The organism is Pseudomonas sp. Z1-14 (assembly GCF_051132005.1).
Classification (GTDB): domain Bacteria; phylum Pseudomonadota; class Gammaproteobacteria; order Pseudomonadales; family Pseudomonadaceae; genus Aquipseudomonas.
In genome coordinates this window covers 5888734-5945104 of record NZ_CP071646.1, presented here as the reverse complement: position 1 = coordinate 5945104, position 56371 = coordinate 5888734, and the positions used below count along the sequence as shown (strand labels likewise).

Sequence of the window (56371 nt, the reverse complement as noted above, 5' to 3'; positions counted from 1 at the left end):
GCTGCATTCATTGCCGCGCGGCCAGCGTGAGGCGGGATTGTCGATTGGCCTGAACGGCGCGCAACTCTACGGTTACGTGCTGTTGCCGCAAGCCCTGAGGCGCATGACGCCGCCGACCATCAACGTCTACACGCGCATCATCAAGACCAGTTCCCTGGCGGTGCTGATCGGCGTGGTGGACGTGATCAAGGTCGGCCAGCAGATCATCGAGCGGACCTACGAATCGGTGCTGATCTACGGCGCATTGTTCCTGTTTTTCTTTTTCATCTGCTACCCGCTCTCGGCCGCCTCCCGCGTGCTGGAGCGGCGCTGGACGCAAGCATGAGCGCATTGATCGAGTTCAAGGGTTTCAACAAGTTTTTCGGCGAACAGCAAGTACTGGACGGCATCGACCTGCAAGTGCAGGCCGGGGAAGTGATCGTCATCCTCGGCCCCAGCGGTTGCGGCAAAAGTACCCTGTTGCGGTGTCTCAACGGGCTGGAAGTGGCCCACAGCGGCAGCCTTGAATTGTCCGGTCGTGAGTTGCTGGACAAGGGCACCGATTGGCGCGAGATACGGCAACGGATCGGCATGGTGTTCCAGAGCTACCATCTGTTCCCGCACATGAGCGTGCTCGATAACCTGCTGCTCGGCCCTGTCAAAGTGCAAAAGCGTGACCGCGGTGAAGCGCGCGCCCAGGCCGAAGCCTTGTTGGCCCGTGTGGGCCTGTTGGACAAACGCGATGCTTTCCCACGCCAGCTCTCCGGCGGTCAGCAACAACGCATCGCCATCGTTCGCTCGCTGTGCATGAACCCTGAGGTCATGCTGTTCGATGAAGTTACCGCCGCCCTCGACCCGGAAATGGTCAAGGAAGTGCTGGAAGTCATCCAGGGCCTGGCCCGCGAAGGCATGACGCTGTTGATCGTCACCCACGAAATGGCCTTCGCCCGCGCCGTGGCTGACCGCATCGTGTTCATGGATGCCGGGCGGATCCTTGAACAGAACCCTCCCGAGATTTTCTTTACGAACCCGCAAACCGCACGAGCGCAGCAGTTCCTGGAGAAGTTCTCCTACGTCGCCGCACTACCCCAATCGACTCTAACAAAGGAACTGCAACTGTCATGAAAACTGCCAAGTCGTCTCTGCTGCTATTGCCGCTGCTCGCTGGCCTCTTGCTCGCCGGCTGCAACAAAACCGAAGAGCGTCCCAAGCCCAATGCCGCCAGCCAAGGCACCGCACCGGCCAGCTATCTGGAAAAGATCAAGGCGCGGGACAAGCTGATCGTCGGGGTCTTCACCGACAAGCCGCCGTTTGGCTTCGTCGATGAGGCGGGGCGTTATGTCGGCTTCGACACCGACATCGGTCGTCGCTTCGCCAAGGACTTGCTCGGCGACGAAAACAAGGTCGAATTCGTTGCAGTCGAGCCGGCGAGCCGTATTCCGTTCCTGCAGAGTGACAAAGTCGACCTGATCCTGGCCAACATGACCGTGACCCCGGAGCGCAAGGAAGCGGTGGATTTCACCAATCCGAACCTGAAAGTGGCGGTGCAGGCGCTGGTGCCGCAAGCCAGCGAAGTGAAAACTCTAGATGACCTGGCGACCCGCACCACCATCGTCACCACCGGCACCACGGCGGATATCTGGCTGACCAGTAATCACCCGGACTGGAAGCTGCTCAAGTTCGAGAAAAACTCCGAATCCTTGCAGGCACTTGCCAACGGTCGAGGCGATGCGTATGCCCAGGACAATCTGGTGCTGTTCAGCTGGGCCAAGCAAAACCCCGGCTATCGCGTGCTGGAGCAGAAACTGGGTGCCGAAGCACCGATTGCCCCTGCGGTGAAGAAGGGCAATATCGAGCTGCGCGACTGGGTCAATGCGGAACTGGCGAAGCTGGGTGAAGAGAAATATTTGCTCAAGCTGTACGACCAGTACGTGCGCAAGGAACTGAGCGATGACACCAAACCTGAAAGCGTGATTGTCGAGGGTGGCAAGTGGCAGGGGTGAGCCGCTGATTCTTGGGTAAATCTTCCGATCGCCATCGCGAGCAAGCTCGCTCCCACAATGGATTTCAGTGAACACAGTTCTGTGGCCATATGGAAATCCTGTGGGAGCGAGCCCGCTCGCGAAAGCGTCAGTCCAGGCAACCGAAAACCCCGCGGCGAGGGAGGAACACCGACCACTGTGGGAGCGAGCCTGCTCGCGAAAGCGGTTTGTCAGTCACTACTTATTCAGGCCAGTGCCACGCCGGCTCATCGAGCATCCGCTGTCCGACGATTGCGGTCTGTCCCAAGTCTTTTTCCAGCACGATGCAATTGCAGTTTTCATCCTGCTCCAGCGCGGCGATCAGGCGTGTGGCATGGGACACGACCCAGACCTGGCAGTTGGCCGAAGCGCGGATGATCAAGCGTGCCAAGGCCGGCAACAGATCCGGGTGCAGGCTGGTTTCCGGTTCGTTGAGCACCATCAGCGAGGGCGGGCGCGGCGTGAGCAGGGCGGCGACCAGCAGCAGGTAGCGCAGGGTTCCATCGGACAGCTCGGCGGCCGACAACGGTCGCAGCAGGCCGTGTTGCTGGAAGGCGATGGCGAAACGCCCGCCCTGCAGTTTGTCGATGTGCAGTTGAGCGCCAGGAAACGCATCGCCAATGGCGGCGTGCAGGGCTTCGAAGTCGCCTATCTCCAGAATCGTTTGCAGCGCTGCAGCCAGGTCGCGTCCGTCGTGGTGCAACACCGGGGTGCGAGTGCCCAGTTGCGGCTGGCGCACCGGGGCGTCGGCATCGCTGCGAAAGTGGTCGTAGAAGCGCCAGCGACGAATGAACTCGCGCATCTGCAAGACCTCCGGCGAAGCGCGCAGGCTGCCGACCTGATCGAACAGGCTATCGAAGGTCGGGGTGTGTTGGGCCAATACGTCCCACGAACGGCTTTCACGGGCGCGGATCATTGGCCCGTTGCGGTCCACCAGCAAGCTGGCAGGCCTGTACACCGGTCCGGCCCAGATGCATTCGCGCTTGATTTCAGGGTCCAGTGAAAACGCCGAACGACTGGGTTCCGGCAGGCCCAGGGCGATCGAATAGCTGAAATTTTCCCCGGCAAATCCGAGGCGCAGGCGCATGCTGCCCTGACGCACGATGCCCTGCACAGGTACATCGCCGTTACGCATGCGACGGCTTATTTCTTCCGGGCCGGCCCAGAAGGTCGAGCCCAGCCCACCTTCACGGGCCAGGGCATTGACCACGCCTCCTTGCGCCGTCTCCGCCAACAGGCGCAGGGCGCGATACAGATTCGATTTGCCACTGCCGTTGGGCCCGGTGATCAGGTTCAGCCTGCCCAGCGGGATGACCAGTTTGTTGATGGACCGGTAGTTGGCCACCGCCAGGGTCGTGAGCATGCGAATTCCCTTCGTACATGGATGTCACAGACGAGTCTGCCCGATTCCTGTGCATTCGGTGAACCCTGTTCTAAGCTCACAGTCGTATCGTCACTGGTACGTCCGTACAACGCAAAGGAGTCTGCATGGCTGGTCCTGGAATCAAATTGATTGTTGGCTTGGGCGTGTGTGCGGTGTTGGCGGGGTGCGGTGACAAGAAGCCCGAGGAAAAAGCCTTGCCACGGGTTTTCGTGCAGCAGGCCATACCTTCCGAATACGCCGCCTCGGTGACGCTTACCGGCGACGTCCAGGCTCGCGTGCAGGCTGACCTGTCGTTTCGTGTCGGCGGCAAGATCATCGAGCGCAAAGTCGACGTCGGCGACCGGGTCTCGGCCCGGCAAGTGCTGGCCCGGCTCGATCCACGGGACCTGCAGACCAACGTCGACTCCGCCGAGGCCCAGGTGGCCGCCGAACAGGCGCGGGTCAAGCAGAGTGCGGCGGCATTTGTGCGCCAGCAAAAGCTCTTGCCCAAGGGCTACACCAGCCAGAGCGAATACGACGCGGCCCAGGCGCAACTGCGCAGCAGCCAGAGCGCGCTGACGGCGGCCCAGGCACAACTGGCCAATGCCCGCGAACAGCTGAGCTACACCGCACTGATCGCCGAGGCGCCGGGCATCATCACGGCGCGCCAGGCCGAAGTGGGCCAGGTGGTCCAGGCCACGGAGCCGATCTTCAGCCTGGCCCGGGACGGTGAGCGCGACGCGGTGTTCAACATCTACGAGTCGCTGCTGAGCGAACCGCCATCGGCGCCGGACATTGTCATCAGCCTGCTCGACAACCCTGCCATCAAGACCACCGGTACGGTGCGCGAGATCACCCCGGCGGTGTCCGCCGAGACCGGCACCGTGCAGGTCAAGGTCACGCTCAACGACTTGCCCGAAGGCATGCGCCTGGGTTCGGTGGTCAGCGCCACCGCCAAATCCGCAGGAAAAACCGCCGTGGAGCTGCCCTGGTCGGCACTGACCAAGAATCTCAGTAATCCGGCCGTGTGGCTGGTGGACGGCGAAGGCAAGGCGCAGTTGCACAACGTCACCGTTAGCCGCTACCTGACCGGCAAGGTCATCGTCAGCGACGGGCTCAAGGGCGGCGAAAAAGTCATCATTGCCGGCGGGCAGTTGCTTCATCCGGGCATGCGCGTGGAGATCGCTGAAAACAGCTATGAGAAAAACCCGTCAGGAGCCCAGCCATGAAGCGCCTGTGGATGGTCGCGGCCGGCCTGCTGCTGGCCGCCTGCTCGAAAGAAGAAGCACCGCCGGAGCCGGTGCGGCCGGTGTTGTCCATTGAGGTCCGGGCCTTGGACCAGCAGGCTCTGGGACGCTTCGCCGGGAATATCCAGGCGCGCTACGAAACCAACGTGGGTTTTCGTGTGCCCGGGCGCATCGCCAGTCGCAACGTCGATGTTGGCGCGGAAGTGAAGAAGGGCGACCTGCTCGCAACCCTCGACCCCACCGACCAGCAGAACCAGTTGCGCGCCGCCCAGGGCGACCTGGCGCGGATCGAGGCGCAGTACATCAATGCCCAGGCCAATGCCCGTCGCCAGCAGCAATTGTTCGACCGTGGCGTCGGTGCCCAGGCACAACTGGACATCGCCCAGACGGACCTGAAAACCACCGCTGCCTCCCTGGAACAGGCCAAGGCCACGGTGGAACAGGCCCGCGACCAGCTCAACTATAGCGAACTGCGTACCGACCATGACGCGGTCGTCACCGCCTGGACGGCCGAGGCGGGGCAGGTGGTGACCGCCGGCCAGCAAGTAGTGACGCTGGCCCGCCCGGACGTCAAGGAAGCGGTGATCGACTTGCCCGCCGGGCTGGCCGAGCGCCTGCCCGAGGATGTGGTGTTCGAGGTCGCCGCTCAACTCGACCCGGCGACCCGCACCACGGCCATCGTGCGCGAGATCGAGCCTCAGGCGCAAAGCGCCACCCGTACCCGCCGCGCGCGCCTGACCCTGACCGATACCCCGCCGGGCTTTCGCCTGGGCACCGCCATCAGCGTGACTCTGAGCTCGGCCATCGAACCGCGCATCGAGCTGCCGCTCAGCGCGTTGCAGGAAGTCGACGGCAAGGCGCGAATCTGGCTGATCGACCCGCAGAGCCAGACAGTCTCGCCACGAGAAGTACAGATTATCGAGCGATCGGCCGGTTCGGTCCTGGTCGCCAACGGCATCAAGCCTGGCGACCGCGTGGTCAGCGCCGGGGTGAACAGTCTCCAGCCGGGGCAAAAAGTGAAACTCGACGAGGACGCACGATGAAAGGGCCTTTCAACTTATCCGAATGGGCCCTGCGGCATCAGTCTTTCGTGTGGTACCTGATGTTCGTCGCATTGCTGATGGGCGTGTTCTCATACATGAACCTGGGCCGCGAAGAAGACCCGTCGTTCACCATCAAGACCATGGTCATCCAGACCCGCTGGCCCGGCGCGACCCAGGAAGAAACCCTCGACCAGGTCACCGACCGCATCGAGAAAAAACTCGAAGAGCTCGATTCCCTCGATTATGTGAAGAGTTACACCCGGCCGGGGGAGTCGACGGTGTTCGTGTATCTGCGCGATACCACCGGCGCGGAGGAAATCCCGCAGATCTGGTACCAGGTGCGCAAGAAGATCGACGACATCCGCGGCGAATTTCCCCAGGGCCTGCAGGGGCCGGGGTTCAACGACGAGTTCGGCGATGTGTACGGCTCCGTGTACGCTTTCACCGGCGACGGCCTGTCGATGCGTCAGTTGCGCGATTATGTCGAACAGGTGCGCGCCGAGATCCGCGACGTGCCCGGCCTGGGCAAGGTGGAAATGGTCGGCGAGCAGGACGAAGTGCTGTACCTGAATTTTTCCACGCGCAAACTCGCCGCATTGGGCATCGACCAGCGCCAGGTAGTGCAGAGCCTGCAGTCGCAGAACGCCGTGACCCCGGCAGGGGTGATCGACGCCGGGCCGGAGCGGATCTCCGTGCGCACGTCCGGCCAGTTCCAATCGGAAAAGGACCTGGCCAACGTCAACCTGCGACTCAATGATCGTTTCTATCGCCTCGCCGATATCGCCGACATTCGCCGTGGTTACGTCGATCCCGCCACGCCGATGTTCCGCTTCAACGGCACGCCGGCGATCGGTCTTGCCATTGCCATGAAGAAGGGCGGCAACATCCAGGAGTTCGGAAAGGCGCTGCACGCGCGCATGGACGAACTGACCGCGGACCTGCCGGTGGGCGTCGGCGTGCACACGGTGTCGGACCAGGCTGAAGTGGTGGAGGAAGCCGTCGGCGGCTTCACCAGCGCCTTGTTCGAGGCGGTGATCATCGTTCTGGTGGTCAGTTTCATCAGCCTCGGCATCCGCGCCGGGCTGGTGGTGGCCTGCTCGATCCCGCTGGTGCTGGCGATGGTGTTCGTGTTCATGGAATACAGCGGCATCACCATGCAGAGGATTTCCCTCGGTGCATTGATCATCGCCCTCGGCTTGCTGGTGGACGATGCCATGATCACCGTGGAAATGATGGTCACGCGATTGGAAAAAGGCGATTCCAAGGATCAGGCCGCGACGTTTGCCTATACCTCGACCGCTTTTCCGATGCTCACCGGGACCCTGGTGACCGTGGCCGGCTTCGTGCCCATCGGCCTGAACGCCAGTTCGGCTGGCGAATACACCTTCACGCTGTTCGCGGTGATTGCCGTGGCGATGCTGGTGTCCTGGATCGTCGCGGTGCTGTTCGCCCCGGTGATCGGCGTGCACATTCTCAGTCCCAACGTAAAGCCCCACAGCAACGAGCCGGGACGGGTCGGACGGGCCTTCAACGGTGGCCTGCTGTGGGCGATGCGCAATCGCTGGTGGGCAATCGGGATCACCGTGCTGCTGTTCGCGCTGGCGGTATTCTGCATGCGCTTCGTACAGAACCAGTTCTTCCCGTCCTCGGACCGCCCGGAGATCCTGGTGGACCTCAACCTGCCGCAAAACGCCTCGATGGACGAGACGCGCAAGGCGGTCGATCGCCTGGAGGCCACCCTCAAGGGCGACCCGGACATCGCGCGCTGGAGCACTTACATCGGCGAAGGCGCCATTCGCTTCTACCTGCCGCTGGACCAGCAACTGCAGAACCCGTACTACGCGCAACTGGTGATTGTCAGCAAGGATCTGGAGTCGCGTGCGGCTCTCAGCGAACGCCTGCAAAAGCGCCTGCGTGAAGATTTCGTCGGCATCGGCAGCTACGTGCAGGCGCTGGAAATGGGCCCGCCGGTCGGTCGGCCGATCCAGTACCGGGTCAGCGGCAAGGACATCGACCAGGTGCGCAAGCATGCCATCGAGCTTGCCACCGAACTGGACAAGAACTCACACATTGGCGAGATCATCTACGACTGGAACGAGCCGGGCAAAGTACTGCGCATCGACATCGCCCAGGATAAGGCGCGGCAACTGGGATTGTCTTCGGATGACGTGGCCCGGCTGATGAACAGCATTGTCAGCGGCTCGCCGGTGACTCAGGTCAACGACGATATCTACCTGATCGACGTGGTGGGTCGCGCCGAAGACGCCGAGCGCGGTTCGCCGGAAACCTTGCAGAACCTGCAGATCGTCACACCGGGCGGAACCTCGATTCCGCTGCTGGCCTTTGCCACGGTGCGCTACGAACTGGAACAACCGCTGGTATGGCGTCGCGACCGCAAGCCGACCATCACCATCAAGGCTGCCGTGCGCGATGAAATCCAGCCGACGGACCTGGTGCGGCAGCTGCAACCGGACATCGACAGGTTCGCCGCCAAATTGCCGGTAGGCTACAAGGTCGCCACCGGCGGCACGGTGGAGGAAAGCAGCAAGGCCCAGGGGCCGATCGCCAGCGTGGTGCCGCTGATGTTGTTCCTGATGGCGACGTTCCTGATGATCCAGTTGCACAGCGTGCAGAAATTGTTTCTGGTGGCCAGTGTCGCGCCCCTGGGCTTGATCGGCGTGGTCCTGGCGCTGGTGCCGACGGGCACGCCCATGGGCTTTGTGGCGATCCTCGGGATCCTTGCGCTGATCGGCATCATCATCCGCAACTCGGTAATCCTGGTGACCCAGATCGACGAATACGAACGTGACGGCTATGAACCCTGGGATGCGGTGGTGGAAGCGACCGAGCACCGGCGCCGGCCGATCCTGTTGACGGCGGCGGCGGCGAGCCTGGGCATGATCCCGATCGCCCGGGAAGTGTTCTGGGGCCCGATGGCCTACGCGATGATCGGCGGGATCATCGTCGCCACGCTGCTGACGCTGCTGTTCCTGCCAGCGCTGTATGTGGCCTGGTACAAGATCCGCGAGCCCAAGCGCGAGTGACACGGCTGCGGCACATCCAACATCAATGCAAGCTGACCCACCGCTTTCGCGAGCAGGCTCGCTCCCACAGGGATTCGGGGACTGACATGGATTTGATGTCTATTGGGAGACCAGTGTGGGAGCGAGCTTGCTCGCGATGGCTGCGGCATATCCAACATCAATGCAAGCTGACTCACCGCTTTCGCGAGCAGGCTCGCTCCCACAGGGGATTTGGGGATGGACATGGATTTGATGTTCAGTGGAGACCAGTGTGGGAGCGAGCCTGCTCGCGATGGCTGCGGCACATCCAACATCAATGCAAGCTGACTCACCGCTTTCGCGAGCAGGCCAGCCCGGTCGCTCTGACTTTTACTTGCGCAACAACCGCAACCCATTGAACACCACTAGCAAGCTCACCCCCATGTCGGCAAACACCGCCATCCACATGGTGGCGAACCCGGCGAAGGTCACCGCAAGGAAAATCGCCTTGATCACCAACGCCAGGGCGATGTTCTGCTTGAGGATGCTCGACGTCTGCCGCGACAGCCGGACGAATGCGGGAATCTTGCGCAGGTCGTCGTCCATCAGCGCTACGTCAGCGGTCTCGATGGCGGTGTCGGTGCCGGCCGCCGCCATGGCGAAGCCGATTTCCGAGCGGGCCAGGGCCGGGGCATCGTTGATGCCGTCGCCCACCATGCCGACCCGGTGACCCCCGGCGTAGAGCTTCTCGATAATTTGCAGCTTGTCTTCCGGCAACAGGTCGCCGTGGGCTCGGTCCATGCCCACCTGTGCGGCAATCGCCTCGGCGGTATGGGCGTTGTCGCCGGTCAGCATCAGCGTCTTGATGCCCAGGTCATGCAACTGCCGGATCGCTTCGCGGCTGGAGTCCTTGACGGTATCGGCTACGGCAAACAGCGCCAGAGGCTTGGTGCTGTCGAGCAGCAGCACGACGGACTTGCCTTGTTTTTCCAAAGCGAAGAGTTTCGCTTCCAGCTCGGGAGAGCACAGGCCCAGGTCTTCCACGAGGCGATGGTTGCCCAAGTGATAGGTCTGGCCGCCGATGTCACCGCGAACGCCGCGCCCGGCAAGCGCCGCGAAGTTATCCACAACCTGCTGCGCCGATTGTTTATCCACAGCCGCATGGGCAATCGCCCGGGACACCGGATGGTCCGACCGCGCCGCGAGGCTGGCGGCCAGGGCCGGTGCGGTGGTTTCCACGCTCGGGTCGAGTGCCAGGTAATCGGTCTGCACCGGTTTGCCGTGGGTGATCGTGCCGGTCTTGTCCAAGGCCAGGTAATCGAGCTTGTGGCCGCCCTCCAGGTACACGCCGCCCTTGACCAGGATGCCTTTGCGCGCCGCTGCCGCCAGGCCGCTGACGATGGTCACGGGGGTGGAAATCACCAGTGCACATGGGCAGGCGACCACCAGCAGGACCAGCGCCCTATAGATCCAGTCGAACCAGACTGCGCCCATGAACAGCGGCGGGATGACGGCCACAGCCAAGGCCAGGGCAAACACCGCCGGGGTGTAGATTGTCGAGAACCGGTCAACGAAGCGTTGAGTCGGTGCCCGGGCCCCCTGGGCCTGCTCCACGGCATGGATAATCCGCGCCAGGGTGGACTGATCGGCCGCGGCGGTCACGGCGTATTCCAGTTCGCCGGCCTGGTTGATGGTGCCGGCAAACACTTTGTCGCCCACGGTCTTGTCCACCGGCAGGCTTTCCCCGGTGATCGGCGCCTGGTCGATGGTCGAGCGACCCGCGACCACATCGCCATCCAGCCCGACGCGTTCACCGGGGCGAACCCGCACCCGCGCGCCAAGGGCGATGCTCTTCACTTCCTGGACCTGCCAACTGCCATCGGCCTGCTGCACGGTGGCCTGTTCCGGCGCCATCTGCATCAGGCCGCTGATGGCGTTGCGCGCACGGTCGAGGGACTTGGCCTCGATCAGTTCGGCCACGGTGAACAGGAACATCACCATCGCCGCTTCCGGCCATTGGCCAATCAACACCGCGCCGGTCACGGCGATGCTCATCAGGGCGTTGATGTTCAGGTTCAGGTTCTTCAGAGCGATCCAGCCCTTCTTGTAGGTGGCGAGGCCACCGCTGAGGATCGACACCAGCGCCACCAACGCGACGACCCAGTTCGGCGCGGCGTTGGTGAAGTGAATCACCTCGGCGCCCAATGCTGTGACGCCGGACAACGCCAGCGGCCACCATGGTTTGGCTGGAGCGGGCGGGGTGTGAGTCGGTTTGTCCTGGCCAGCCGTCAACGGTTCCGCCTGCATTCCCAAGGACTCGATGGCCTTGATGATCGGCGTGTCGCTGGGCAGGTCATGGGTTACGCCCAGTACACGGTTGATCAGGTTGAATTCCAGTCGCTGCACGCCTTCAAGTTTGCCGAGCTTGTTCTGGATCAGTGTCTGTTCGGTGGGGCAGTCCATGGCTTCGATGCGAAAACTGCTCAGCCGCGCACCGTCCGTCGGCGTTTTGTCGAGCGTGACTACCGCCGGCGCTGCCTTGGATGAGCAGCAGGAGTGCCCATGCTCATGGCCATGGGCGGGTCGGGGTGTATGGATGGAATCGTTCATCGGGTTACGTCCGTGAAAAGTGCCTGTTGCGCAGTAAAGACCCTGTAGCCACTATAGGGTCAAGCACCTATTTGGAGTTCATCCGATGAAGATTGGCGAACTGGCGAAAATCACCGACTGCCAAGTCGAGACCATCCGCTATTACGAACGTGAGGGGCTGCTACCGGAACCGGCCCGCAGTGACGGCAATTATCGCGTCTACACCCAGGCCCATGCCGAGCGGCTGACGTTCATCCGCAACTGCCGGACCCTGGACATGACCCTGGAGGAAATCCGCAGCCTGCTGGCCTTGCGCGACAGCCCCCAGGACCAATGCGAGAGCGTCAACGCACTGATCGACGAACACATCCATCACGTCAAGGCGCGCATCGACGGCCTGCAGGCCTTGCAGGCGCAACTGATCGACCTGCGCCATCGCTGTGGCGAAGGGCCGGATCTTGAGCAGTGTGGGATCTTGCAACGGTTGGAGGTGAGCGGGGCGGTGGCGCCGGAGGTGGAGCATTCACATGTGGGCAGGAGTCATGGGCATTGACCTGATTTTGAAATAACGGAGACCAGGTGGGAGCGAGCCTGCTCGCGAAAGCGGTGGATCAGTCACTTAATTTGTATGTGATGACGCTTTCGCGAGCAGGCTCGCTCCCACAGGGGAGACGGGGTGTTTTCTAGACCGCCATCGGCGCGGTCATCGGCGCATGGTGTTGGTAGCCTTCGAGGGAGAAGTCGCTCGGTTCGACCTGCTCCAGCCACTCGGGCTGGTATACGCCGGTCTTGGCAAACTCCGGCACGCGCTCGGAAATCACCAGTCGGGGCATCGGGAACGGCTCGCGCGTGAGCTGTTCATTGAGCATGTCCAAGTGGTTTTCGTAGACGTGGGCATCGCCGATGAAATAGGTGAACCAGCGCGGCGTATAACCGGTCAGGCGACCAATCAGGCTTAGCAGCGCGGCGCCTTCGGTGAGGTTGAACGGCGTGCCCAGGCCCAGGTCGTTGGAGCGGATGTAGAGGGTCAGGGAGATTTCCCGGGTCTCGACATTCGGATGGAACTGATACAGCAGGTGGCACGGTGGCAGGGCCATTTCATCGAGCTGGGCGCAGTTCCAGCCGTGGAACAGGATGCGCCGGCTGCCCGGGTCCCTGATGATGGTGTCGACGCACTGGCGAACCTGATCGATGGCCTTGTACAGCACCACGTAGGCCTGGCCGTTTTCTTCGCCTTCGGCGATCTGCCGATAACCCTGGGCCAGCGTCTGCTCGATGGCGGCAGGGTTGCTCAGCGGGATCTGCTTGTAGGCCGGCCACTTGCGCCATTGCACGCCGTAGATCTCGCCCAGGTCGTCCTCGCCCTGGCGGAACGGGTTGGCCAGCCATTGCGCATTTTCGTTGGCATTCTGGTCCCAGACCTTGCAGCCCAGGGCCCGGAACTCGGCGGCATTGTTCACGCCACGCAAGAAACCGCACATCTCGCCGATCGCCGACTTGAAGGCCATCTTGCGCGTAGTGATGGCGGGAAAGCCTTCCTTCAGGTCATAGCGCAGCATCGCGCCAGGGAAACTGATGGTGTTCACGCCGGTGCGGTTGGCTTGCTTGGTGCCGTTCTTGATGACGTGAGCCACCAGGTCGAGATATTGCTTCATGGGTTACCTGTGTCCTTGAACCCGGGGCCAGCGCCCCGGGGTCCGAATTTTAAACCTTGGCCGCCGCAGCCGGTGCACGGTTATAAGCCAGCCAGATCAGCGCCAGGCCACCGATGATCATCGGCAGGCACAGCACCTGGCCCATGGTCAGCCAGTTCCACGCCAGATAGCCGAGCTGGGCGTCCGGTACGCGGACGAACTCGACGATGAAACGGAAGATCCCGTAGAACAGCGCAAACATGCCCGACACCGCCATGGTCGGCCGCGGCTTGCGCGAGAACAACCAGAGAATCAGGAACAGTGCCACGCCTTCCAGGGCGAACTGGTACAGCTGCGACGGGTGGCGGGGCAGTTGGGCCGGGTCGCTGAACGGCGGGAAGACCATCGCCCACGGCACGTCCGTCGGCTTGCCCCACAGCTCGGCGTTGATGAAATTGCCGATGCGCCCGGCGCCAAGGCCGATCGGCACCATCGGCGCGACGAAGTCCATCAGTTCGAAAAACGACTTGTTGTTGCGCTTGCCGAACCACAGCGCCGCCAGCATCACGCCGATGAAGCCCCCGTGGAACGACATGCCGCCCTTCCAGACTTCAAAGATCAGCGTCGGGTTGGCCAGGTAGGCGCTCAGGTCGTAGAACAGTACATAACCCAGGCGCCCGCCAACGATCACGCCCATGGACAGCCAGAACACCAGGTCCGAGAGCTTCTCTTTGTTCCAGGTCGGGTCAAACCGATTGAGCCGGCGCGAGGCCAGCCACCAGGCACCGCCGATACCGATCAGGTACATGAGACCGTACCAGTGGATTTTCAGCGGGCCGATGGCCAGGGCAACCGGATCGATCTGCGGGTAAGGCAGCATTGATATTCCTCGTGAACGTCAAAAATACCCGGGCGAAGCTGCCACCTCGGGATTAAGCCAGGATTGCGTCAGAGCAGGAAACTCAAGCCCACACTGAACAACAAAGCGGCGAACAGCCGCTTGAGCAAGCGCGGCGACAGGCGATGGGCCAGTCGCGCGCCGAAACGGGCGAAGATCATGCTCGTCAGGGCGATGCCCAGCAGTGCCGGCAAATATACAAAACCGAGACTATGGGGCGGCAACAGCGGATCCTGCCACCCCAGAATCATGAAACTTAACGCACTGACCAGGGCGATGGGCAGCCCGCAGGCCGACGAAGTCGCCACCGCTTGTTGCATCGGCACGCTGCGCCAGGTCAGGAACGGTACGGTCAGCGAACCGCCGCCGATACCGAAAATCGCCGAGGCCCAGCCGACAACCGTGCCGGCCAGGCCCAATCCGACCTTGCCCGGCACGGTACGGCTGGCCTTCGGCTTGAAATCCAGCGCCAGTTGCAGGGCAACGAGCATGGCGAATACGCCGATGATTTTTTGCAGATGCGGGCCGGAGATCGCTTCGGCGGTAATGGCGCCGAAACCGGCACCGATCAGGATCCCGACGGTCATCCAGGTAAAGATCTGCCAGCGCACCGCGCCTTTGCGGTGATGCTCGCGTACGGCATTCACCGAGGTAAAGATGATCGATGCCAGGGACGTACCGACAGCCAGGTGCGTCAACACCTGCGGGTCAAAACCCTGCAAGGTGAAACTGAACACCAGCACCGGGACGATGATCATCCCGCCGCCGACGCCGAATAGCCCGGCGAGTACACCGGCACAGGCGCCGAGCAGCAGATAAAGCAGAAATTCCACCAGCGTCGCCTCGACCATCGCAAACAAGAGCGGCATGGTAACGGATCGAGGGGCCTGGGCTCCACTGAAGGCGATGGATGCGTTGGTGATGTGTGGGTAAAGTAGGCACCACGAAAGCGGAGCTCGGATTTTTCACAGGACAACCTGATGTGCCTGATCGTATTTGCCTGGCGGCCCGGCCACGCCCAGCCGCTGATCGTGGCGGCCAACCGCGACGAGTTCTACGCGCGCCCGACGCTGCCACTGGCGCAGTGGCCTGACGCACCGCACGTGCATGCCGGTCGCGACCTGGAGGCGGGCGGCACCTGGCTCGGGGTCGGCGCCGGGGGCCGCTTTGCCGCGCTGACCAACATCCGCGATCCTGGCCAGCTCCCGGCGTTCAAGTCTCGCGGCGAGCTGGTGGCGCGGTTCCTGACCGGGAACCTGTCGATCATCGATTATCTGAGCGAAGTCGTGCCGCGCGCCGGCGAGTATGGCGGCTTCAACCTGCTGCTGGGCGATGGCGCCGAACTGTGGCACTACAACGCACGCGATACACGCCCGCAGTCGTTGGCCGAAGGGATCTACGGACTGTCCAACGCCGGGTTGAACACGCCCTGGCCGAAATTGCTCAAGGCCCGGACGGCGCTGAGTGAGGTGCTGCATGACCCGCAACCCCAAGCGCTGCTGACGCTATTGAACGATCCGCAACCGGCCCCGGTGGCCGAGCTGCCGGACACCGGTGTGGGACTGTCCACGGAAATGCTGCTGTCGAGCGTGTTCATCGCCAGCCCGGCCTACGGGACGCGGGCGAGCACGGCGCTGATCGTTAATGCTGACGGGACGCGGCAGATGGTCGAGCGCAGTTTCGGGCCCCATGGGGGGCATTTGGGGGAGGTGGAGCTGCTCGTTTAATGCCGACGATAACCCCGTGGCGAGGGAGCTTGCTCCCGCTGGGCTACGAAGTAGCCCCAAAGCTTTTGGGCGGGCTTCGCCCGCCAGCGGGAGCAAGCTCCCTCGCCACAAATGCTCGCCGCGGGATCTAAAGGGTCTTGTTCGAAGCCGGGTTGATCATCCGCGCCAACCCGAGGTTTTTCAGCGCCAACTGCAAGGAGCTATGGATCACCTGCGGATTGTCGATGGTCATCAGCTCCGCCAGCAGCTCCTGGGCCTTGCTGAGGTTGATCTGGCGCAGCATCCATTTCACTTTCGGCAGGTTGGTGGCGTTCATCGACAGGCTGTCGAAGCCCATCGCCATCAGCAGCACCGCCGCCGCCGGGTCGCCAGCCATTTCGCCGCAGATGCTTACCGGCTTGCCCTCGGCATGGGCGTCGCGAACGACATTCTGCAAGGCTTGCAGCACGGCCGGATGCAGGTAGTCGTAGAGGTCGGCCACCCGTGGGTTGTTGCGATCCACGGCCAGCAGGTACTGGGTCAGGTCGTTGGAGCCTACCGACAGGAAGTCCACCTGCCGCGCCAGTTCCTTGGTCTGGTACACCGCTGCCGGAATCTCGATCATCACGCCCACCGGCGGCATGGGTACGTCGGTGCCTTCGTCGCGCACCTCGCCCCAGGCCCGGTGGATCAGGTGCAGGGCTTCTTCCAGCTCATGGGTGCCAGAGATCATCGGCAACAGGATGCGCAGGTTGTTCAGGCCTTCGCTGGCCTTGAGCATGGCGCGGGCCTGGACCAGGAAGATTTCCGGATGGTCGAGCGTCACGCGGATCCCGCGCCAGCCGAGGAACGGGTTGTCTTCCTTGATCGGGAAGTAGGACAGCGATTTGTCGCCGCCGATGTCCAGGCTACGCATGGTCACCGGTTGCGGATGAAACGCGGACAATTGCTCGCGGTAGATCGCCAGCTGTTCCTTTTCGCTGGGGAAACGCTGGTTGATCATGAACGGCACTTCGGTGCGGTACAGGCCCACGCCCTCGGCGCCACGCTTCTGCGCCCGGGCCACATCGGCCAGCAGGCCGGTGTTGACCCACAGCGGCATGCGATGGCCATCGAGGGTTATGCACGGCAGGTCGCGCAGGGCATCCAGGCCCAGGGAGAGTTGCTTCTCTTCCTCCACCACATCGGCAAACTGCTTGCGCAACACGTCGCTGGGGTTGGTGTAGACCTCGCCGTGGTAGCCGTCGACGATCATCTGGATGCCGTCGACCTTGGAATACGGCAGGTCCACCAGGCCCATGACCGTGGGAATGCCCATGGCCCGGGCCAGGATCGCCACGTGGGAGTTGCCCGAGCCCAGTACCGAGACCAGGCCCGCCAGCTTGCCTTCCGGCACTTCGCCGAGCATCGCCGGGGTCAGCTCTTCGCTCACCAGGATGGTGTTGTCGGGGTAGACCAGGGTCTGCTGACGCTCTTGCTGCAGGTAGGCGAGCAGGCGGCGACCGAGGTCCTTGACGTCGGAGGCGCGCTCGCGCAGGTAGGCGTCGTCCATCAGTTCGAAACGGTTGACGTGGTCGGTCACCACCTGGCGCAACGCGCCCTGGGCCCATTGGCCGGTCTTGATGACCGTGGTCACTTCGCTGCCCAGGGAGGCATCGTCAAGCATCATCAGGTAGACATCGAACAGCGCCCGCTCTTCAGGCCGCAGTTGCGTGGCCAGCTTGGCGGACAGGGCGCGCATGTCGGCCCGCACGCCTTCGATGGCAGTCTTGAACAAGCCCAGCTCGGCATTGATGTCGGCGATGGTCTTGTCCGGCACCACGTCGAGGTCGGCGGGTGGCAGCATGACCACCGCGGTGCCCACCGCCGCGCCCGGTGAACCCGGCACGCCGACGAACTTGGCTTCCTGGATGCCCTTGCCCTGGCGGCCCAGGCCGCTGATCGAGCCGGTGGCCTCGGCGTGGGCGATAACCCCGGCCAGTTGCGCGCTCATGGTCACGAGGAAGGCTTCTTCGCCCTCGTCGAACTGGCGGCGCTCTTTTTGCTGGATGACCAACACGCCGACGACGCGGCGGTGGTGAATGATCGGCGCGCCGAGGAACGATGCGTAGCGCTCTTCACCGGTCTCGGCAAAGTAGCGATAGCGCGGGTGATCGGCGGCGTTTTCCAGGTTCAGCGGTTCTTCCCGGGTACCGACCAGGCCGACCAGGCCTTCGTTGGGCGCCATGCTGACCTTGCCGATGGAGCGCTTGTTCAGGCCCTCGGTCGCCATCAGCACAAAACGGTTGGTCTCGGGGTCCAGCAGGTAGACCGAGCAGACCTGGCTGCCCATGGCCTCTTTGACGCGCAATACAATAATCCCCAACGCCGCCTTGAGATCCTTGGCGGAGTTAACTTCCTGGACGATCTTGCGCAGCGTATTGAGCATGGCTCGGGGTCGAACTCCGTCGTCAGTCGCGCGTCAGCAGGCGCGGGGCAAGCTCTTTGAGAGCGCGTCGATACACCTCGCGCTTGAATGTCACCACCTGGCCCAACGGATACCAATAACTGACCCAGCGCCAGCCATCGAATTCCGGTTTACCGGTCAAATCCATCCGCACCCGCTGCTCGTTGGAGATCAGGCGCAGGAGAAACCATTTCTGCTTCTGGCCGATACACAGCGGTTGGCTGTGCGTGCGGACCAGGCGTTGCGGCAAACGATAGCGCAACCAGCCTCGGGTGCAGGCGAGTATTTCGACATCCTCTCGCTCCAGCCCCACTTCTTCGTTCAACTCGCGGTACAAAGCCTCTTCCGGCGTCTCCTGGGGGTTGATCCCTCCCTGTGGAAACTGCCAGGCGTCTTGATTGATACGGCGAGCCCATAGCACCTGTCCGGCATCATTCGTAAGAATGATCCCCACATTGGGACGGAAACCATCGGGATCGATCACGGCAACAACCTCGCAAACGCATGTCGCCGCATTGTTCCACAAAGGTTGTGAAAGCAGCAACGAGGCTGCCCACCTTATGTGCACTCTTGTGAAAAGTCCGTATTCTGGGCGCCTTTCTCAAGAAATTTCAGCGAGTAACTGCAATGCGGCTGGCTTTATTCGACTTGGACAACACGCTGCTGGGCGGCGACAGCGATCACGCCTGGGGCGATTACCTCTGCGAGCGCGGGTTTCTGGATGCCGTTACCTACAAGGCGCGCAACGATGAGTTTTACCAGGACTACCTGGCCGGTAAGCTGGACAACGCCGCGTACCTGAATTTCTGCCTGGAGATCCTCGGCCGTACCGAGATGGAGGTGCTGGCGCAGTGGCATCTCGAATACATGCGCGACTGCATCGAGCCGATCGTGCTGCCCCAAGCCATCGAGCTGCTGAAAAAACACCGTGATGCCGGCGACAAGCTGGTGATCATCACCGCCACCAACCGCTTCGTCACCGCGCCGATTGCCGAGCGTCTAGGCGTCGAAACCCTGATCGCCACCGAGTGCGAAATGATTGACGGTCGCTACAGTGGGCGCAGCACCGACATCCCCTGTTTCCGCGAGGGCAAGGTGACCCGGCTGAACCGCTGGCTGGAAGAGACCGGGTATTCGCTGGACGACAGCTACTTCTATAGCGACTCGATGAACGACTTGCCGCTGTTGGAAGCAGTGACGCACCCGGTGGCGGTCGATCCGGATCCGAACCTGCGGGCCGAGGCCGAGAAACGCGGCTGGCCGGTGATCAGCCTGCGCGACTGACCTGTCACGCAGGCTTGGCCACCATCAGGTAGAAGATCACCATGAACGCGAGGAACGCCGGCCAGCCCAGCGCAAACCACCAGCGCATGTAGGTGCTGGCCTTGAGCGGCATGGGCGTGCCGTCCTGCAAGGCTTGCTCGGCCATTTTGTGCACGCGGATCTGCAACCAGACCACCGGCAGCCAGCAGGCGCCCGCCAGGCAATAAAGGCCGATGCTCCACATCAACCAGCTCTGTTGCAGTGGCCAGCCGGCCACATGCATCAGGGCCAGGCCGCTCAGCGGCTGGAACACGGCGGTGGTGGCCGTGAACGCCCAATCGGCGAAGACCAGATGCTTGAAGGTGACGGCAATGACTTCAAGCTTGCCGCTGCGCCAGGCCCGCAGCGCGTAGTAGGCGGACCCCGCGCCCAAGCCGAAGAGGATGGTCGAGGACAGGATGTGCAGGGTTTTCAGCAGCACGTAAATGCTCATCGGCGTGGTTCAGTCCAAAGCAGCCATAAAGTGGCGACTATCAGCGCCAGGTTCTTGGCGACAGCCGCATAAGGGTCAAACCAATAGTGCGGCAGGATAAAACTGATGCACAGGGTATAGCCGAGCATCAATCCCAACTGCAACCGCAATGCCTGGCGGCGCCAGCGTTTGAATAGCATGCCCATGCCCAGCGCGCCGTCACACAGCGCGCCGGCGATTACCGCAAGCTTCGCCCAGGCGCCGTGGACATCGGCTTCGGCCATGATACGCAAGCCCCAATCGTAGCCGGGGCCGAGGCAGACGATGGCGGTTCCCAGCCAGATGATCGCCAGTACCGCGAGCATCAGCGGGCGGATCGCTCTGAGGCTGCTCTGGGCTGCGCTGGGCCAATCCTGCAAGCGGGTTTGTACGGGGGCGGCGTAATACCCGCAGATAGACGCGAGTGCCGCGGGGTCGGCCAGATTGTCCCGTTGTGCCAAGGCCAGGCTTTGCCTGTTCAATGCCCGCCAGCCGAACCGATCCCCAAGCCGGCTACCCGGTTCAGTCAGCAGCGCAGGGGCCTTGATGTAGCGGGCCGGCGCCCAACCTTGGGCGGCGCGCAGATGATCGATGAGTCGGGCCAGCGTCATCGGCTCCGGTCCTACCAGCGGCAACACCACCGACTCGGTCGGCCATTGCCGCAGCAGGGCGAGCACCGCGCCCACCAGGTCATCGACATGTACGGGCTGGATGCGCGCTTGAAGATTCAGCAAGGGAATCAACGGCCACGGAGAAAGGCCCTCCATCCAGCCGCTGCTCGCGCCGCCTGGTCCCACCACCAACGAGGGCCGCAGCACCACCGATACGCTGTCCAGCGTGCAAAGATATTCATCAGCCAAGCCTTTGCTCGCCAGGAACGGCACGTCGGATTGAGCACTCGCGCCCAGCGCGGAAATCTGCAGGATCCGGACGCCGCGGCGCGCGGCCTGGTCGAACAACGCTCGCGCGCCCCGATCCTGGACCAGGCTCAGGGCCTGGGTGTCGACGCTGAGCAGGCCGGCCGCGTTGATCAGCAAGTCGACGTCCAGGGGCAGGGTAAAGTGTTCAGGGTTGCCTGCCAGTACGCCGAGATCCAGCTGCCGCCATTCAACCCCAGGCCAACCTGGCGCCTGGGGTTCACGGCTGGTTGCGATGATCGAGTGGCCAGCGCTGTGCAACGCTCGCAGCAGATGGCGCCCGATAAAACCGCCGCCTCCCACTAGTAGGATCTTCATGACCGTCCCTGTCGCTTAAATCGGCTTGGCACCCATCAGCGCGGCGATGGACAGGAAGCCGACGCCACCGATGATCGCCAATGCCAGGGTAAACCTGCTGCTGCCACCGCTGCCCAAGCGCAGGCGATTGAGCCTTGCCAGCAGCCAGAAAACGCAGAGCGTCGCCACCGTGTAGATCACGCTGGAGCCCAACAGCCAGCTTTGCCCCAACGGCCAGCCCACCAGGTGAACCAGCCACCAGCCGGTGAGCGGCATGCTCAGCATGCAGACCAGCATCACGCACCAGGCCAACAGCCAAGGACGCCGCAGCGTGCTGGCCGGTCCCTCGCTGCGTTTACGCCAGGCCAGGACGGCAAGGACTACACCGCAAGCCAGCAGCAGGACCGTGGCCGCGACGTGCAGGACTTTCAAGGTCAGCAGAGTTTCCATGGAATTTCCTTAAGGCCGATGTCCTTCAGCGTAGCCCTTCAACCAAGAAACAGCTGATAGGCCGGGTTATCGCTTTCATCCCAATACGGATAGCCGATTTCTTCCAGGGCGGCCGGTACCAGGTGGCGTTCATCGTGAGGCACTTGCAGCCCGGCGACCACGCGACCATCCGCCGCGCCATGGTTGCGGTAGTGGAACATCGAGATATTCCAGCGCCCGCCCAGCTTGTTGAGGAAGTTGAACAACGCGCCCGGACGCTCCGGGAACTCGAAACGCAGCACCACTTCGTCGATGACGTGGGCGGCGTGCCCGCCGACCATGTGGCGGATGTGCAGCTTGGCCAGCTCGTTGTCGGTCAAGTCCAGCACCGGGAAGCCTTGCTCGGTCAGGCTGGCGATCAACTTGCTGCGCGGATCGTTTTCCGGATGCGTCTGGACGCCGACGAAAATGTGCGCTTCGCTGCCGGTGTTGTAGCGGTAGTTGAATTCGGTGATCTGGCGTTTGCCGATGGCTTCGCAGAAGGCCTTGAAGCTGCCCGGCTGCTCAGGAATGGTCACGGCGATGATCGCCTCGCGCCCTTCGCCCAGCTCGGCGCGCTCGGCCACATGGCGCAAGCGATCAAAGTTGACGTTGGCGCCGGAATCGATGGCCACCAGGGTCTGACCGCTGATGCCCCGCGATTCGACGTACTTCTTGATCCCGGCCACGCCCAAGGCGCCGGCCGGCTCGGTGATCGAGCGGGTATCGTCGTAGATATCCTTTATAGCTGCGCAGATCTCGTCGGTGCTGACGGTGATCACTTCGTCCACGTAGTGCTTGCAGATATCAAAGGTGTGCTGGCCGATCTGCGCCACGGCCACGCCGTCGGCGAACAGGCCGACGGTCGGCAATACCACGCGCTCACCGGCGGCCAGGGCCGCTTGCAGGCAATTGGAGTCATCAGGCTCGACGCCAATGATCCGGATCTCGGGGCGCAGGTATTTCACGTAGGCCGCGATGCCGGCAATCAGCCCGCCACCGCCCACCGGGACGAATATCGCATCGAGGCGCCCGGGGTGCTGGCGGAGGATCTCCATCGCCACGGTGCCCTGTCCGGCGATGGTATGAGGGTCGTCATAGGGATGGATATAGACGTAGCCCTTTTCGTCGACCAGCTTCAGCGAATACGCCAGCGCCTCGGGGAACGAGTCGCCATGCAACACCACTTTGCCGCCGCGGGAGCGTACGCCTTCGACCTTGATTTCCGGGGTGGTCTTGGGCATGACGATGGTGGCTTTGACGCCCAGCACCTTGGCCGCCAGCGCCAGGCCCTGGGCGTGGTTGCCCGCCGAGGCCGTGACCACGCCTCGGGCGCGTTCTTCGTCGCTGAGCTGGGTCAGCTTGTTGTAGGCCCCGCGAATCTTGAACGAGAATACCGGCTGCAGGTCTTCACGCTTGAGCCAGACGTCATTGCCCAGCCGCTCGGAGAGCTGGCGGGCGGTCTGCAGCGGGGTTTCAACGGCAACGTCATAAACGCGCGAGGTGAGGATCTTCTTGACGTACTGTTCGAGCATCGGAAAGCATCACTGAGCGGGTTGGGCAGGGCCAGGGAGTCTAACCCGGCTTTTGGCCGGGCGACCACACGAATTAAGGCAGCCGGCGCACACAAGTCCCCGTGGCGAGGGAGCTTGCTCCCGCTTGAGTGCGAAGCGCTCATCGCTTTTTCTGGGACCGCTACGCGATCCAGCGGGAGCAAGCTCCCTCGCCACGGTTGCTGCACGGTCCAGCGGGCGGAAGCTCCCTTGGCACGCTGGATCTGTGCCAAACAGGCAATGACCAAGGCGGCTCCGACGCCTATAATGCCGGCCTTTCGTTCCCTCTCGGCACCCTCGGAGCCCGCATGACCCAGGATCAACTCAAACAGGCCGTGGCCCAGGCCGCCGTCGACCTCATCCTCCCGAAGCTGGATGACAAGAGCATCGTCGGGGTCGGCACCGGCTCGACCGCCAATTGCTTTATCGACGCGCTGGCGCAGCACAAGGGTGCGTTCGATGGCGCGGTCGCCAGCTCCGAAGCCACCGCCGCGCGCCTCAAGGGCCACGGGATCCCGGTGTACGAGCTCAACACCGTGAGCGACCTGGAGTTCTACATCGACGGCGCCGATGAAAGCGATGCGCACCTGAACCTGATCAAGGGCGGTGGCGCTGCATTGACCCGCGAGAAGATTGTCGCGGCAGTCGCCAAGACCTTCATCTGCATCGCCGACGCCAGCAAGCTGGTGCCGGTACTCGGCGCCTTCCCGCTGCCGGTGGAAGTGATCCCCATGGCCCGCAGCCACGTAGCCCGTCAGTTGGTGAAACTGGGCGGCGATCCGGTGTATCGCGAAGGTGTGCGGACCGACAACGGCAACATCATCCTGGATGTCCACAACCTGCAGATCACCAACCCGGTTGAGCTGGAAAGCCAGATCAACGCCATTGTCGGCGTGGTCACCAACGGCCTGTTCGCCGCGCGTCCGGCGGATGTGCTGTTGCTGGGGACTGCTGAAGGGGTGAAGACGCTGCGGGCTGAATAACCCGGCGGATAGTTATTGGTTCACACCGGACCCTGTGGGAGCGAGCTTGCTCGCGATGGCGAAGGCAAATTCGACATCCATGCAAGCTGACCCACCGCTATCGCGAGCAAGCTCGCTCCCACATGGGGTCTGTGCGAGCTTAAGGCTGCTGCTTCTTGAACACGTAAAACAGATTCGGCTCACTCACCACATACAGGTTGCCATCGTCATCCATGGCCAGGCCTTCAGCCTGGGGGACGGTTTTTTGCAGGCCGTGGCGGCCCTTGCTCAACGACAGCGTGCTCAACGGACGGCCGTTGATATCCAGCTCGATGATCAACCGCGACTCGTCGGACAGCGCCATCAGGTGACCGCTGCGCTCATCGTATTGCAGGCTTGAAAGGTCGCGCACAAAGAGCCCGGCGTCACGCTTGGGATTGTTGACGACGTGCACCGCATAGGATTTTTCCGGGTTGTGGTGGGGAAACCCGTGGACCTCGTAGATCAGCATCGGATCGCGCTCCTTCGCGACGAATAGCCGCTTGCCCAGGGAGTCGTAGGCCAGCCCTTCGAAACCCTTGTTGCTGCTCATGTGCACCCCGAGCGAGATCTGCTCGGCTTCGGCCGCGTCCAGGAACCGGGTGTCGTCGTCCAGATGGATCTTGATCAGCCGTTGTTGGCGCTCGTCGGTGATGACATAGATGTTCTCGCTGATGAATTCCACCGCTTCCGAATCACCAAACCCGACCAGGGCTATGCGCCGCAAGATTTTGCCGTCCAGCGACAGCTCGATCAGCTCGGGATTCTTGTTGGTCACGGTGAACAGGGTCTTGCGGATCGGATCGAAGGTCAGCGCCGAAACGTCATCGTCCAACCCTTCGATCACCTGCGCCTCAAGCGCGACCTGGTACTGATCCAGTGCGATTGCCTGCTCGTTGACGGGGTGCCACAGGCTGCTCATGTTGAACCAGGCGCGTTCGAACAGGCGCAGGTACTGGCCCGCCGTGATCAGGGCGATCAGCACGATGGCCAGCAACAGCAGGAACAGTGGCTTGGGACGGACAAGTCGACGCATGTAGGAGGGCTCGGATAAAAACAGGTGGTTGGAAATACCACGACTGCCTGAACTGAAGCTTAATGGCCGCGTGCCACATCCTACACGATGGTGGGAAGTGTCTTACAAAGTCGCGCTGTCAGTGCTGTTTTTCGAAACGGTAGAACAGGTTCGGTTCACTGACGATGTAGAGGGTGCCGGCTTCATCGACAGTGACGCCTTCGGCGCGAGGGATCGTGTCCTTCAGGCCGTTGAAGCCGCCGAGCAGGGTCATGAAGCTGACCTGATCGCCTGCTTCGTCCAGTTCCAGCAATAAATGGGAGTCGGCCGATAGCACCAGCGTGTGGCCGGTGCGCGGGTCTACGGCCAGGGCGGACAGGTTGCGCAGGTCGAGTTCGTTGCTGACATGGATCTGCTTGTCGCCCTTGAGCAACTGGCTCCCGTCGCTTTTCCAGGTGAACAATGCCGGTGGGCGCTCTTCGCCAAGGATCAGTTGCTGATTCTTTGGATCCCAGACGATGGCTTCGAATCCCTTGTTCTGGTTCTTCGACGTGCCCAGGTCATATTGGGGGAAGTCCTTGATGTTCAGCTCGCGGGTATTGGCGTCGACCTGGACGATCGATAGCGTGTGCTTGCGTTCATCGGTGATGGCCAGCAGGCCGTTTTCCATGAAAGCCACGCCTTCAGGGTTGCCCCAGCCCACCAGCGGCATCTTGCGCAATACGTCACCCTGCAGGTTCAGCTCCACCAGGAATGGATTTTTGCCCATCACCGCGAACAGGGTCTTGGTCTGTGGGCTATAGGTCAGGTCGGACGCTTCGTCGTCTTCCATTCCCGGGAGCGCCTTGGCGTCAATGACAGCGTGGTAATCAGGCAGCCAGATGCTTTCCCGGCGCTCGGCCTGGCTCTGGAAGCGCTCCGACACCCAAAGCAGGCCCCGGTCATCCCAATGCATGGCAAATGCCAGGGCGTAAGCGCTAGCGCCCGCGATCAGCAGCCAGACATACCAGGGCAGGGCGAAGCGAGAGCGACGGGATGCTTTGGGGGTGGGCAGTGCTTGGGTCTTGGCCATCAGGGGACACGTTCCAGGGAATTCGGCTAGGGGCTGGCTGGCTCAGATGCCGCATTGCCCGGAATTATCCGGATGGCATGTGAAAAAAACGGTAAAAATACGGTCTTCAGGAAGCGCTGTATTTCTCATGTGGGAGCGGGCTTGCTCGCGAATGCGGTGTGCCAGACGACATTTATGTGTCGGATACATCGCATTCGCGAGCAAGCCCGCTCCCACATATGATCGGCAGCGTCACAAGACCGAGTTAACGAACACTGCTCTCGAAGCGGCTCGCGCCCGGCAGTTCCAGCACCAGTTCGTCACCGACGTTCAACGGCCCGACGCCGGCCGGCGTGCCGGTCAGGATCACGTCGCCGGCCTGCAGCGAGAAACAGCCGGCCATATACTGGATCATCGGCACGATGGGGTTGAGCATCAGGCTGCTGTTGCCGTCCTGGCGCACTTCGCCATTGATGACCAGGCGAACGGGGATGTCGGTCAGGTCGGCGAAGGTGTCCTTCGAGACGAACGGGGCGATGACCGCCGCGCCGTCGAAAGACTTGGCGACTTCCCAGGGCAGCCCCTTGCCCTTGAGCTCGGCCTGCTTGTCCCGCAGGGTCAGGTCCAGGGCCGGAGCGAAGCCGGAGATCGCGTCCAGCACTTCCTCAGCGCTGGGCCGGGTGGACAGCGGCTTGCCGATCAGCACGGCGATTTCCGCCTCGTAATGCACCGACCCGCGGTCGGTGGGAATGCTGAAACCGCCTTCCAGCGGCACCACGCAGCTGCCTGGCTTGATGAACAGCAGCGGCTCGGTGGGCACCGGATTATCCAGTTCCTTTGCATGCTCGGCATAGTTGCGGCCAATGCACACCACTTTCCCGATCGGGAAATGAATACGCGTACCGTCGACATACTGGTGCTGATAGCTCATAACCGACTCCTGCCTTTGGATTTTCATCAGGTGTTTATAAGGGTCAAACCGCGAAGATCTTGCCCGGGTTCATGATGCCGTTGGGGTCAAAGACTGCCTTTACCGCTTTCATGTACTCGATCTCCACCGGCGAGCGACTGTAGGTCAGATAGTCGCGTTTGGTCATGCCCACGCCGTGCTCGGCGGAAATCGAGCCGTTGTACTTCTCGACGGTCTCGAACACCCATTTGTTCACCGTCGCGCACTTGGCGAAGAACTCATCCTTGCTCAGGTTTTCCGGCTTGAGGATGTTCAGGTGCAGGTTGCCGTCGCCGATGTGGCCGAACCAGACGATTTCGAAGTCCGGGTAGTGTTCGCCGACGATTGCATCGATTTCCCGCAGGAATGCCGGAACCTTCGAGACGGTTACCGAGATGTCGTTCTTGTACGGCGTCCAATGGGAGATGGTTTCGGAGATGTACTCGCGCAATTTCCACAGGTTCTGCAACTGGGTTTCGCTCTGGCTCATCACGCCGTCCAGCACCCAGCCTTGTTCGACGCAGTGCTCAAAGGTTTCCAGCGCGTGGTTGGCGACTTCTTCGGTGGTGGCCTCGAATTCCAGCAGGGCGTAGAACGGGCAGTCGGTCTCGAACGGCGCCGGCACGTCGCCACGACCGAGGACCTTGGCCAAAGCCTTGTCTGAGAAAAATTCGAATGCGGTCAGGTCCAGTTTGCCCTGGAAGGCATGCAGCACCGGCATGATCGAATCGAAATCCGGCGTGCCGAGCACCATCGCGGTGAGGTTTTTCGGCGCCCGATCCAGGCGCATGGTGGCTTCGACCACGAAGCCAAGCGTGCCCTCCGCGCCGATGAACAGCTGGCGCAAATCGTAGCCGGTGGCGTTCTTGATCAGGTCCTTGTTCAGCTCCAGCACGTCGCCCTTGCCGGTGACGACTTTCATGCCCGCCACCCAATTACGCGTCATGCCGTAGCGAATGACTTTGATCCCGCCGGCATTGGTGCCGATATTGCCGCCAATCTGGCTGGAACCGGCCGAAGCAAAATCCACCGGGTAGTACAGGCCAAGTTCCTCGGCCTTGTTCTGCAGTTGTTCGGTGACCACGCCCGGCTGGCACACGGCGGTGCGGTCGGTCAGGTTCACGTCGAGAATCTGGTTCATGTAGTCGAAGGACACCACGACTTCGCCATTGGCCGCCACGGCCGCGGCGGACAGTCCGGTACGTCCGCCCGAGGGGACCAGCGCGACCTTGTGCGCATTGGCCCAGCGCACGATGGCCTGGACCTGTTCGATGGTCTTGGGAAAGACGATGGCCACCGGCGCCGGAGCGAAATGCTTGGTCCAATCCTTGCCGTAAGCATTCAGGGAGTCGGCATCGGTCAGGACCTTGCCAGGCTCAACCAGGGTCTTCAGCTCATCTATCACGGCAGGATTGGTCATCGACAGAACTCTCGAACAATTCATGGTCATCCTGAGAACGCTTCACGTCGCAGGAATGGGTGTTTGCGGGGGGCATATGCTAGCATACCGACCCCGCAGCGTAGTGCCCAACGGCTGTTCTGCGGCGACGGCTGTCATGCCGGTCGGGCCGGCCCAGGCTGCCCGATTCCCTGCCATTTTTCTCCGGGACACAGGTTTACGCAGATGAGCAAGACTTCTCTCGATAAGAGCAAGATCAAGTTCCTTCTTCTCGAAGGCGTCCACCAATCGGCTGTCGACGTCCTCAAGTCGGCGGGCTACACCAGCATCGAGTACATCACCAGCTCTCTGCCGGAAGCCCAGCTCAAGGAAAAGATCGCCGATGCTCACTTCATCGGTATCCGCTCCCGTACTCAACTGACCGAAGAGATCTTCGACCACGCGAAGAAACTGGTCGCGGTCGGCTGCTTCTGCATTGGCACCAATCAGGTTGACCTCAACGCGGCCCGTGAGCGCGGTATCGCCGTGTTCAACGCGCCGTACTCCAACACCCGTTCCGTTGCCGAGCTGGTGCTGGCCGAGGCGATCCTGCTGCTGCGCGGCATCCCCGAGAAAAACGCTTCCTGCCACCGTGGCGGCTGGATCAAGAGCGCGGCCAACTCCTTCGAAATCCGGGGCAAGAAGCTGGGTATCGTCGGCTACGGCTCGATCGGCACCCAGTTGTCGGTACTCGCCGAGGGCCTTGGCATGCAGGTGTTCTTCTATGACACCGTGACCAAGCTGCCGCTGGGCAACGCCACCCAGGTCAACGACCTGCACGAATTGTTGGGCATGTCCGACATCGTCACCCTGCACGTACCGGAAACCCCGGCCACCCAGTGGATGATCGGCGAGAAGGAAATCCGTGCCATCAAGAAAGGCGGGATCCTGATCAACGCCGCGCGTGGCACCGTGGTCAAGCTCGACGCCCTGGCCGAAGCGATCAAGGACAAGCACCTGATCGGCGCTGCCATCGACGTGTTCCCGGTGGAGCCGCGCTCCAACGACGACATCTTCGAGAGCCCGCTGCGTGGCCTGGACAATGTGATCCTGACCCCGCACATCGGCGGGTCCACCGCTGAAGCCCAGGCCAACATCGGTCTGGAGGTGGCGGAGAAACTGGTCAAGTACAGCGACAACGGTACCTCGGTATCGTCGGTGAACTTTCCGGAAGTGGCCTTGCCCGCTCACCCTGGCAAGCACCGCCTGCTGCACATCCACGAGAACATCCCGGGTGTGATGAGCGAGATCAACAAGGTCTTCGCGGAAAACGGCATCAACATTTCCGGCCAGTTCCTGCAGACCAACGAGAAGGTCGGCTACGTCGTGATCGACGTCGATGCCGAATACTCGGACCTGGCGCAGGAGAAGCTGCAGCACATCAACGGCACCATTCGTTGCCGCGTGTTGTTCTAAGCAGGCTGGACTTGCAATAAAAAACGGGAGCCCCGCAGGGGGCTCCCGTTTTTTTTCATCTGGCACAACCTGGAAACCCTGTGGGAGCGAGCCTGCTCGCGAAGGCGCAATATCAGCCAATACAAATATGTCTGACAGACCGCTTTCGCGAGCAGGCTCGCTCCCACAAGAGATGCTGCGTTTTCAAGCCGGTGTTACTTCACATTCACTGTGATTTTCTCGGACACGATCGACGGGTCGAACGGCATATGGCCGCTGTCGCCCAGGATCAATTGCAAGGTGTGCTTGCCCGGGGCCAGTTTGATGGTGGCCTCGGTTTGTGCCTTGCCGAAGTGCATGTGGTGGGCGTCGGTCGGAATCGGCGTGCCTTCCTTCGGCACGTCGTCGACATCGATCAGCAAATGGTGATGGCCAGTATTTTTGGTCACATCGCCCGCCGGAGCCAGGGCGATATCCTTGACGCCGAACTTGACCTTGAATTCCTGGCTGACGGTGGCGCCATCTTCCGGGGAAACGATGAACACTTCTGCACCCTTGGGGGCCGGGGTCGCCGCTGTTGCCAGCATCGAGGTGCCCAACAACAGGCCAGCCAACGCGGCACGAGACATAAAGCTTTTCATTTTTTTCTCCAGTTTTTCGATGAAATCCGCTGAGTCATGACAACTTCATGAACAATCGTTGTCGAAGCCTGCAACAACCATAGCAAAGCGAGCCTGAGACGAGCGTCGCTTGTATAAATTCTAGGAGTGACCATGCGTTTCCTGCCTGGCCTGATCTGCCTGCTACCCCTTTTGAGCCCTTTGGCCCATGCCGAATTGATCGACGATATCAACGACCGGGGCGAGTTGCGCATCGCTCTTGAGGCCAACGCGGCGCCCTTCAACTTCAAGGAAGACGGCAAACTCACCGGCTTCGAAGTGGAGCTGGGCGAAATGCTCGCGAACGAACTCGATGTACGGGCCGATTTCGTTGTCACCGATGCCGAGGATTTGCTGGCCGGTGTGGAAACCGGCAAATACGACGTCGCCATCAATCACATAGCAATGACCCCGGAACTGGCGGATCGTTTCGATACCAGTACCCCCTACAGCCAACCCGATGCGCAGTTGCTGGCGAGCAAGGAAGAGTCGCAACGTCCGCTGGTCATGGCGCAGTCGTTCCAGGCGCAGGAAAAGAAAGGCCCTCCGCCCAGCCTGGTGATTCCATTCCAGAAGGACAACCCGGCATTCAAGGCCAGCCTGGACAATGCCCTGGCGCGGATCAAGGAGGATGGGCGGCTGGAGCAGTTGTCGCAGAAGTGGTTGAAACGACCTGAGTGACAAATGGAATCAGCCGTGGCGAGGGAGCTTGCTCCCGCTGGGCTGCGAAGCAGTCCTAGTCCGGATCAGGTGATTTCCCAGGCAGACCGCATCAGCCGCCTTACGACGGCTGCGCCGTCGAGCGGGAGCAAGCTCCCTCGCCACGGGGGGTAGCATTCATCCGCTCGATTGATCTGTCTTCAAGGCTTACGCCACACACTGGCCAACCATGGCTGCTGTTCCCGTGGCAGCCCCGCTGGCCGGTAATAATGCTCCAGCTCCACAAAACCTGCCGCGCCCAGCAGCCTGCGCCAGGCGTCGAGGTCGTGGTAGGCGCCGAAGCGCTGGCCGTTCCAGCCTTCCTGGTTTTCGCCCCGTGGATTGGAACTGAACAGGACGCCTCCAGGCTTTAGCGTGGCGTGCAGTTGCCTGAGCACGCGGGGCAGTTCCTGGACTGGAATATGAAACAGCACCGCGTTGGCAAAAATCCCATCAAAGCGTCCATCCGGCAGGTCGAGTTTCAGGAAGTCCTGTTGCCACACCTCGCACCCGCTGTCCTGGCGGGCCATCCGGGCGAACTCTTCGGAACCGTCCAGGCCGACCGCGACATGGCCCATGCCGGTAAACGTACGCAAATCCCGTCCCGGACCGCAGCCGAAGTCGAGGATATGAAACGGCGCCTGGCCCTGGATGTGGCGCAGCAACGCATCGATGTTCTGGCTGACATCATGATCGCGGGTGCCTTCGCGAAAATTCTCGGCCACGGCGTTGTAATGACCCAGGGTCGTGGCGGTGATGACGTGCAGGTCTTCGGCAGTGTGTTTCATGATCGCGGGCTTTGCTGGGGAGTGTCTGACGACTATACCGCAAGCCCGCCGGCCGCCAATCGCGAGCAGGCTTGCTCCCACAATGAGTCGCTTCAGCGTTTGTTCAGGCCGCGCGCCAGACGATCGCCCCCCAACTGGATCACCGCGACCAGCGCCACCAGCAGCACGATAACCGTGAGCATGATCTGGCTGTCGAACCGCTGGTAGCCGTAACGGTAGGCGATGTCACCCAGGCCACCGGCGCCGATCGCCCCGGCCATGGCCGAAGAATTGATCATGGTCACCAAAGTGATGGTAAAACCGCCGACGATGCCTGGCAGCGCCTCGGGCAGCAATACGTGCCAGACGATATGCCAGCGCCGGCAACCCATGGCCTGGGCCGCTTCGATCAGGCCGTGGTCGACTTCCCGCAGGCTGACTTCGGCGATGCGGGCAAAAAACGGCGTCGCGGCGATGGTCAGCGGCACCACCGCAGCCCACACGCCGTAGGTCGTGCCGACAATCAGCCGGGTGAACGGAATCAGCGCCACCATCAGGATCAGGAACGGGATCGAGCGAAACAGGTTCACGAACGCGCCCAAGGCACGGTTCAGCGCCGGTGCCTCGTAAATGCCGCCCTTGCCGCTGGTGACCAGGATAACCGCCAGCGGAATGCCCGCCAGCAACGCGATCAATGACGACACACCGACCATGAGGAACGTGTCGATGAAGCCCTGCAATAAGCGATCAAGCCACATAACCCAGCACCTCCACCCGTTGCGCCCATGCACCTGCCCGCTGACGCAACTCCTCGGCGTCCAGTGAGGAGCCGCTCACGGCCAGCAGTAATTGTCCCAGCCCATGTCCCTGGATCCGTTCGATGCCGCCGTGCAACAGTCGCACCCGGCCACCGAGGGCGCCGAACAGGGCTGCGAGGTCCGGTTCATCGCGGGCGGTACCGGTGAATTGCAGGCGCAGCACCGTGGCGGCGTCCGCCGAGGCCGGTTGCGGCTGCAAGCGGTTCTGCAGTTCTTCAGGCAGCGCGTGCTGCAACGGCGCCAGCAGCGTCCGGCTGACCTCATGTTGCGGATTGCCGAAGACTTCCCAGACCGGCCCCTGTTCGACGATCCGCCCTTGTTCCAGCACCACTACCCGGTCGCAGACTTCGCGGATCACCGCCATCTCGTGAGTAATCAGCACGATCGTCAGGCCCAGCCGCTGGTTGATCTCCCGCAGCAGGCCGAGGATCGACTGAGTGGTCTCCGGATCCAGCGCCGAAGTGGCCTCGTCACACAGCAGGATCTGCGGATCGTGGACCAGCGCCCGGGCGATGCCGACCCGCTGCTTCTGCCCGCCTGAGAGTTGTGCCGGATAGGCCTTGTGCTTGCCATCCAGACCCACCAGTTCGAGCAGCTCGCGGACCTTGCGCTGGCGTTGCTCCTTGGGCACCCCGGCGACTTTCAGCGGCAGCTCGACGTTCTGCCAGACGGTCTTGGCCGACATCAGGTTGAAATGCTGGAAGATCATGCCGATGCGCCGGCGCAGCTCGACCAGGCGATCCTCATCGAACTCGCCGATGTCCACCTGATCGATCAGCACCCGACCGCTGGTGGGTTGCTCGAGGCGGTTGATGGTGCGAATCAGTGATGACTTGCCGGCGCCGCTGCGGCCGATGATGCCGAACACCTCGCCGCGCTGGATCGCCAGGTCGATGCCGTGCAGCGCGTTCACCGGTCCCTGGGCGCCCAGGTAGGTTTTGCCCAGGCCGACAAAACGCACGTGTGCCCGGTTGAGCTGTGGGTGCAGCTCGGTGCTTTCGGCGCTTCGGCGCGTGGGCGTTTGCTGTTCAAGCAAAGCGTTGACGGCATTCATATCAGCTTTCCCAGCCGGCTTGATAGAGCTTGCCATGGGCCTTGTCCAAGGCTGCGCGCACGGCCGGGGAGTGCTGATAGATATCGACGAACTTGATCAGCCGCGGGTCGCTTTTGCTCTTGGGCTGGATCACGAACTGGATGACGTATTCCTTGTGATCGAGGCCGTCGAACAGCAGCGCGGATGTCGCGTCGAAGGTATTTGCCAGGCGGATATAGGCCGGGTAGCCCTGCACCAGATCGGCGTCTTCATAGGCGCGCACCAGCTGCACGGCTTCGACCTGCAGGATCTTGATCTTCTTCGGGTTGGCGACAATGTCGTCTTCGGTGGCCTTGTAGCCGACGCCCGGCTTGAGCTGAATCAGCCCGGCCTTGGCCAGCAGTTGCAAGCCGCGACCGCTGTTGATCGGGTCGTTGGCTATGGCGACGCTCGCGCCTTCGGGCAGCTCGTCGAAGCTTTTGTATTTTTTCGAGTAGAGGCCGACGTTGTTGATGATGCCCGGCGCGAACGGCACCAGGTCGAACCCAGCGGCGGCCTTGGCGTTTTCCAAGAAGGGAATGTGCTGGAAATAATTCACGTCAATGTCACCCGAAGCGAGGCTGACGTTAGGCGCGATCCAGTCGCTGAATTCCACCAGCTCGACCTTCAGGCCTTGTTTGCCGGCCTCTTCGACAGCGGCCTCCAGAGGAATGGCGAAGGCGGCGGTGGTGCCGATTTTCAACGGGGCGTCGGCGGCGAACAGCGCTGAGCTGAACAGGCCGAGGGCCAGGGCCAGTGCTTTGACTGGCAGGGTCAGGAGTTGCTTGGTCATGTCGGTTGTTCCAGTCATTAATGAGTCATGTGCTTTCGTGGCGAGGGAGCTTGCTCCCGCTGGGCTACGAAGTAGCCCGAGCTTTTTTGGGCGGGCTTCGCCCACCAGCGGGAGCAAGCTCCCTCGCCACGGAGTTCATCGTCGGTAGTTCGAGCCAGTGTGTTGGGCGGGTAGTCGCGCTTGCGCGTGAAACAGCTTTTCCCGCAACGTCCCCCCGTCGTATTCGGTCTTGTACGACCCGCGGCGCTGCAGCTCGGGAATCACCAGGTCGATGAAATCGACGTAGCTTTGTGGCGTGACGATGCGGGTCAGGTTGAAGCCGTCGAGGCCGGTCTCGGCGATCCACGACTCCAGTTCGTCGGCGACCTGTTCGGGCGAACCGACAACGGTGATGTAGCGACCGCCCAAGGCGTGTTGTTCCAACAGCTTGCGTCGGGTCCAGTCATTGTTCTGCAAGGTCTTGGTCGCGGACTGGATGGCGTTGCTCTTCACGTACTGGATCGGTTCGTCCAGTTCGTACTCGGAAAAATCGATGCCCGTCGACGCGGAGAAGTGCGCCACGCCGGCCTCGGCGCTGGCATACCCCAGGTACTCGGCATGCTTGGCCCAGGCCGCTGCTTCGGTCTCGCCGACAATCACGTTCAGGCCCATGAACACCTTGATGTCCTCGGCATTGCGCCCGGCCGCGACGGCGCTGGCGCGGACCTTGTCCACCTGGGCTCTGGTCGCCGGCTTGTTCTGGCCGCTGATGAACACGCACTCGGCATTGCGCCCGGCGAACAGCAGCCCGCGCTCGGAACTGCCGGCCTGGAACAGCACCGGTGTGCGTTGGGGCGATGGCTCGCAGAGGTGATAACCCTCGACCTGATAAAACTCGCCTTGGTGCCTGACCTTGTGCACTTTTTCTGGCAGGGCGTAGATCCGTTGCTGGCGATCGTTGAGCACCGCATCGTCTTCCCAGCTGCCCTCCCAGAGTTTGTAGAGCACCTCCAGGTACTCGTCGGCCTGGTCATAACGGCGGTCGTGCTCGACCTGCGCGCCGAGGCCCATGGCTTTCGCGGCGCTGTCCAGGTAACCGGTGACAATGTTCCAGCCAACCCGGCCACGGCTCAGGTGATCCAGCGTGCTCATGCGTCGGGCGAACAGGTACGGCGGCTCATAGGTGAGGTTGGCGGTGAGACCGAAGCCGAGGTTGCGGGTGACGGCAGCCATTGCCGAGACCAGCAGCAATGGGTCGTTGACCGGCAGCTGGATCGACTCTTTCAGCGTGACCTCCACCGATTGCTGGTAAACGTCATAGACCCCGACGATATCGGCAATGAACAACCCGTCGAACAGACCGCGCTCCAGCAGCTGGGCCAGACCGGTCCAGTATTCCAGCGTGTTGTACTGGGTCGAGGTGTCCTGCGGATGCGTCCACAAGCCGTGGTTGATATGGCCGATGCAGTTCATGTTGAACGCGTTGAGGAGGATTTTTTTCTTGCCGAGGGCCATCAGATGGTCCCTCGCAACGGTGGTTTTTCGTCGTTGAGGTAAAAATTGCCGACCGCGTGATATTTCCAGCGCACCGGGTCATGCAGGGTGTGCACCCGGGCGTTGCGCCAGTGACGATCCAGGCCATGTTCGGCCAGGGTCGCCTGGCTGCCGGCCAGTTCGAACAGCGTGCTGCCGGCAGCCAGGGAGATTTCGGTGCTGATGGCCCGGGCTTCGGCCACGGCAATCGAGGCCGCCGCCACCGTTTCGGCATTGGTGTCGGCCTGGGCGCGGTCGAGGAATTCGCCTGCGCGTTCCAGCAGGGCTTCGGCGGCGTGCAGGCGAATGTTCAAATGGCCGAAGCTCTTGAGCGTATGCGGATCCTGGGTGGCGACATCGCTGGTGGCGTCGATCCACGGTCGGGTTTTGCTGCGGACAAAATGCAACGCATCTTCATAGGCGGCGCGGGCAATGCCGGTGTCGATGGCGGCATGGAGAATCTGCGCCAACGGGCCCACCGGAGTAGGGCGTTCGAAGGCGCTCTGGAACGGCACGATGTCTTCGGCAGCGACATGCACCGCTTCGAATACCACCGAGCCGCTGCCCGTGGTGCGCTGGCCGAAACCGCTCCAGTCGTCGATAACCGTCAGGCCCTGGCTGTTGCGCGGAACGAACGCCAACTGCTGCACGCCGTTCTCGTCCACCACCGAAGTAGGGATGCGCTGGGCATAGATCGCCCCGGTGGCGTAAAACTTGCGGCCGTTGATGCGGTACCCGTCGCCATCGCGAAGCAGTTGGGTGGTGCGCTCGTGAGCAGTCCTGGTTCCCAGCTCCGCCAGGGCGTTGCCGAACCGCTGACCGCCCAGCACTTCGGCATACAGCCGTTGCTTCTGGGCTTCGCTACCGTTTACCCGCAGCACTTCCAGGGCGTAGTAGTGGTTCTGGGGGATTTGCCCGAGCGAGCCATCGGCCTGGGCGATCAGCGCCACGACCTTCGCCAGCGTGACGTTAGAAACGCCGGCGCCGCCGTAGGCCTTGGGCACGCTGATGCCCCACAGGCCGGAGCGGGTGAAGGCTTCCAGCTCCGGGTGCGGCAGGCGCCGTTCGCGATCGCGCAGGGCGCTGTCGCGCTTGAAGTCATCGGCCAGGTCGCTGGCGACGATGAGGGCTTGTTCATCGCTGGTGATCACCGCGACGTGTTGGGAAAGCGACATGTGCTGCTCCAGTGGCCGGGTCGTCAGATCCAGGAATGTCGGGCGGGCAAGGTCCCGTTCAGGTGGTAGTCGCCGATCGCGTGGTATTTCCAGCGCACCGGGTCGTGCAGGGTGTGGACCCGCGCGTTGCGCCAGTGGCGGTCGAGGTTGAACTCGGCAAGGGTGGCGCGGCTGCCGGCCAGCTCGAAGAGTTTTTCGCTGGCTTGCAGGGCGATTTCGGTGGTCAGCACCTTGGCTTCGGCGACGGCTATCGAAGCGCGGGCGGCGGACTGTGCCGTGATCGGCGCGGCGTTGACCTGGTCCAGTACGTGCCCCGCCTTGCGCAACAGAGCCTCGGCGGCATGCAGTTCGATTTTCAGCTTGCCGACGTCGGCGATTACGTACGGATCGTCGCAGGCCCGCTCGACCTTGGCATCGATCCAGGGCCGGGCGCGTTCGCGAACGAAGGCGATAGCGTCATCGATAGCGCCGCGGGCGATACCCAGGTCAATCGCCGCCTGGATCAGCTGCGAGAAGGCGCCTTGCACGTTTGGCGTTTCGTTGATGCGCCAGTTGTCCAGGACCAGTTCGGCGTCGACCCGCACATTGTTCAGCAGCACGGTGCCGCTGGCCGTGGTGCGCTGGCCGAAGCCCGACCAGTCGTCGACGATGCGCAGGCCCGGGGTGCCGCGCCGGACGAACGCCAGCACCTGGCGACCTTCGTCGTTCAATGCCTTCACGGCAACCCAATGGGCGAACAGGGCGCCGGTGGAGTAGAACTTCTGTCCATTGATGACGAAGCCATCGCCATCGGCGGTGATCCGCGCTTTGAGGTCCAGGGTGTTGCGGGTGCCGCGCTCCGGCCCGGCATTGCCGATGCGCCAGCCTTCGAGCACGCTCTGGAGGAGAATTTTCTTTTGCCGTTCGGTGCCCGTGGCGAGAATCAGCTGGAGCACGCCGAACTGGTTCTGCGGGACCTGCCCGAGGGCCGGATCGGCTGCGGAAATGATCGCGAACACTTCGGCGATGGTAACTGAAGAGACTTGCGGCCCGCCGTATTCACGAGGAACGGCAATGCTGCCAAGCCCGCTGCGGGTGAATTGCTCGATTTCCGCCCAGGGCAGCTTGCGCTGCTGGTCGCGGCGCGCGGCCTGCTGGCGAGCAACTTGTGCGAGTTCACGCGCGGCCTTGATTGCCTCGGCATCGGTGCGCAGCACCTGTGCCGGCAATAACAATGGAGCGATATCCAGGTCGCTATGGACCTTTGCTTGCGCCAGATCGGACATTACAGCCACTCCTTGGCTGCGTGCAGTGCCTTGGCGCCCTGCACTGGGGCGTTTGTGTTCCGTACCATACCCACCTCACATCTCAAGAAAACACCGCGATGAATGCGGTGGCGAAAATCAAGAATGTCCGGTGGTCCGGTCGATATACCCTAAACGCGTATAAAATGTTTTTGAACTATCTTTTAGGAATATCGATAGGCTGGATTTAAATTCATGGAGCCCGCATGGGCGAAACGGCTCTTGTGGTGAGGGAGCAGACATCCCTGCCACAAAAACCGATTACTTTTTGACGGCGCGCTTCAACGGTCATCAACGACGTTTTGGACGGGGCTCTTCAGATTCGCATTCGCGCAACCGATCTTCAATGTCCGCGGCGGTGCCCAATGGGAGGTGTTGCCTACACGATCAAGGATGCAATAGGTCACTTCGAGGCGCAGGTCTTCGCCGGCTTCGGTGATTATTTCCGGTGGTACCCAGACATGGATCGGCTGGCCCACCTCGCAAGGTTTGATCCGAGGCAGGTCCATGCGTACGTCGCCCCAGCGCACGGTGATCGCATCGTCGGCGGCCATGTTCAGGTAGGGCTCGATGGTCAGCGGTACGCCACGCTTGATCTGATTCGGATTGACGCCCTGGCGACGGATGGCCTGGGGGATACGCACCGGTGCCAGGCTCTGGTTTTCATCGCCGATCAAGGTCGAAGGCCGACCTCCGGGGCAATCGAGTTTGACTTGCACCCGTTGCGGGGCCGACAGCGCCGGCCCCCGCCCGACCCGCATGACGCGATAATGGATGCATGACGTCCCGTTGACGACGAAGCTTTCCGGTATCCGCAACGTGATGCCGCCATGGGTATCTGCCTCGGATACCTGGCGGGAGCCGACGTAGCAGTTATCCCAGAACAGTTCGATCAGATCGCCCGCGTCCATGCCGGAATAAGGTGTGATGAGCACTTCCAGCCGAGCGGCACTGGTGATGTTGATGCCGGTAGGCAGGGTATTGGCCAGCGCGGGCGCAGCCAGTTCGAGGATCGGTGACGTACATGTCATGGTGTTCTCCTTGGTGTCCATATCGAGCTGTTTCATAAAGGTCAAAGGCACGGATAAACGCGGCATTGTTTATTGCGTTGCAATAAAATCATGAACTTTCAGTGCAGGACTGGGGGAATTAAAATAATGCGCGTCGCCTGTTGGCTTCTAGATAAGGGTTGCGCAGTTACAGTGTCAATAGAAGGGCGGGATTAATGCTTGATTGGCCAACTCTTCAGAAGTTTCCTACGCGATGCAGTTAGTAATACTTGCTGTCGGACGCCACTTTCCTTGCCCCGGCGTCTGTCGTATTGCTTACGGTAGCTGAAGGCGCGAGACAACGGGCGAGGGGTCCGACATAAGTGTTACGCAAGGTATACGCATGTCGTGCTGACAAGTTTCTCAGCTGAGGGCGGGGCTGTAAGTTGTTTCGTAGCGGTCAAGAGTATGACGTTCAAGTTATCCACTTCCTTCCATGGAAGTGTGCCGGATAACTTATTGCGCGGCGTGTGCGGAGAGGAACTTGCTGAGGAATTGTCGAGTACGCTCTTCTTTAGGGGCCGCGAACAAAGCCTTGGCTTCCCCTTGCTCGACGATCACACCTTTATCGAAGAACACCACGCGATTGGCCACGTCCCGGGCGAAGCCCATTTCGTGGGTGACGATCACCATGGTACGTTTTTCTTCGGCCAGGCCGCGAATGGTCGCCAGTACTTCGCCCACCAGTTCGGGGTCGAGGGCCGAGGTCGGCTCGTCGAACAGGATCACCGCCGGCTCCATCGCCAGCGCCCGGGCAATTGCCACGCGCTGCTGCTGGCCGCCGGACAGGCGCCGTGGGTAGGCGTCTTCCTTGCCGGCCAGCCCGACCTTGGCCAGGAGCTTGCGCCCCAGGGCTTCGGCTTCGGCACGGGGAATTTTTTTCACCACCTGGGGACCTTCGGTGACATTTTCCAATGCGGTGCGGTGGGGAAACAGGTTGAAATTCTGGAATACGAACCCTACCTGCTGACGCAAACGCCTGACCAGGCCCTGTTGCTGGTTTAGCGGGCGGCTGCCATCGATCTCGATGTCGCCGACCTTGATCCGGCCACTGCTGGGTTCTTCGAGGAAGTTCAGGCAGCGCAGGAAGGTGGTCTTGCCCGAGCCGCTGGGGCCGATGATCGCTACCACTTCGCCTTCTTCGATCTTCAGGTCGATGCCGTTGAGCACTACCTGACCCTTGAACTGCTTTGTCAGTTTTTCCACGACAATCATCGGTCAGGACTCCTGGTCATGCCGATTGACCCGGGCTTCCAAGACGTTCTGCAAGTGCGAAAGCACCGTGGCAAGAACCCAATAGATCAGCGCGGCGGCAAGGTACATGGTGAAGATTTCGAAGGTTCTGGCGGTGATCAGCTGCGCCTGGCGGAACAGCTCCGGTACCTGGATGGTCGCCGCCAATGCAGTGTCCTTGACCAGAGAGATGAAGCTGTTGCCCAACGGTGGCAGGGCTGTGCGTGCGGCTTGCGGCAGGATGGCCCGACGCAGGGTCTGCGCGCGGGTCATGCCGATACTTGCCGCCGCTTCCCACTGGCCGCGTTCGATGGAGCTGATCGCGGCCCGCAGGATTTCGCAGGCATAGGCCGCCATGTTCAGCGAAAAACCGATCAGTGCCGCCGGCAGTGGGTCCAGCTCGATGCCCAGTTGCGGCAAGCCGTAATAGATCACGAACAACTGCACCAGCAACGGCGTGCCGCGAAAGAACGACACGTAGATGCGGGCAATCCAGTTCACCGGTTTGAAGCGCGACAAACGCATCAGCGCCAGGCCAAACCCGAGCAGCAAGCCGAAGAACATGCCGCCCAGGCTGAGGATGACCGTGTAATACGCGCCCTTGAGCAAAAAGGGCGCGGAGTCCAGCGCGAGTTGAAGAGCTGCTTCCATTATTGAGTGACGTCAGCGCTGAAGTATTTTTCCGAGAGCTTTTTCAGCGTGCCGTCGGCGCGCAGTTTTTCAATGGCCTTGTTCACGGCTGCCAGCAGCTCGGGCTCGCCTTTGCGCAGGGCAATGCCAGACTCCTGGCGAGAAAAGGCTTCGCCGGCTGCTGTCGTGTCCTTGGCTTTCTTGGCGTATTCCAGCGCGGCCAGGCGGTCGATCAGGATGGCGTCGATGCGGCCGACACGCAGGTCCTGGAACTTGGTTGGATCGTCGTCGTAGGTCTTGACCTGGGCGCCCGGCACTTCTGCCTTGACCCACTGCTCATAGTTGGTGCCCAGGCCCACGCCGACTTTTTTGCCGTCCAGGTCAGCGGCCTTCTTGATGTTCAGCTCGTCGGCTTTTTTGCTCAGTACCAGCGCCTGGATCCCGGAAACAGTGTACGGCTCGGAGAAGTCGTACTTTTTCTTGCGCTCTTCGGAGATGGTCACCTGGTTCACCACGGCGTCAAGACGCTTGGATTCCAGGGCGGCGAGGATACCGGCCCATGGGGTCGTCTGCAGCTTGACCTTGACCCCCAGTTCCTTGGCCAAGGCTTCGGAAAATTCCACTTCGAAGCCAGTCAGTTTGCCGCTGTCATCAACAAAACTGAACGGTGGATAAGTGCCTTCCAGGCCGATCTTGATCTCACCAGCGTCCTTGATTTTTTGCAGCTGCTCACCGGCAACCGCTTGCCCCATCAGCCCGGCGCTCAATGCCAGGCCCAGCGAACCCACCAGCAGGTTGCGACGTAATGCGGAAAAATTCATGACAAGCCCCTGTATTTTTATGATGACGTTTATCTGGAAGAGAAAGGCGTAGCCGCGATCCGAAAGAATTGCCACATCCTGCCCTAAAAGCAGGCTTTGCGTCTCGTTGCAAATACGCCTGCGGCGCGACTATAGGTTGGGTCGTATAGATTGGAAAATAATATTAAATCACGACCCTATTCCAATATGTAATCAACATCTTGTGGGAGCGAGCCTGCTCGCTCCACAGCGACATTTACCGAGCCTGGAACACCGAGTCATAGGCAAACAGCGCCGGTGCACCGCCGGTATGCAGGAAGATGATCGAGCCGTTTTCAAAGCGGTCGCGCCCGATGCCGTCGAGCAGCCCGGCCATGGCCTTGCCGGTATAGACCGGATCGAGCAGCAGGCCTTCCTGGCTCGCCAGCAACTTGACCGCCGCCAGCGTACCGGCGTTGGGCTCGCCGTAGCGGGGGGCGAAGTACTCGTCCCACAGGTTCACCTTGAAGGCCGGCGGCAGGGCCATTTCCAGCAAGTGCGCCGTACGTTCGGCGAGCCCCTGGACTTTCGGAAACTGGTCTTCCTCGCTGCGTGAAACCGTCACGCCAATCACGGCAAGGTCCGGCAGGGTTTCGCTCAGTGCCAGCGCCAGGCCGCCATGCGTGCCGGCACTGCCCGAGGCCAGCACCACGGCGGCGAATTCAAGCCCGGTGTCCTTGATCTGTTCGGCCAACTCCAGGCCCGCGCGCACATAGCCCAAGGCGCCCAGGGCGTTCGACCCGCCAATCGGCACCAGGTAAGGTTTTTTCCCGTTGCTACGCAGGCGGCCGGCAAGGGCCTGCAACTGTTCGTCGGCGTTGTCCAGGTTTTCAACAAGTTCGACCTTGGCGTCGAACAGCTCCAGCAACAGCCGATTACCGTTGCCCAGGTAATTGCTTTCCTCGGTGCCGATGGGGTTTTCCAGCAACGCCACACAACCCAGGCCCAGCTTCGCGGCCAGGGCAGCGGTCTGACGGACATGGTTGGACTGGATCGCGCCGGCTGTGACGAGCGTGTCGGCGCCTTGGGCCAGGGCGTCGGCGGCAAGGTATTCAAGCTTACGCAACTTGTTGCCGCCCAGTGCCAGAGGCGTCAGGTCGTCGCGCTTGACGTAGATGTCGCGACCGAGCCAGGCGGAGAGACGGTCGAGTTTTTCCAGAGGCGTCGGATGGCTGAGCAGGTCGAGACGATGGAAGCGAGACAACTGTTCTTTGATCATGAGTCCGTACTGGCTGTAGGCGATATCCGGACTATAGGCAGCTGAGTATTTATCGGCAACCGGCATATGGGCGTTGAGGATGACACTTAATAAGGCAATCAACGGACCCGTGGGGGAGTGTCAGATTTTTTGTGTGCGGGCCGGTAACGGCCTGCCGTTAGGCAGACCTTCATTTACCACGTCGGCCTGATGAACCGATCCCCGTACAGGATCGCGAACTGATTCATGGCGCTTTTCCAGTCATGGGCTGCACTGCCCCAGTTTGCGGTTATATTGCGCAAGCCCAGCCAGATTAACTTGGTGGCAGCTTCATCGGTTGGGAAGTGCCCCCTCGTTTTAATGATCTTGCGCAGTTGAGCGTTGATGCTCTCGATTGCATTGGTCGTGTAAATCACTTTCCGGATGGCGGGCGGAAAGACAAAAAACGGGATGACTCGATCCCAGGCGCGTCGCCAGGCAGCTACGATGGTTGGGTACTGTTTGCCCCAGGGGCCATTTTCGAACGAGTCCAAAGCCGCTTCGGCGGCCTCGGCGTTGATCGCTTGATAGATCGGCTTAAGCGCTTTGGCCAGTTCCCGACGTTTGTCCCAGGCTGCATAGTCGAGGCTGTTGCGGATCAGATGTACGATGCAGGTTTGCAAAGTCGTCTCAGGAAACACCGCGCTCAGGGCTTCTGGCATGCCTTTGAGACCATCGGTCACGGCAATCAGCACATCTTCGACTCCGCGTGTCTTGAGGTCATTGAAGACCTTCATCCAGAACTTGGCGCCTTCCGTTGTCTCGATCCAGATGCCCAAGATATCGCGGGTTCCGTCCGGTAATACGCCCAAGGCCAAGTAGATGGCCTTATTGCGGACCAGTCCTTCTTCCCTGATTTTGACCCGCAACGCGTCGAAGAAGATGACCGGATACATCTGCTCAAGCGGTCGTTGCTGCCAGGCGCCGATCTCCTCCATCACCGCGTCGGTGACCGAACTGATGAAGTCGTGCGAGACATCTGTCCCGTACTGTTCCAAGAGAAACGCGCGAATCTCGCGAACCGTCATGCCCCGAGCGTACATGGCGATGATCTTGTCATCGAACCCGGTAAAGCGCCGCTCATGCTTGGGAATCAGGATCGGCGCAAAGCTGCCATCGCGATCACGGGGAATCTCCAGACGAAGCGGACCGTCGTCTGTCAGAACGGTCTTGCCGCTTTTACCGTTGCGCTGGTTACTCGACTCCTCGGGACGCTCCGCGCCCTGAGGATAGCCAAGATGGTGGCCCAGCTCTGCGCCCAGGGCTCGCTCGATAAGCGCCTTCTTGAAGGCCATCGACGCATCCTGAATCGCCTCGGCAGTCATTGGGCCTTTGACGAACTGATCAATCAGCTCCTTCGGGATCGAAGGGAGCTCGGCTTTGGCCTCCAAGGCCGTCTTCTTTTTGGTTGGCATACATGCACCTCTTCAGCATGTTATGCCCGAACACAAAATTTCTGACAGTCCCACCCGTGGCGAGGGAGCTTGCTCCCGCTGGGCCGCGCAGCGGCCCCAAAACCTGCCAGATGCGGAGCGTCAGACCCACCGCACTCGCCGGGTTACGACTGCTTCGCAGCCGAGCGGGAGCAAGCTCCCTCGCCACAGGCGCATCATTCTCTCAACTGAACCGCTCCCACAGGATTTGCGTTACCACTGAACGAATGATCTGCGAACTGCGTCATACCCACCCATGGGCTAGTGTAGGAAACGTGCCATCGAGCCCTGCGATTAGTCCTTGGCAGCCTATTCATGTTTAACTTGAACGTTCATTCAAGTTAAACCATTGGTTTGCTGCCCGCTCACAACAGGAGGCTTGCCTTTGCCGAGTCCGTTTGCGCACGTCATGATTTCGCTTTGCGAGGTGCTCCATCGATGAGTACTTCGTCCCTCCCATCCAGCGGCCTGGTCCGCATGAATCCGCCGGTGTTTTATTTCGCCGCGACCTTCATCCTGCTGTTCGGCCTGGTCGTCATTGCCGTGCCGGAGCAGGCCGGCGCCTGGTTGCTGGCCGCGCAGAACTGGGCGGCCAATACGGTCGGCTGGTATTACATGCTGGCGATGACCCTGTATCTGGTCTTCGTGGTGGTCACCGCCTTGTCCGGCTACGGCAAGATCAAGCTCGGTGCCGACCACGACGAGCCCGAGTTCAGCTACCTGTCCTGGGCCGGCATGTTGTTTGCCGCCGGGATCAGCATCACCTTGTTTTTCTTCTGCGTATCCGAGCCCCTGACCCATCTGGTCCAGCCGCCCCAGGGCGAAGCCGGCACCGCCGATGCGGCGCGCCAGGCGATGCAGATCCTGTTCCTGCACTGGGGTTTGCACGGCTGGGGTGTGTTCGCTTTCGTTGGCATGGCCCTGGCGTACTTCGCCTACCGACACAACCTGCCGCTGGCCTTGCGGTCGGCGTTGTACCCGCTGATCGGCAAGCGCATCAACGGGCCGATCGGTTATGCGGTGGACGGTTTCGGCATCATCGCGACCGTGTTCGGCCTTGGCGCGGATATGGGCTTTGGCGTGCTGCACCTCAATTCCGGTCTGGATTACCTCTTCGGCATCGCTCACACCCAGTGGATCCAGGTCGGGCTGATCGTGCTGATGATGGGCGCGGCAATCATTGTCGCCGTGGCTGGCGTCGACAAGGGCGTGCGCGTCATGTCCGATATCAACATGCTGCTGGCGTGCGCGCTGTTGCTGTTTGTGCTGTTCGCCGGACCGACCCAGCATCTGCTCAATACGCTTATCCAGAATCTCGGCGATTACCTCGGCGCCCTGCCGATGAAGAGTTTCGACCTGTATGCCTACAACGAGCCCAGCGACTGGCTGGGCGGTTGGACAGTGTTCTATTGGGCATGGTGGATCGCGTGGTCACCGTTCGTGGGGCTGTTTATCGCACGGATATCCCGTGGCCGGACGATCCGTGAATTCGTGTTCGGCGTGCTGCTGATCCCCTTGGGTTTCACCCTGGCGTGGATGTCGATTTTCGGTAACAGCGCCATCGATCAGGTCCTGAACCATGGCATGAGCGCCCTGGGCATGTCGGCCCTGGACAACCCGTCGATGAGCCTTTACCTGCTGCTGGAAACCTACCCGTGGAGCAAGACGGTAATTGCGGTCACGGTGTTCATCAGCTTCGTGTTTTTTGTCACGTCCGCCGACTCCGGCACCGTGGTGCTGTCGACATTGTCGGCCAAGGGCGGCAGCCCCGATGAGGACGGGCCGAAATGGCTGCGGGTGTTCTGGGGCGCGATGACTGCCCTGGTGACCAGTGCCTTGCTGTTCTCCGGCAGCATCGATGCCTTGAAGTCGGCGGTGGTGCTGACGTCCTTGCCGTTCTCGCTGATTCTGCTGCTGATGATGTGGGGCCTGCACAAGGCGTTCTACCTGGAGTCGCAGAAGCAGATCGCGCAGTTGCATTCCCTCGCGCCGGTGTCGGGCTCCCGACGGGGCACTGGCGGTTGGCGTCAGCGCTTGAGCCAGGCGGTGCATTTTCCTTCCCGCGACGAGGTGTATCGCTTCCTCGATACCACGGTGCGCCCGGCCATCGAGGAGGTGAAGGCGGTATTCGCCGAAAAGGGCCTGACGGTGGTGACCCAGCCAGACCCGGCCAACGACAGCGTCAGCCTGGAAATTGGCCACGGCGAACAGCATCCGTTCATCTACCAGGTGCAGATGCGGGGTTACTTCACGCCGTCCTTCGCCCGGGGTGGCATGGGCTCCAAACAGATCAACAATCGTCGCTACTACCGCGCCGAAGTACACCTGAGCGAGGGCAGCCAGGACTACGACCTGGTGGGGTATTCCAAGGAGCAGGTCATCAACGACATCCTCGACCAGTACGAGCGGCACATGCAGTTTCTGCATCTGGTGCGCTGAAAGGAAAGAGTCTGCACCGCTCCGACGTCTTCGCGAGCAGGCTCGCTCCCACAGGGACATGCGATACCCCTGTGGGAGCGAGCCTGCTCGCGAAGGCGGTTTGGATGGTGCCGCAGAGCACGCCTCAGACCAGCCCTCCGTTAGCCCGCAGGATCTGGCCGTTCACCCAACCAGCGGCCGGGCTTACCAGGAATGACACGATGCTGGCGATGTCTTCCGGCTGGCCGAGGCGTTCCAAGGGCGGCATCCTGGCATAGTGCTGAACCTGCTCTTCGCTTTTGCCCTGCATGAACAGCTCGGTGGCGACCGGCCCCGGGGCCACGGCGTTGACGGTGATCTGGCGACCGCGCAGTTCCTTGGCAAACACCTGGGTCAGGGATTCCACCGCGGCCTTGCTGGCGATGTACACCGAGTAGCCCGGCAGGTTCATGCCCACGGTACTGCTGGAAAAATTCACGATGCGGCCGCCATCGTTCAGCCGGGTCGCGGCCTCGCGCAAGGTGTTGAAGGTGCCACGGGTGTTGATGGCGAACGTGCGATCGAACAGCTCGTCGCTGTGCTGCGCCAACGGCATCACCTGGAGGATGCCGGCGTTGTTGATCAACACATCGACCCTACCCAGTTGCGCTTCGACTTCATCGAACATCCGGCTGACGTCGGCGGCAACCGACACGTCGGCCTTCACCGCTATGGCCGGGTGCCCGGCCTGACGCAACTGTACCGCCAACTGCGAGGCCTCGGTGGCGCTGCTGGCGAAGTTGATGGCGACGGCAAACCCGTCGCTCGCCAATTGCCTGGCTATCTGCGCGCCGATCCCACGGGAGGCACCGGTGACGATGGCGACTTTGGCGTTTTGAGCAGTCATGGCAAGGATCTCCTTGAGATGTCGTGATGGGTTGAAGCCAGATTCACATGTTTACGCGCAGCGATAAATGCAGGAGAGTTGCCTTGACTGTTCAACATTCCTCAACAATCAGGGCTTCAGATGGATCAAGTCAAGGCGATGAAGGTGTTTGTCCGTATCTACGAGCGCAGCAGCTTCACCCTGGCTGCCGAAGACCTGAACATGCCCCGGGCCACGCTGACCCACACGCTCAATCAATTCGAAGCCTGGCTGGGTGTCCGTCTGCTGGAGCGCAGCACACGCAGGGTGCGTCCGACCCTCGATGGCGAGGCCTACTACCCACGTTGCGTGCAATTGCTGGCGGAACTCGAAGAAGCCGAGCTGGCGTTTCGCGGCGTGGCGCCCAAAGGCAAGTTGAGGGTGGACCTGCATGGAACCCAGGCGCGGTATTTCGTGATCCCCGCGTTGCCGCAATTCATGGCCCGCTACCCGGATATCGAATTGTTCATCAGTGAAGCGGACCGCTTCGTCGACTTGATCGCCGAGGGCGTCGATTGCGTCGTGCGCTCCGGTACGTTGGCGGATTCGTCGTTGATTGGCCGGCGTGTCGCCAATCTTCGCCAGATCACCTGTGCCAGCCCGGCTTACCTGCGCCAGTACGGTGAACCGAAAAGCCTGGAGGATCTCAAGCAGCACAAGGCGGTGAACTACGTCTCGCGCACCACCGCCAAGCTTTATCCATTCGAATTCATGGTCGACGGCGAACTCAAGGAGGTTTCGATCGGGGGCACGTTGTCGGTGTCCGGGGCAGAAATCTATGCGGCGTCGGCGATCGCCGGCATGGGCCTGATCCAATGCCCGTATTACCGAATGGAGGAGCCGATCCGCCAAGGCCTGATCCGCGAAGTGCTCGCCGCGACACCTCCGCCGTCCATGCCGGTGTCGGTGGTTTATCCACACAACCGACACATGTCACCGCGGGTACGGGTGTTTGTGGATTGGGTGGCGGAGGTGTTTGCGCAGGCGCGATGACTGGATTGTGGTAACGGTGCATCAGTTGGAGAGTTGAGCTAATATTTTTCAGAGTGTGTATTGTGTGTATCAAAACCCTCTTTCACAGCTAGAGTTTTCCGGCAGAGCTGTCGAATAAGGCATAGGTGATGCGAAGTCGGGAAATGATCAGGAAGATCGAAGAGGATGGTTGGTATCTGGTGGCGGTCAAGGGTAGTCATCATCAGTATAAACACGCTTTCAAGGCTGGGAGGGTGACGATCAAGCACCCTGACGCCGATCTGCCCAGAGGCACGATCAATAGCATTTTGAAACAGGCGGGCCTGAAATGAAGGTCATGACCGATTACGAAATCCCCGATGGGGATGCATTGTTATCAGACCGGTTGCTGCGGTTGCCGGGTCTGGAGGAAGGATTCGTCCACATGAAATTTCCGGTCGTTCTGCACAAGGATGCCGATTCCGAATACGGCGTGACGGTCCCGGATGTGCCGGGTTGTTTTTCCGCAGGCAGTACGGTGAGCCAGGCATTCCAAAATGTGAGAGAAGCGCTCTCGTTGCACTATGAAGGCCTGATAGCCGACGGCGAACCGCTGCCAAAGATCCATGAAATTGACGATCATCTCGACGATCCGCAATACGCCGGGGGGATATGGGGCGTGGTTGAGTTTGATGTCACGCCCTATTTCGGAAAGTCGGTGCGGTTCAACGCCACACTGCCCGAGCAATTGCTTGAGCGTATCGATCAAACCGTGCGACGAGACCAGCGTTACAGCTCGCGTTCGGGTTTTCTGGCAGCAGCGGCCTTGCGCGAACTTTCGACCTGACTGGTGCGTCTGTGAAATGTTAGCTTCTGCCACCCGCCGTCCGAACAGAGAGCTTTTTCGATGACCTACACCGCTGCGCAAAACCGCTACGAATCCATCCCTTACCGCCGCGTCGGGCGCAGCGGGCTGGTACTGCCGGCCTTGTCACTCGGCTTGTGGCACAACTTCGGCGACAGCACGCCGATCGACACTCAGCGGGCCTTGTTGCGCACGGCGTTCGACCTGGGTATCAACCACTTCGACCTGGCCAACAACTACGGCCCGCCCTACGGCAGCGCCGAAATCAATTTCGGCCGGTTGCTGCGTGAAGATTTCCAGCAATACCGCGATGAACTGATCATCTCCAGCAAGGCCGGCTGGGACATGTGGCCAGGCCCTTATGGCCAGGGCGGCGGTTCGCGCAAATACGTGCTGGCCAGCCTTGACCAGAGCCTTCAGCGCCTCGGTCTGGATTACGTGGACATCTTCTACTCCCACCGTTTCGATCCCGACACGCCACTGGAAGAAACCGCCAGCGCCCTGGCCACCGCCGTGCAGCAGGGCAAGGCCCTGTACATTGGCATTTCTTCCTATTCGGGCGTGAAGACCCGGGAAATGGCGGCGCTGCTTCAGGAATGGAAAGTGCCGCTGTTGATCCATCAGCCGGCCTACAACCTGCTCAACCGTTGGGTCGAGAAGGACTTGCTGGACGCCACCGAGGAACTGGGCACCGGCGTGATCGCCTTCACGCCGCTGGCGCAGGGCCTGCTGACCGACAAATACCTCAAGGGCATTCCGGCCGATGCGCGGGTCAATCGCCCGGGCGGCGGTTCGTTGCAGGCCTCGCATCTGTCAGATGAAAACATCGCCCACGTACGCGCCCTCAACGAGATCGCCCAGCGTCGCGGCCAGAGCCTGGCGCAAATGGCCCTGGCCTGGACATTGCGCGATCCGCGGGTCACCTCGGCCCTGATCGGCGCCAGCCGACCGGAGCAGATCGTCGAGAACGTCGGGGCGCTGCAAAATCTCGAGTTCAGCGCCGAAGAACTGGCCGAGATCGACCGGTTTGCCCAAGAGGGCGGGATCAACCTGTGGGAGAAGCCTTCGACGGCTGAGTGATTCCAGCCGGTTTATCAGGTTGAACGCAGGACCCGTGGCGAGGGAGCTTGCTCCCGCTGGGTCGCGAAGCGGCCCCCAGTTCATGTTGCTTGCGCATGATGAACTGATCCGAGATTTTGGGGCTGCTACGCAGCCCAGCGGGAGCAAGCTCCCTCGCCACGGGGATATGAGCCGTGGCGAGGCACTCACCTGAAAAACGGCACATCCCCCAACACCGTCGCCCGATGCATCACCCGCCGGTTGGGGCGGTAGTCGTCCACGGCGAAATGCTGGGTCACGCGGTTGTCCCAGAATGCCACGTCGTTGGCCTGCCAGCGCCAGCGAACGGTGAACTCCGGACGCGTCGCATGGGCAAACAGCAATTTCAGGATCGCCTCGCTTTCGGTTTCCGACAGCTCGTTGATGCGCGTAGTGAAGCCTTCGTTGACGAACAGTGCGCGGCGGCCGCTCACCGGATGAGTGCGAATCACCGGATGCGACAGCGGTGGATTCTTGCGCCGTGCTTCTTCCCAACGTAGCCGATCTTCCGCCGTGTTGCCAAAGCGTTCCAGCGGAAACGAACGAGTAAAGTCGTGGGTCGCCGTCAGGCCTTCCAACAGGCTTTTCAACGGTGCCGACAAGGCTTCGTAGGCCGCGATGCCGCTGGCCCACAACGTATCGCCGCCGAATGCCGGCAGCAGCTTGGCGCTGAGCACCGCGCCCATGGCCGGGGTCGGCAGGAAGGTCACGTCGGTGTGCCACACCGCGTTGTCGCGCACATCGGTGACGGCGGTGTCGAGCACCAGCACTTCGGGCTGCTCCGGTACGTTGGGGTAGATCGGGTGAATGTGCAGGTCGCCAAAGTACGCGGCGAAACGGGCCTGTTGTGCGGGTTCGATCGGCTGGTCGCGGAAGAACAGCACCTGATATTCGAGCAGTGCCTGCTCGATGGTGTCACGGTCTTCCGGGGCCAGTGGCTGGCTGATATCGATCCCGCTGATCTGCGCGCCGAGGGCAACGCTCAGAGGGGTAACGGTCGGACGGCTCATCGTCGTTCTCTCGGATCGGCGCCGAATGGTCGGCGTGGTCAATAAAGGTTCAGTGGGCCTGGCCGTGCCACGGCACCAGTTTGCGTTGCAGGGCGCGCAGGCCCATTTCCATGGCAAAGGCGATCAGCGCAATCACCAGGATTCCCAGCACCACGACATCGGTGACCAGGAACTGCGCTGCCGACTGCACCATGAACCCCAGGCCGCTGGTGGCCGCGATCAGTTCGGCGGCGACCAGCGTCGACCAGCCCACGCCCAGGCCGATGCGGATACCGGTGAGGATGTCGGGCAGGGCGCTGGGTACGATCACATGGCGAATCAGTTGCGCGCGCGTGGCCCCCAGCGATTGGGCAGCGCGCAGTTTCGCCGGGTCGACGGTGCGCACGCCGGTTGCAGTGGCGATGGCGATCGGGGCGAAAATCGCCAGGTAGATCAGCAGGACTTTCGACAGCTCACCGATGCCGCACCAGATCACGATCAGCGGCAGGTAAGCCAGGGGTGGAATCGGCCGGTAGAACTCGATCAGCGGATCGAGCACGCCGCGGGCAATACGGTTGGCACCGATGGCGATACCCACCGGCACCGCCGTCAACACCGCGAACAGCAGGCCCAGGCCAATCCGCCCGAGGCTTGCGCCGAGGTGCTGCCAGAGCGTGGAGTCCATGTAGCCGCTGGTAGCCAGCAGCCAGCCTTTTTGCAGCACGGCGGAGGGCGGCGGCAGGAAGAGCGGTTCGATCAGGCCGCTGGCGGTAACGGCCCACCAGAGCAACAGCAGCACCACCAGCGTCACGCCGCTGATCCATCGCGTCCTCAGGGTACGGCGCGCGAGGACTGGAGGGCGGGCGGCCACGGCGTCGCTGGCCACGGCTGGAACTTCATAGCTGCTCATGCGCGCTCCTGTTGCCGAGTGGCGCTGCGTTGGGAGAACACTTTCGCCAGCACATGCTCGCGGGTTTCGATGAAGCGCGGGTCGGACTTGATCGACCGCGCCGCTTCCCCCGCGCCGTAGCGGCGCCCGAAATCCAGGCTCAGGCGCTCGACGATCTGCCCCGGATCGGGGGCCAGCAGGATCAGGTCGGTGGCAAGGAATACCGCCTCTTCAATGTCATGGGTAATCAGGAACACCGGTTTGGCGGTACGTTGCCAGACTTGCAGCAGCAGTTCCTGCATCTGTTCACGGGTGAACGCGTCCAGGGCGCCGAAAGGTTCGTCCATCAGCAATACCCGTGGATCGGCCGCCAGCGCGCGGGCCAGCCCGACGCGTTGCTTCTGACCGCCCGACAGCTGCCAGACACGGCGCTTTTCGAAACCGGCCAGGTCCACCAGGGCGAGCATTTCCCGAGCGCGAGCCTCGCGCTTCTCCCTGGCAACACCCGCCAGTTCCAGGCCGAATCCGACGTTCGCCAACACGTCTTGCCAGGGCAACAGCGCATCGTCCTGGAACACTACGCCGCGCTCGGCACCCGGGCCTCTGACGGGAATGCCGTCCAGGGTGATCTGTCCGGCGCTGGGTTCCACAAACCCGGCAATCAGGTTGAGCAGCGAAGTCTTGCCGCTGCCGGAGGGGCCGAGGGCAACCAGCAACTGCTGCGGGCCCAAGGTCAACGAAATATCCGCCAGTACCGGTTTCGTTGCGCCGGGGTACTGTGCGCTGATGCGCTCCAGCTGTAGCAAGGCCATCTCGACGTCTCCTGTTTGATCAGCGGGTGATGTATTTGGCGCTGACGTATGGCGCGTAGTCCGGCAGCACGGCTTCAACCTTGCCTTGCTCCTTGAGGAACGCGGCGGTGTTGGTGATGGCCTGGGTGGTTGGGGCACCGAGGCTGACCACCTGGTCGGCGGCCAACGGGAATACGTTGCCTTGCAACAGCAATGGAATGTCGCTGGCCTTGGCGCCGGAGAGTTTCACCAGCTTGTCGATGTTCGATGCGTCGGCCAGCCAGGCTTGCGGGTCCTTGCGGTACTGGGCGTAGGCGTCCAGGGTGACCTTGGCGAAAGCCGTGACGATCTCGGGATGCTTCTGGGCAAAATCCTTGCGCACGATCCAGGCGTCGAAGGTTGGCGCGCCGAACTGGGCCAGTTCGGCGGAGGTGATCAGCACCTTGCCGTTTTCCTTGGCAACGCCCAGGGCCGGGTCCCAGACGTAGGTGGCGTCGATGTCGCCGCGCTTCCAGGCGGCGATGATGGCCGGTGGCGCGAGGTTGAGCACGGTGACTTTCGACGGGTCGATGTTCCAGTGTTTCAGCGCGGCGAGCAGGCTGTAATGACCGGTGGAAACAAACGGCACGGCGATTTTCTTGCCGATCAGGTCCTGCGGGGTCTTGATGCCGGAGCCATCACGGGCGACCAAGGCTTCGGCGGCGCCGATCTGGGTGGCGATGAGGAAGGTTTCCACCGGAACCTTGCGGGTGATGGCGGCGGTCAGCGGGCTGGAACCCAGGTAGCCGATCTGCACATCGCCCGAAGCGATGGCGGCGATGATATCGGCACCGTTGTCGAATTTTCGCCAGTTGATCTTGGCCTGGGTGGCTTTCTCATAAGCGCCGTCGGCCTGGGCGACTTTGGCCGGGTCGACGGTGGTCTGATAGGCCACGGTCAGGTCGGCCGCTTGGGCGAAAAGGCTCGCCGCGGCCAGGGAAGCGGCCGCGAGAAGGCGAAGGGGGAAACGCAAAGACATGGGGAAGCTCCTCAACAGGCCGCCGGAGAGTCGGCGTTGGAGGAGACTAAATGATCTAAGAATGGGTAAATAAATAACTTTTTAGAATTAGCTTATCTGCGAACACATCTATCCAGGATGGCTGATAACCCCCGTGGCGAGGGAGCTTGCTCCCGCTCGCTGCGTAGCGGCCGCAAGATGGGCCTGCTGCGCAGACCAGCGGGAGCAAGCTCCCTCGCCACGGAAGCGTCCTCGTCAAGAGGAGCTCAGTTACTGATCGCCAGAATGCTCGCCTGATACGAACCCACGAACACGTCGAAATCGCCCACTTCGTTCTGCTCCAGCTCGGTTTGCTGGACCAGCGACTGGCGTGCGGTGTTCTCGAAGTTGACCTGTTCTTCTGTCGACAACGGCTCGGCGCGGAAGAATTCGGCGTGGGCCTTGCTCTGACGCAGGGAGAACTCGGCGAAGCTCTCCCCGTGCTCGGCCATGGCGGCCAAGACCTTGGCGGACGGCGTCAGCGACGGGTCGCGGACTTTTGCCTGTTGCGCGTCGAGAGCCTGGCGATGGGCATCACCGCCTTGGCTCTGGTCAAGCAGGGCGGCCAGCGGAGCAATCTTTTCCAGCAATTCCATGGCCCAGGTTTGCATGTCCACCGATTGACCCTGGCGCTGCAATTGCAGGCCAGGCTTGCGGCCTTCCTTGACCACGGTCAGGAAGTTGCTCGTGGCGTTGCTGCACTCGTTGTTTTCCAGTTGCGGGCTGTCGTTGAGGCCGCAGTACAGCAGGAACGCATCGAGGAAGCGCGACTCGGTCAGGTCGATGCCCATCGGCAGGAACGGGTTGATGTCCAGGCAGCGCACTTCGACGTACTGGATCCCTCGGGCCATCAGCGCCTGGATCGGCCGCTCGCCGGTGTAGGTCACGCGCTTGGGGCGGATGTTGGAGTAGTACTCGTTTTCGATCTGCAGGATGTTGGTATTGAGCTGCACCCATTCGCCGTTCTGGTGAGTACCGACTTCGACATAAGGCGCATAGGGCGTTGCGACGGCTTTGCGCAGGCTGTCGGTGTAGCTCGCCAGGTCGTTATAGCAAGGTGTCAGGCCGGCTTGGGCGTTGCTCTGGTAGCCCAGGTCGCTCATGCGCAGGCTGGTGGCGTAGGGCAGGTACAAGGTGTCCGGGTCCAGTTGTTCCAACTGGTGCGGACGGCCGCGCAGGAAACCTGCGTCCAGGGCCGGCGAGGCGCCGAACAGGTACATCAGCAACCAGCTGTAGCGGCGGAAGTTACGGATCAGCGCGATGTAGGCCGAGGACTGGAAGTCGCGGTCGCTCACGTCGCTGGCTTCGTCCTGGCGCAGCAGGGGCCAGAGCTTTTCCGGGAGGGAAAAGTTGTAGTGGATCCCGGCGATGCATTGCATGGTCTTGCCGTAGCGCAGGGCCAGGCCCTTGCGGTAGACATACTTGAGTCGACCGATATTCGAGGT

General features: G+C 61.7%; 51 protein-coding genes and 1 pseudogene (2 of these 52 running past the window's edge). 17 read left to right on the top strand and 35 right to left on the bottom strand.

The genetic code is table 11. The annotated features are described in order from the left end of the window. The 3 genes in view from J3P89_RS27260 to J3P89_RS27250 are tightly spaced (each overlapping or abutting the next) and all read left to right on the top strand, a layout consistent with a single transcriptional unit that may run on beyond the window. On the top strand, window positions 1-325 hold the 3' portion of the coding sequence (locus tag J3P89_RS27260) for an amino acid ABC transporter permease (protein ID WP_434696222.1). It extends 335 nt beyond the left edge of the window; the window shows 325 of its 660 coding nt (coding positions 336-660); its start codon lies beyond the left edge, outside the window; its stop codon occupies window positions 323-325. Continuing rightward, window positions 322-1104 carry an amino acid ABC transporter ATP-binding protein gene (locus tag J3P89_RS27255; protein WP_434626600.1) on the top strand — a complete coding sequence of 261 codons (783 nt, stop codon included), beginning with the start codon at window positions 322-324 and terminating at the stop codon, window positions 1102-1104. Before J3P89_RS27260 ends, J3P89_RS27255 begins: the two co-directional genes overlap by 4 nt. Then, entirely contained in the window at window positions 1101-1982 is an 882-nt protein-coding gene (locus tag J3P89_RS27250; RefSeq protein ID WP_434696221.1) for a transporter substrate-binding domain-containing protein, read from the top strand. Before J3P89_RS27255 ends, J3P89_RS27250 begins: the two co-directional genes overlap by 4 nt. A gap of 220 nt (window positions 1983-2202) precedes the next feature. Here J3P89_RS27250 and J3P89_RS27245 read toward each other — a convergent pair whose 3' ends face one another. Further along, the gene (locus J3P89_RS27245) at window positions 2203-3363 is read right to left on the bottom strand and encodes an AAA family ATPase (protein WP_434570419.1); all 1161 of its coding nucleotides are present in this window, start codon (window positions 3361-3363) and stop codon (window positions 2203-2205) included. Between the two features lie 125 nt (window positions 3364-3488). Between J3P89_RS27245 and J3P89_RS27240 the strand changes: the two genes are divergently transcribed. The 3 genes from J3P89_RS27240 to J3P89_RS27230 are packed head-to-tail and all read left to right on the top strand — an operon-like array spanning window position 3489 to window position 8697. Next, a complete protein-coding gene (locus J3P89_RS27240) occupies window positions 3489-4592 on the top strand; it encodes an efflux RND transporter periplasmic adaptor subunit (protein ID WP_434602480.1) in 1104 nt (367 codons plus the stop codon). Continuing rightward, window positions 4589-5653: an efflux RND transporter periplasmic adaptor subunit gene (locus J3P89_RS27235; RefSeq protein WP_434570415.1), complete on the top strand. Its 1065-nt coding sequence runs from the start codon at window positions 4589-4591 to the stop codon at window positions 5651-5653. The genes J3P89_RS27240 and J3P89_RS27235 overlap by 4 nt, the downstream gene beginning before the upstream one ends. Next, window positions 5650-8697, top strand: a complete 3048-nt coding sequence (locus tag J3P89_RS27230) for an efflux RND transporter permease subunit (RefSeq protein ID WP_434696220.1) — start codon at window positions 5650-5652, stop codon at window positions 8695-8697. Before J3P89_RS27235 ends, J3P89_RS27230 begins: the two co-directional genes overlap by 4 nt. Window positions 8698-9045: 348 nt before the next feature. Here J3P89_RS27230 and J3P89_RS27225 read toward each other — a convergent pair whose 3' ends face one another. Then, window positions 9046-11265 (bottom strand): heavy metal translocating P-type ATPase, encoded by a 2220-nt coding sequence (locus tag J3P89_RS27225; RefSeq protein WP_434696219.1) that lies wholly within the window; start codon window positions 11263-11265, stop codon window positions 9046-9048. 85 nt (window positions 11266-11350) lie between these two features. Here J3P89_RS27225 and cadR point away from each other — a divergent pair, with 85 nt between their 5' ends. Continuing rightward, a complete protein-coding gene (gene cadR / locus J3P89_RS27220) occupies window positions 11351-11797 on the top strand; it encodes a Cd(II)/Pb(II)-responsive transcriptional regulator (protein WP_434570409.1) in 447 nt (148 codons plus the stop codon). Between the two features lie 130 nt (window positions 11798-11927). On the opposite strand, the gene J3P89_RS27215 is transcribed toward cadR, so the two are convergent. From J3P89_RS27215 to J3P89_RS27205, 3 genes are all read right to left on the bottom strand, one after another. Beyond that, window positions 11928-12899 carry a thymidylate synthase gene (locus tag J3P89_RS27215; protein ID WP_434696218.1) on the bottom strand — a complete coding sequence of 324 codons (972 nt, stop codon included), beginning with the start codon at window positions 12897-12899 and terminating at the stop codon, window positions 11928-11930. A 49-nt stretch (window positions 12900-12948) separates the two neighbouring features. After that, window positions 12949-13758, bottom strand: a complete 810-nt coding sequence (gene lgt / locus J3P89_RS27210; protein WP_434570407.1) for a prolipoprotein diacylglyceryl transferase — start codon at window positions 13756-13758, stop codon at window positions 12949-12951. A 68-nt stretch (window positions 13759-13826) separates the two neighbouring features. Then, window positions 13827-14609 (bottom strand): sulfite exporter TauE/SafE family protein, encoded by a 783-nt coding sequence (locus tag J3P89_RS27205; RefSeq protein ID WP_305501400.1) that lies wholly within the window; start codon window positions 14607-14609, stop codon window positions 13827-13829. A gap of 147 nt (window positions 14610-14756) precedes the next feature. On the opposite strand from J3P89_RS27205, the gene J3P89_RS27200 reads away from it, so the two are divergent. Further along, a complete protein-coding gene (locus J3P89_RS27200) occupies window positions 14757-15503 on the top strand; it encodes an NRDE family protein (RefSeq protein ID WP_434696216.1) in 747 nt (248 codons plus the stop codon). 127 nt (window positions 15504-15630) lie between these two features. On the opposite strand, the gene ptsP is transcribed toward J3P89_RS27200, so the two are convergent. Together ptsP and J3P89_RS27190 are read right to left on the bottom strand one after the other, a co-directional pair. Beyond that, on the bottom strand, window positions 15631-17910 hold the full coding sequence (gene ptsP, locus J3P89_RS27195) for a phosphoenolpyruvate--protein phosphotransferase (RefSeq protein ID WP_305497566.1): 2280 nt from the start codon (window positions 17908-17910) through the stop codon (window positions 15631-15633). 22 nt (window positions 17911-17932) lie between these two features. After that, entirely contained in the window at window positions 17933-18412 is a 480-nt protein-coding gene (locus J3P89_RS27190) for an RNA pyrophosphohydrolase (protein WP_003186867.1), read from the bottom strand. 143 nt (window positions 18413-18555) lie between these two features. Between J3P89_RS27190 and J3P89_RS27185 the strand changes: the two genes are divergently transcribed. Continuing rightward, window positions 18556-19212: an HAD family hydrolase gene (locus tag J3P89_RS27185; RefSeq protein WP_434570403.1), complete on the top strand. Its 657-nt coding sequence runs from the start codon at window positions 18556-18558 to the stop codon at window positions 19210-19212. Between the two features lie 4 nt (window positions 19213-19216). Here the strand turns inward: J3P89_RS27185 and J3P89_RS27180 are convergent, their stop codons facing one another. The 4 genes from J3P89_RS27180 to ilvA are packed head-to-tail and all read right to left on the bottom strand — an operon-like array spanning window position 19217 to window position 22919. Beyond that, on the bottom strand, window positions 19217-19684 hold the full coding sequence (locus J3P89_RS27180) for a DUF2269 family protein (RefSeq protein WP_434602486.1): 468 nt from the start codon (window positions 19682-19684) through the stop codon (window positions 19217-19219). Continuing rightward, complete coding sequence (locus J3P89_RS27175) at window positions 19681-20937, bottom strand: SDR family oxidoreductase (RefSeq protein ID WP_434696215.1); 1257 nt, start codon at window positions 20935-20937, stop codon at window positions 19681-19683. Before J3P89_RS27175 ends, J3P89_RS27180 begins: the two co-directional genes overlap by 4 nt. 15 nt (window positions 20938-20952) lie before the next feature. Then, entirely contained in the window at window positions 20953-21366 is a 414-nt protein-coding gene (locus J3P89_RS27170) for a DUF2269 family protein (protein WP_434696213.1), read from the bottom strand. 38 nt (window positions 21367-21404) lie between these two features. After that, window positions 21405-22919, bottom strand: a complete 1515-nt coding sequence (gene ilvA / locus J3P89_RS27165) for a threonine ammonia-lyase, biosynthetic (RefSeq protein WP_305497561.1) — start codon at window positions 22917-22919, stop codon at window positions 21405-21407. Window positions 22920-23245: 326 nt separating this feature from the next. Between ilvA and rpiA the strand changes: the two genes are divergently transcribed. Next, a complete protein-coding gene (gene rpiA / locus J3P89_RS27160; protein ID WP_434696212.1) occupies window positions 23246-23920 on the top strand; it encodes a ribose-5-phosphate isomerase RpiA in 675 nt (224 codons plus the stop codon). 139 nt (window positions 23921-24059) lie between these two features. On the opposite strand, the gene J3P89_RS27155 is transcribed toward rpiA, so the two are convergent. From J3P89_RS27155 to J3P89_RS27140, 4 genes are all read right to left on the bottom strand, one after another. After that, window positions 24060-24974, bottom strand: coding sequence for an SdiA-regulated domain-containing protein (locus J3P89_RS27155; protein WP_434696210.1), 915 nt, complete (start codon window positions 24972-24974; stop codon window positions 24060-24062). A 118-nt stretch (window positions 24975-25092) separates the two neighbouring features. Further along, a complete protein-coding gene (locus J3P89_RS27150; protein WP_434696209.1) occupies window positions 25093-26025 on the bottom strand; it encodes an SdiA-regulated domain-containing protein in 933 nt (310 codons plus the stop codon). Window positions 26026-26269: 244 nt separating this feature from the next. Next, a complete protein-coding gene (locus tag J3P89_RS27145; protein ID WP_305497557.1) occupies window positions 26270-26935 on the bottom strand; it encodes a fumarylacetoacetate hydrolase family protein in 666 nt (221 codons plus the stop codon). A gap of 43 nt (window positions 26936-26978) precedes the next feature. After that, a complete protein-coding gene (locus J3P89_RS27140) occupies window positions 26979-28373 on the bottom strand; it encodes an FAD-binding oxidoreductase (RefSeq protein ID WP_434696208.1) in 1395 nt (464 codons plus the stop codon). 204 nt (window positions 28374-28577) lie between these two features. Here J3P89_RS27140 and serA point away from each other — a divergent pair, with 204 nt between their 5' ends. Next, window positions 28578-29807: a phosphoglycerate dehydrogenase gene (serA, locus tag J3P89_RS27135; protein WP_039592617.1), complete on the top strand. Its 1230-nt coding sequence runs from the start codon at window positions 28578-28580 to the stop codon at window positions 29805-29807. 194 nt (window positions 29808-30001) lie between these two features. On the opposite strand, the gene J3P89_RS27130 is transcribed toward serA, so the two are convergent. Continuing rightward, window positions 30002-30427: a DUF4399 domain-containing protein gene (locus J3P89_RS27130; protein WP_434696206.1), complete on the bottom strand. Its 426-nt coding sequence runs from the start codon at window positions 30425-30427 to the stop codon at window positions 30002-30004. Window positions 30428-30559: 132 nt separating this feature from the next. Between J3P89_RS27130 and J3P89_RS27125 the strand changes: the two genes are divergently transcribed. Continuing rightward, on the top strand, window positions 30560-31126 hold the full coding sequence (locus tag J3P89_RS27125; RefSeq protein ID WP_434696205.1) for a transporter substrate-binding domain-containing protein: 567 nt from the start codon (window positions 30560-30562) through the stop codon (window positions 31124-31126). Window positions 31127-31305: 179 nt separating this feature from the next. On the opposite strand, the gene J3P89_RS27120 is transcribed toward J3P89_RS27125, so the two are convergent. The 13 genes and pseudogenes from J3P89_RS27120 to J3P89_RS27060 all read right to left on the bottom strand — a co-directional run bounded on the left by J3P89_RS27120 (window position 31306) and on the right by J3P89_RS27060 (window position 44967). After that, on the bottom strand, window positions 31306-31932 hold the full coding sequence (locus J3P89_RS27120; RefSeq protein ID WP_434696204.1) for a class I SAM-dependent methyltransferase: 627 nt from the start codon (window positions 31930-31932) through the stop codon (window positions 31306-31308). 92 nt (window positions 31933-32024) lie between these two features. Continuing rightward, a complete protein-coding gene (locus tag J3P89_RS27115) occupies window positions 32025-32669 on the bottom strand; it encodes a methionine ABC transporter permease (RefSeq protein ID WP_368556486.1) in 645 nt (214 codons plus the stop codon). Then, window positions 32659-33783 (bottom strand): methionine ABC transporter ATP-binding protein, encoded by a 1125-nt coding sequence (locus tag J3P89_RS27110; RefSeq protein ID WP_434696203.1) that lies wholly within the window; start codon window positions 33781-33783, stop codon window positions 32659-32661. The genes J3P89_RS27115 and J3P89_RS27110 overlap by 11 nt, the downstream gene beginning before the upstream one ends. Window position 33784: 1 nt before the next feature. After that, window positions 33785-34594 (bottom strand): MetQ/NlpA family ABC transporter substrate-binding protein, encoded by an 810-nt coding sequence (locus J3P89_RS27105; protein WP_434602491.1) that lies wholly within the window; start codon window positions 34592-34594, stop codon window positions 33785-33787. A 135-nt stretch (window positions 34595-34729) separates the two neighbouring features. After that, a complete protein-coding gene (locus J3P89_RS27100; RefSeq protein WP_434696202.1) occupies window positions 34730-36088 on the bottom strand; it encodes an LLM class flavin-dependent oxidoreductase in 1359 nt (452 codons plus the stop codon). Then, window positions 36088-37281 (bottom strand): SfnB family sulfur acquisition oxidoreductase, encoded by a 1194-nt coding sequence (locus J3P89_RS27095; protein ID WP_434696200.1) that lies wholly within the window; start codon window positions 37279-37281, stop codon window positions 36088-36090. Before J3P89_RS27095 ends, J3P89_RS27100 begins: the two co-directional genes overlap by 1 nt. A 23-nt stretch (window positions 37282-37304) precedes the next feature. Next, entirely contained in the window at window positions 37305-38546 is a 1242-nt protein-coding gene (locus J3P89_RS27090; protein WP_434696199.1) for an SfnB family sulfur acquisition oxidoreductase, read from the bottom strand. Window positions 38547-38832: 286 nt separating this feature from the next. Then, a pseudogene (locus J3P89_RS27085) lies at window positions 38833-39595 on the bottom strand (hypothetical protein); the annotation flags it as partial. 474 nt (window positions 39596-40069) lie between these two features. Further along, entirely contained in the window at window positions 40070-40828 is a 759-nt protein-coding gene (gene tcyN, locus J3P89_RS27080; protein WP_305497545.1) for an L-cystine ABC transporter ATP-binding protein TcyN, read from the bottom strand. A 3-nt stretch (window positions 40829-40831) separates the two neighbouring features. Beyond that, window positions 40832-41497, bottom strand: coding sequence for a cystine ABC transporter permease (gene tcyL / locus J3P89_RS27075; RefSeq protein WP_305497544.1), 666 nt, complete (start codon window positions 41495-41497; stop codon window positions 40832-40834). Then, window positions 41497-42297, bottom strand: coding sequence for a cystine ABC transporter substrate-binding protein (tcyJ, locus tag J3P89_RS27070; RefSeq protein ID WP_434696198.1), 801 nt, complete (start codon window positions 42295-42297; stop codon window positions 41497-41499). The genes tcyL and tcyJ overlap by 1 nt, the downstream gene beginning before the upstream one ends. Window positions 42298-42532: 235 nt before the next feature. Further along, window positions 42533-43534 carry a D-cysteine desulfhydrase gene (locus J3P89_RS27065; protein ID WP_434696197.1) on the bottom strand — a complete coding sequence of 334 codons (1002 nt, stop codon included), beginning with the start codon at window positions 43532-43534 and terminating at the stop codon, window positions 42533-42535. Between the two features lie 173 nt (window positions 43535-43707). Beyond that, window positions 43708-44967 (bottom strand): IS256 family transposase, encoded by a 1260-nt coding sequence (locus J3P89_RS27060; protein WP_434577927.1) that lies wholly within the window; start codon window positions 44965-44967, stop codon window positions 43708-43710. Window positions 44968-45462: 495 nt separating this feature from the next. Between J3P89_RS27060 and betT the strand changes: the two genes are divergently transcribed. Beyond that, window positions 45463-47424, top strand: coding sequence for a choline transporter BetT (gene betT / locus J3P89_RS27055; RefSeq protein ID WP_434604961.1), 1962 nt, complete (start codon window positions 45463-45465; stop codon window positions 47422-47424). 124 nt (window positions 47425-47548) lie between these two features. On the opposite strand, the gene J3P89_RS27050 is transcribed toward betT, so the two are convergent. Further along, window positions 47549-48289, bottom strand: a complete 741-nt coding sequence (locus J3P89_RS27050) for an SDR family oxidoreductase (protein ID WP_434602495.1) — start codon at window positions 48287-48289, stop codon at window positions 47549-47551. Window positions 48290-48409: 120 nt separating this feature from the next. On the opposite strand from J3P89_RS27050, the gene J3P89_RS27045 reads away from it, so the two are divergent. The 4 genes from J3P89_RS27045 (at window position 48410) to mgrA (ending at window position 51203) form a co-directional block, all read left to right on the top strand. Then, window positions 48410-49300 carry a LysR family transcriptional regulator gene (locus J3P89_RS27045; RefSeq protein WP_434654149.1) on the top strand — a complete coding sequence of 297 codons (891 nt, stop codon included), beginning with the start codon at window positions 48410-48412 and terminating at the stop codon, window positions 49298-49300. A 128-nt stretch (window positions 49301-49428) separates the two neighbouring features. After that, the gene (locus tag J3P89_RS27040) at window positions 49429-49611 is read left to right on the top strand and encodes a type II toxin-antitoxin system HicA family toxin (RefSeq protein WP_305497539.1); all 183 of its coding nucleotides are present in this window, start codon (window positions 49429-49431) and stop codon (window positions 49609-49611) included. A gap of 92 nt (window positions 49612-49703) precedes the next feature. Beyond that, window positions 49704-50105, top strand: coding sequence for a type II toxin-antitoxin system HicB family antitoxin (locus tag J3P89_RS27035; protein WP_434698063.1), 402 nt, complete (start codon window positions 49704-49706; stop codon window positions 50103-50105). Between the two features lie 60 nt (window positions 50106-50165). Continuing rightward, window positions 50166-51203 (top strand): L-glyceraldehyde 3-phosphate reductase, encoded by a 1038-nt coding sequence (gene mgrA / locus J3P89_RS27030; protein WP_434570362.1) that lies wholly within the window; start codon window positions 50166-50168, stop codon window positions 51201-51203. Window positions 51204-51388: 185 nt separating this feature from the next. On the opposite strand, the gene tauD is transcribed toward mgrA, so the two are convergent. From tauD to gshA, 5 genes are all read right to left on the bottom strand, one after another. Next, window positions 51389-52231, bottom strand: coding sequence for a taurine dioxygenase (tauD, locus tag J3P89_RS27025; protein ID WP_434673291.1), 843 nt, complete (start codon window positions 52229-52231; stop codon window positions 51389-51391). A 49-nt stretch (window positions 52232-52280) separates the two neighbouring features. Next, window positions 52281-53120 (bottom strand): taurine ABC transporter permease TauC, encoded by an 840-nt coding sequence (gene tauC, locus J3P89_RS27020; RefSeq protein WP_434696196.1) that lies wholly within the window; start codon window positions 53118-53120, stop codon window positions 52281-52283. Continuing rightward, window positions 53117-53911: a taurine ABC transporter ATP-binding subunit gene (gene tauB, locus J3P89_RS27015; RefSeq protein ID WP_434696195.1), complete on the bottom strand. Its 795-nt coding sequence runs from the start codon at window positions 53909-53911 to the stop codon at window positions 53117-53119. Before tauB ends, tauC begins: the two co-directional genes overlap by 4 nt. 19 nt (window positions 53912-53930) lie before the next feature. After that, entirely contained in the window at window positions 53931-54908 is a 978-nt protein-coding gene (tauA, locus tag J3P89_RS27010) for a taurine ABC transporter substrate-binding protein (protein WP_434626565.1), read from the bottom strand. Window positions 54909-55153: 245 nt separating this feature from the next. Continuing rightward, window positions 55154-56371, bottom strand: the 3' portion of a protein-coding gene (gene gshA, locus J3P89_RS27005; RefSeq protein WP_434696194.1) for a glutamate--cysteine ligase. The gene runs 366 nt beyond the window's last position; 1218 of the gene's 1584 nt are visible here — the last part of the coding sequence; its start codon lies off the right edge, out of view; the stop codon is at window positions 55154-55156.

What these genes read in the sequence shown, in the direction of transcription:
- tauA (WP_434626565.1), bottom strand. Translation starts at nt 54,908, where the DNA reads ATGTCTTTGCGTTTCCCCCTTCGCCTTCTCGCGGCCGCTTCCCTGGCC.
- tcyN (WP_305497545.1), bottom strand. Translation starts at nt 40,828, where the DNA reads ATGATTGTCGTGGAAAAACTGACAAAGCAGTTCAAGGGTCAGGTAGTG.
- J3P89_RS27100 (WP_434696202.1), bottom strand. Translation starts at nt 36,088, where the DNA reads ATGGCCCTCGGCAAGAAAAAAATCCTCCTCAACGCGTTCAACATGAAC.
- J3P89_RS27175 (WP_434696215.1), bottom strand. Translation starts at nt 20,937, where the DNA reads ATGAAGATCCTACTAGTGGGAGGCGGCGGTTTTATCGGGCGCCATCTG.
- J3P89_RS27185 (WP_434570403.1), top strand. Translation starts at nt 18,556, where the DNA reads ATGCGGCTGGCTTTATTCGACTTGGACAACACGCTGCTGGGCGGCGAC.
- ilvA (WP_305497561.1), bottom strand. Translation starts at nt 22,919, where the DNA reads ATGCTCGAACAGTACGTCAAGAAGATCCTCACCTCGCGCGTTTATGAC.
- J3P89_RS27255 (WP_434626600.1), top strand. Translation starts at nt 322, where the DNA reads ATGAGCGCATTGATCGAGTTCAAGGGTTTCAACAAGTTTTTCGGCGAA.
- lgt (WP_434570407.1), bottom strand. Translation starts at nt 13,758, where the DNA reads ATGCTGCCTTACCCGCAGATCGATCCGGTTGCCCTGGCCATCGGCCCG.
- J3P89_RS27095 (WP_434696200.1), bottom strand. Translation starts at nt 37,281, where the DNA reads ATGTCGCTTTCCCAACACGTCGCGGTGATCACCAGCGATGAACAAGCC.
- J3P89_RS27150 (WP_434696209.1), bottom strand. Translation starts at nt 26,025, where the DNA reads ATGGCCAAGACCCAAGCACTGCCCACCCCCAAAGCATCCCGTCGCTCT.
- J3P89_RS27105 (WP_434602491.1), bottom strand. Translation starts at nt 34,594, where the DNA reads ATGACCAAGCAACTCCTGACCCTGCCAGTCAAAGCACTGGCCCTGGCC.
- J3P89_RS27170 (WP_434696213.1), bottom strand. Translation starts at nt 21,366, where the DNA reads ATGGAAACTCTGCTGACCTTGAAAGTCCTGCACGTCGCGGCCACGGTC.
- tcyJ (WP_434696198.1), bottom strand. Translation starts at nt 42,297, where the DNA reads ATGAATTTTTCCGCATTACGTCGCAACCTGCTGGTGGGTTCGCTGGGC.
- J3P89_RS27035 (WP_434698063.1), top strand. Translation starts at nt 49,704, where the DNA reads ATGAAATTTCCGGTCGTTCTGCACAAGGATGCCGATTCCGAATACGGC.
- J3P89_RS27145 (WP_305497557.1), bottom strand. Translation starts at nt 26,935, where the DNA reads ATGAGCTATCAGCACCAGTATGTCGACGGTACGCGTATTCATTTCCCG.
- tauD (WP_434673291.1), bottom strand. Translation starts at nt 52,231, where the DNA reads ATGAGCCGTCCGACCGTTACCCCTCTGAGCGTTGCCCTCGGCGCGCAG.
- J3P89_RS27235 (WP_434570415.1), top strand. Translation starts at nt 4,589, where the DNA reads ATGAAGCGCCTGTGGATGGTCGCGGCCGGCCTGCTGCTGGCCGCCTGC.
- J3P89_RS27250 (WP_434696221.1), top strand. Translation starts at nt 1,101, where the DNA reads ATGAAAACTGCCAAGTCGTCTCTGCTGCTATTGCCGCTGCTCGCTGGC.
- ptsP (WP_305497566.1), bottom strand. Translation starts at nt 17,910, where the DNA reads ATGCTCAATACGCTGCGCAAGATCGTCCAGGAAGTTAACTCCGCCAAG.
- J3P89_RS27245 (WP_434570419.1), bottom strand. Translation starts at nt 3,363, where the DNA reads ATGCTCACGACCCTGGCGGTGGCCAACTACCGGTCCATCAACAAACTG.
- J3P89_RS27155 (WP_434696210.1), bottom strand. Translation starts at nt 24,974, where the DNA reads ATGCGTCGACTTGTCCGTCCCAAGCCACTGTTCCTGCTGTTGCTGGCC.
- J3P89_RS27180 (WP_434602486.1), bottom strand. Translation starts at nt 19,684, where the DNA reads ATGAGCATTTACGTGCTGCTGAAAACCCTGCACATCCTGTCCTCGACC.
- betT (WP_434604961.1), top strand. Translation starts at nt 45,463, where the DNA reads ATGAATCCGCCGGTGTTTTATTTCGCCGCGACCTTCATCCTGCTGTTC.
- J3P89_RS27230 (WP_434696220.1), top strand. Translation starts at nt 5,650, where the DNA reads ATGAAAGGGCCTTTCAACTTATCCGAATGGGCCCTGCGGCATCAGTCT.
- mgrA (WP_434570362.1), top strand. Translation starts at nt 50,166, where the DNA reads ATGACCTACACCGCTGCGCAAAACCGCTACGAATCCATCCCTTACCGC.
- cadR (WP_434570409.1), top strand. Translation starts at nt 11,351, where the DNA reads ATGAAGATTGGCGAACTGGCGAAAATCACCGACTGCCAAGTCGAGACC.
- J3P89_RS27130 (WP_434696206.1), bottom strand. Translation starts at nt 30,427, where the DNA reads ATGAAAAGCTTTATGTCTCGTGCCGCGTTGGCTGGCCTGTTGTTGGGC.
- J3P89_RS27040 (WP_305497539.1), top strand. Translation starts at nt 49,429, where the DNA reads ATGCGAAGTCGGGAAATGATCAGGAAGATCGAAGAGGATGGTTGGTAT.
- rpiA (WP_434696212.1), top strand. Translation starts at nt 23,246, where the DNA reads ATGACCCAGGATCAACTCAAACAGGCCGTGGCCCAGGCCGCCGTCGAC.
- J3P89_RS27125 (WP_434696205.1), top strand. Translation starts at nt 30,560, where the DNA reads ATGCGTTTCCTGCCTGGCCTGATCTGCCTGCTACCCCTTTTGAGCCCT.
- J3P89_RS27065 (WP_434696197.1), bottom strand. Translation starts at nt 43,534, where the DNA reads ATGATCAAAGAACAGTTGTCTCGCTTCCATCGTCTCGACCTGCTCAGC.
- tcyL (WP_305497544.1), bottom strand. Translation starts at nt 41,497, where the DNA reads ATGGAAGCAGCTCTTCAACTCGCGCTGGACTCCGCGCCCTTTTTGCTC.
- J3P89_RS27225 (WP_434696219.1), bottom strand. Translation starts at nt 11,265, where the DNA reads ATGAACGATTCCATCCATACACCCCGACCCGCCCATGGCCATGAGCAT.
- J3P89_RS27140 (WP_434696208.1), bottom strand. Translation starts at nt 28,373, where the DNA reads ATGACCAATCCTGCCGTGATAGATGAGCTGAAGACCCTGGTTGAGCCT.
- J3P89_RS27045 (WP_434654149.1), top strand. Translation starts at nt 48,410, where the DNA reads ATGGATCAAGTCAAGGCGATGAAGGTGTTTGTCCGTATCTACGAGCGC.
- J3P89_RS27090 (WP_434696199.1), bottom strand. Translation starts at nt 38,546, where the DNA reads ATGTCCGATCTGGCGCAAGCAAAGGTCCATAGCGACCTGGATATCGCT.
- serA (WP_039592617.1), top strand. Translation starts at nt 28,578, where the DNA reads ATGAGCAAGACTTCTCTCGATAAGAGCAAGATCAAGTTCCTTCTTCTC.
- J3P89_RS27115 (WP_368556486.1), bottom strand. Translation starts at nt 32,669, where the DNA reads ATGTGGCTTGATCGCTTATTGCAGGGCTTCATCGACACGTTCCTCATG.
- tauC (WP_434696196.1), bottom strand. Translation starts at nt 53,120, where the DNA reads ATGAGCAGCTATGAAGTTCCAGCCGTGGCCAGCGACGCCGTGGCCGCC.
- tauB (WP_434696195.1), bottom strand. Translation starts at nt 53,911, where the DNA reads ATGGCCTTGCTACAGCTGGAGCGCATCAGCGCACAGTACCCCGGCGCA.
- J3P89_RS27060 (WP_434577927.1), bottom strand. Translation starts at nt 44,967, where the DNA reads ATGCCAACCAAAAAGAAGACGGCCTTGGAGGCCAAAGCCGAGCTCCCT.
- J3P89_RS27050 (WP_434602495.1), bottom strand. Translation starts at nt 48,289, where the DNA reads ATGACTGCTCAAAACGCCAAAGTCGCCATCGTCACCGGTGCCTCCCGT.
- J3P89_RS27215 (WP_434696218.1), bottom strand. Translation starts at nt 12,899, where the DNA reads ATGAAGCAATATCTCGACCTGGTGGCTCACGTCATCAAGAACGGCACC.
- J3P89_RS27110 (WP_434696203.1), bottom strand. Translation starts at nt 33,783, where the DNA reads ATGAATGCCGTCAACGCTTTGCTTGAACAGCAAACGCCCACGCGCCGA.
- J3P89_RS27120 (WP_434696204.1), bottom strand. Translation starts at nt 31,932, where the DNA reads ATGAAACACACTGCCGAAGACCTGCACGTCATCACCGCCACGACCCTG.
- J3P89_RS27200 (WP_434696216.1), top strand. Translation starts at nt 14,757, where the DNA reads ATGTGCCTGATCGTATTTGCCTGGCGGCCCGGCCACGCCCAGCCGCTG.
- J3P89_RS27240 (WP_434602480.1), top strand. Translation starts at nt 3,489, where the DNA reads ATGGCTGGTCCTGGAATCAAATTGATTGTTGGCTTGGGCGTGTGTGCG.